The following is a 55,748-nucleotide window of genomic DNA, read 5'->3' on the forward strand; positions in this document are numbered from 1 at the left end:
GTTCGGTGGTGTCGGGCTGGTGCCGGTGAGGTTGGTGGGTTGGGTGGTGCCGGTGGGGGGAATTGCTGTGTGAACGCACGAGAGGGCCGAGGGTGCATGTCCCTCGGCCCTCTCGGCCCCCGGCTCCGGCTCCGGCTCCGGCTCCGGCTCCGGCTCCGGTCCCGGTCCCGGCCCCGGCCCCGGCCCCGGCCATGCCTGGCTCCTGGTCCAGGGTCCCGGCTCGTGGCTTGTGGTTCGGCTGGTGAGTTCTGGTGATCGCTGGTGGTGGGTTCGGTTCTGGTGGTGGGCTACTTCAGGCCGTACGCCCGTTCGACGGTCTGGGTGGTCGAGCCGCCCGCCCCGTCCGTCGCCGTGACGCGCAACGACACGTACCCGCCGGTCTGCGCCAGCGGCGGATGGGAAAGCTCGACCCGGTAGCGATCCTTGCCGTGCTTCGTGACGCGGCCGGCCGGCTGCCAGGCGGCGCCGTCGTTCACCGAGTACTCCACCGTGATCCGGCGCACGTCGGGTGCCCGGGACGCCGCTGAGTGCGCCCCGGCGCGCAGCTCGAAGGCGAACGGCTTTCCGGCCGCCGCCCGGTTCAGCAGGTCGAGCGGCAGGTCATAGGTGATCTGGCTGGCCGGTTGGAACGCGCAGGACGTCCCGAACGAGCAGGTGTACCCGCGCGGTGTCCCCGACGGCCCCGACGGGGAGGCGAACGACGTGCTCGTGGTCACCTTGGCGGACAGGGTGCGGCCGGTGGTGTCCACGGTCTCCAGCCGGTACGCCCCCTTCCCCTCCGGCACCGTGAACGAGCGTGGCCGCCGTCCCTGCACGGCCGCCTCCTGGTCCCCGACGAACAGCCGGGGCGCGGACGTCATCGGGCTGAGGTTGCTGTAGTGGCGAGGGTCGGAGTCGCGCCACTGGTCACCCGGCACGAACCGCTCCCCGTCCCGGCACAACGCGCACGGCAGCGTCACCGGGTACCCCGACGGCACGTCGGCGGCCCCTGGCACGAGCGGCGCCTTGAACCACTGCTCGGTGACCCGGCGGTCGTCGCGCCGGGTGAAGCGGTCGTCGGAGCGCAGCACCAGTCCGGCGTTCGTGATCGTGCGGGACCAGATGACGTCGTCCGAGACGGGGCCGAAGTACTCGGTGCGGGCCGCCGGCATGCGCATCGAGTTGCCGTACGTCAGGCGTCCCGGCTCCTCGCCGGTGGTCGACTCGCCGTACTCCCAGCCGCTGGTGTCCGGTTTGTCGGCGTGGTAGGCGGCGTCGACGCGTACGAGGTCCTTCAGGTCCACCTTCACGGGACGGGCGGGGATCCGGCCGCGTGAGTCGAGGCGCAGGTGGTAGACGATGTCCGGCCCCGTGTAGGGCTCCAGCCGCAGCGACTGCGGCCCCCGGGAGAGAGCCGATCGCATCGCCCGTCCTTCGGCGGCGGTGAGCCCCAGGCGCTGGAACGCCGGGGCGCCGCCTCCGGGCACGCGGGCCTGGCCGCCGTCCACGTCGAGGTAGGCGAGGATGCCGGCCGCCCCGCGCCGGGCCGCGTTCAGGGCCGTCTGGTCCATGTTGCCGGCCGCGGTCACGTACGGCCGGTCGGAGCCCTCGACCGGGATCCCGGCCAGCACGACCTTGCCCGTGACGTCCACGCCGTCGAAGTCCTCGGCCCGTCCCTGGCCCACGGACACGATGGGGTAGGTCGTGGCGGCGGGGAGGTCGCGCATGGCGTCCATGTTGTACGCCGGACGCAACGTGAGATTCCCCGCCCTGACGGACGACAGGGTCGGGGGTTCCAGGTTCCACTGGGTGGACAGCCGCACCTTGCCCGTCTTCACGGAGGCCACCGGGGTGACGTACAGGTCATGACCGCCGCCCACCGTGCCCCCGTAGATCGAGACGGGGAACGTGCGGTCGGTGAACGTGCGCACGTAGTAGGCGTAGCCGTTGCCGTCGGCGGGTTTCGTCAGGTCAGGACGGATGCGGGTGGTGGTGCGGGCGTCGAGGACGACCGTCCGGTCGCCGTCGAGGCTGACGTTCGCGATGACCCAACTGCTGCGGTTGGCCAGGCCGCCCTCCGGCAGGACGCCGATCACCTCGTAGTCGCCGGCCGGGAGGTAGAACTCGCCGTCGCCCGAGTAGTCGGTGCGCAGGTAGTAGTACCCGTACGGGTTGAACGGGTCCTCCGGGCTGTTGCCGCGCCTGGCCGGGATCGCGTACACGAGGGGTTCGGCCTGGTAGCCGGGGACGAACTCCTTGGTCCCGTACGAGTTGACCAGCGACACCCCGAGCCGGTGCGTGGCCGGGCCGGTGTAGTAGCTGAACGGCGTCACCACACGTGTCTCACCGGCGGCGGCCGTCACCCAGCCGCCGTACGCGCCCGTCGCGCCCCGTTTCGGGGTCACGGTCAGGTCCACGGTGGCGGTGCCGCCGGCGGGGACGGTGACGCTCTTCGTCCCGAGCGCGACCGCGTCGGAGGGGGCGGGCTGCCCGCTCCAGCCGCGCGTGCGCAGGGTGAGGTCCAGGGTGACCGGCTCGGCGCCGGTGTTGCGGTAGGTGACCTGGCGCGTCGCCGGCTTGCCTCCGGGCAGGTGGAAGTCCACGGCCGAGGTGGCGAAGACGGTCTGGGTGACCGCGCGGGCCACGTCCACCCGGCCGCTGCCCTGCTCGAACCAGTTGGGGCCCTCGACGGTCTCGGCCGTCGAGGTGAGCGCGTCGCGCAGTTCGGCCGCCTGCCAGCCAGGATGTTGCTGGGCGAGGATCGCGGCGGCCCCGGCCACGTGCGGCGTCGCCATGGAGGTGCCGCTGAGCGTCGTGTGCCGGTCGTCGCCGGGGACGCCCGGCAGCGACGAGCCGGACGAGCGGGCGGCGACGATGTCGATGCCGGGGGCGACGATGTTCGGCTTGACGGCGGCGTCGTCGAGGCGGGGGCCCCTGCTGGAGAAGTCGGCCAGCGTGGTGCCCGTCGTCTTGTCCACCGCGCCCACGGCCAGGGCCTCGTCGGCCGCCGCCGGGACGCTCACGGTGAGCGGCTCGTACTCGTTGCCGGCCGCCGTCACGAACAACGTCCCGTGCTTCTTCGTCAGCTCGTTCAGCGCCTGGCTCATCGGGTCGGTGCCGTTGCCGCAGCAGCTTCCGAGGCTCATGTTCACCACGTCGGCGCCCTGCTCGGCGGCCCATTCCATGCCCGCGATGGCCCACGACCACTCGCCGTTGCCGCTGTCGTTGAGCACCTTGCCGACCAGCAGGGACGCGGCCGGGGCGACACCCTTGTACTTCTCTCCCGCGCCGGCGATCGTCGAGGCGACGTGTGTGCCGTGCCCCTTCCTGTCGGCGATGCCGGCGGCGTTGGTGAAGTTCTCGGTGGCGAGGATGCGGCCGGCGAAGTCGGGGTGGTCGACGTCGATGCCGGTGTCCAGCACGGCGACCTTGACGCCCTTGCCGTCGAAGCCCTTCTCCCAGCCGGTCGGCGCGCCGATGAGCGGCACGCTCTGGTCGAGGGACGCGCGTGTCGTACGGTCCAGCCAGATCTTCCCGACGCCGGTGGCCGAGCGCCCGCTCGCGGCCCGGTCGGTGCGCAGCCCCGCCCAGAACGCCTCCGCCTGCCCGGCGGGCACGCTCATCGCGGCGCCGTTGACACTGCCGAGGACCCGGACGCCTTCGGTGGCGGGCAGGGCGCCGGCCGCCTTGGCGAGGGTGGCGGGCCCGCCCGTGTAGGTGACCAGGAGGGGGATCGCGTCGGTGCGCCGGTCGCGGGCGAGCGTCTCGACGTCGAACAGTTCCTCGTCGAGCGTTCCGGCGGCGACCAGGGCGGCGGCGTCGGAGGGCAGGACGAGGTAGCCGCCGTCCTTGCTGGGCAGCGTGGCGAACGTGACCTGGGCCCCGTCGGGCCTGGGGGCCTGCTTGACGGCGATGGAGGGGACGCCGTCCGCGGCCGGGGGCGCGTACTCGACGACGTCGCCCGTGATGAGGGTGAGGGTGAGCGGGGTGGTGGCCTGCTGGGTCGCAGCCGGGTCGGTGACGGCCGCCTGGGTGGGCGGCGGGCCGGCGACGACGCCGGCGAGCACGAGGACGAAGCCGGATAAGGCCGCGGCCAGTCGCGAGGGTGAGGGGGACAAGCGTTGCCCTTTCGGTCAGGTTGGGACGCTCGTTCGGGAGCGCTCCCAAAGATTCCGACTGGGCTTATATCCATAAGTTGATCAACCTAATCGCCGGCCTGGCCGGGCCGGCCCCGCACGCTCCCGCCACGGGCGCTCATGGTGCGCGGCCCGTGACAGGCGGTGGACCGGCGGGTCTCAGCGGAACGTGACGGCCGCGGAAGTCCCTGACGCGCGCGAGCCGGAGCCCGCGTCGGCGGTGGAACGTCCCCACAGGAGCGCCACCACGGCCACGGCCGCGAGCAGCAGCACGAGCCCACCGGCCACGATCGCCCACCACCACCCCGACCGTGACGGCTTGGCCTCGTAGAGCGGCACGTCGGGCAGCATGTCCGGCGTGTACGGCAGCCGCCGCGTGGAGGGCGGCTGCTGTGCCGAGGGCGGCTGCTGTGTGGAGGGCGGCTGCGGCGGCCCCTGAGCGGCGGACCCGGGACGGGGGACACGGAGTCGGATCGTCTGGTTGGGATCGGGGTCCTGGGGGCCGGGCTGCTTTCGCGTCATGATCCCCTCGCACACGCTGCGGAGTGTCGGGTACATCAACATTGTCACACTTGGCCCGGCTGTCCCGTCCCGTTGCCATGACTGCTGTACTCGTGACGGGCGGGAGCGGGCGGCTCGGGCGCGCCCTGCTGGAAAGACTGGCCGAGGCGGGCCACGACGTGCGGGCGACCAGCCGTACGGCGCGGCCCGCCGACGGCGGCGTGCGCTGGACGGTCGCGGACCTGACCAGCGGCGACGGCGTGGCGGCGGCCGTGTCCGGCGTGGACGTGATCGTGCACCTGGCCTCGGCCCCCTACCGGGGCCGCTACACGCTCCGGGTGGAACTCGACGGCACCGCCGCGCTGCTCGCCGCCGCACGGGAGGCCGGGGTGCGGCATCTGGTCTACCTCTCGATCGTGGGCGCGGACCAGGTGCCGTGGGGATATTTCCGGACGAAGGTCCGAGCCGAGCGCCTCATCCAGGACGGCGGGGTGCCGTGGACGATCGTCCGGGCCACGCAGTTCCACGAGTTCGTGGACCAGGCGTTGCGGGCGATGGCCAAGCTCGGCCTCATGGTCGTCGATCCCGGCATCCCGGCGCAGCCGGTGGACGTACGGGACCTGGCCGGCCACCTGGTGTCGCTGGCCGGGCGGGAACCGGCCGGGAAGATCGAGGAGTACGGCGGGCCCGAGACGCTGACGATGGAGGAGGCCGCGCGGAACTGGCTGCGGGCGCGCCGGTCGCGCAGGCCGGTGGTCCGCGTGCGGATCCCCGGCGCGCTGGGCCGCGCCTTCCGGGCCGGCCGGCTCACCACCACGGCCCGGCCGGCGGGCCGGATCACGTGGACGGAGTACCTGGGCCGGCCGTGAGCCGAGCACCCGCGAGCGGCCTGTTCGCGAACGGCCGCGCGCGGGCTCAGCCCTGGCCCTGGCCGAACGGGGGCTGCTGCGGCGTCTGCCAACCGGGCTGCTGCTGATACGGCGGCTGTTGCGGCGCGTGCTGCGGCCCCTGCTGCCACTCGGGCTGCCCCTGCTGCTGCCACTGTCCCTGCTGCTGGTGATGCTGCGGCTGGTGCTGCTGCCAGGCGGGCTGGCCGGTCTGGGCAGCCGCCTGGGACGGGTTCCGGCGCGCGACCACCGCCCAGATCAGCAGCGCCGTACCGGTCACCTGGAGGAACAGGGAGGCCAGGTTGAGCACCAGCAGGAGCGTCTGGTAGCCGTCGATTCCCATCGACGAGATGAGCGAGGGGACCATGAAGATGAACGCGCCGTTGACCACCGCTCCCACCAGCAGCACGATGCAGCCCACCATGCCTGCCACGGCCGCGCGGCCGTGCTCGCCCCTGCGCATCGCCATCAGCGCGACGCCGCCCAGGAGCACGATGAGCATCACGATCACATTGAGGATGTTGATGATGTGGGATATCGAGGACATCAGCAGCCACTCCAGAAGTCGGACGACAATGCGACGACGCTACGCGGGCAGGCGGAGTTCTTCCACCGCACGGGTGATCGAGTCGAGGTCGTGGCCGCCCTCGTAGCGCACGCCGTTCAGGAACAGGGTCGGGGTGCCGCGTACGCCGCCGTCGCGGCCGGACGCCTCGTCCACGCCGATCCTGGCGACGTGACGGGCGACGTCGGACCAGGGCTCGACGCCCAGCTCGGTCGCGTAGTGCTCCAGGTCGGCGTCGGTGAGGTAGCGCTGGTTGTCGTAGAGGATGTCGTGCATCTCCCAGAAGCGCCCCTGGTCGGCCGCGGCCTCGGCGACGATCGCGGACGGGGCGGCGCGCGGGTGCAGGGTGCGCAGCGGGAAGTGCCGGAACACCAGCCGGACGTCCGGGTTCTTCCTGAGGACCTCCTCCAGGATCGGCTGGAGGCGTCCGCAGTACGGGCACTCGAAATCGCCGTACTCGACGATGGTGATCTTCGCCTTGGCCGGGCCGCGCACGTGGTCGCCGGGGCCGACCGGGACGGCCAGCGTGGTGGGCAGGTCTTCGGCGGGTTCGGCCTCGGGCGGGGCGCACACTCCGCCGCGGTCCCACGCCAGGCGGAAGATCAGCCACCCCAGCGCGGCGGACAGCAGCGAGCCCGCCAGGATGCCGATCTTGGCCTGGTCGTGCAGGGCGGGGTCCTCGAAGGCCAGCTCGACGATGAACAGCGCCACCGTGAACCCGATGCCCGACACGGCGGCCCCGCCCAGCAACTGGCCCCACACCAGATTCCCCGGCAGCACGCCCCAGCCGAAGCGCAGCGGCAGCCAGGTGCCCAGCGAGATCCCGACGAACTTGCCCAGCAGCAACCCCGCCGCCACGCCGATGGCGATCGGCGAGGTGGCGGCGGCCCGCAGGGTCTCGCCGTCGAGCCGGACACCGGCGTTGGCCAGCGCGAAGACGGGCACGATCACATAGCTGCTCCACGGGTGCAGCCGTAGCTGCAGCCGCTCGTTCACCGACACGGCCCGCTGGACGCGCAGCGCGGCGGCCCGGGCGGCCCGCGCGGTGGGCTCGACGGTGAACTCCTGCACGGCCTCCCCGGCGAGCAGCAGCTTGTGGTCGGTGGGCGCGTATACGAAGACGAGGATCCCCAGCGCGATGCCGACCAGCGTCGGGTGGATGCCGCTCTCCAGTGTGGCCACCCACAGCGCGAACCCCAGCACGATGTACGCCGGCGCCCGCCAGATCTTCAGCCACCGCAGCGTCATGATGGCCGCCAGCAGCAGCGCGGCCGTGATCAGGGCGACGACCGACAGCTCGGCGGTGTAGAAGATCGCAATGATGATGATCGCGAGCACGTCGTCGACGATGGCCAGCGTCAGCAGGAACGCGCGCAGCGGGTCGGGGCAGCGTGCCCCGGCCACGGCGAGCAGGCCGAGCACGAACGCGGTGTCGGTGGCGATCGGCACGCCCCACCCGCCCGCGCCCGGCCCGCCCCAGTTGAGCAGGAGGTAGAGGCCGGCCGGCACGAGCATCCCGCCGAGGGCCGCCACGGCCGGGACGGCGATCAGCCGCCGGTCCCTGAGCTGCCCGAGGCGCACCTCGTAGGAGACCTCCAGGCCGATGAGGAAGAAGAAGACGGTCATCAGCCCGTCGTTGACCCAGTGGCGCAGGTCGAGGGTGAACTGGGCGTCGCCGAAGGAGATGCCCGTCGTGGTGTGCCAGAACGCCTCGTAGGTGTCGCCCCACGGCGAGTTCGCCCACAGCAGGGCGAGCACGGTGGCGGCCAGCAGCACAGTGGTGCTGCCCGCCTCGGTCCGTAGGAACGCGCGCAACATGGTAGATCTCCCCCCGGAGATCTGATCCTACGGTTACTGGAAGAACAGGTAGAACGCCGCGTCCCTGGCGAGCAGGAAGCCGACGATCGCCAGCCCCCAGCTCATCATCGACGACGAGTGCCTGGTCAGCCACACCCGCAGCCGCTCCAGCCAGGCTTCCAGCCGTCCGCCGGTCACCGCGCGCAGCCCGGCGAGCGCCAGTGTCGGCACGATCATGACGATCACGTACGCGGCCAGCAGCGGCGCCCACTGGGCCACCGTCAGCTCCGCGGTCGTCATGATGCCGATCGCGGCCAGGTACGGCACCATCGTGGCCACCTCCAGCACCCCGGCGGTCAGCCCCACCAGCACCATCGTGCGCGCCCCGCCCACCCGGGGCTCGAAGGTGCGCTCGGGCAGCCCCCGCTTGGCCCGCCACTTCGGGTCGAACCGCCAGCTCAGCGCGAACAGTCCCACGCCGAGGACGAGTTGCGCCGCGTAGGCGAGCCGGCTGTCGAGCACGTCGCCGAAGGCGTCCATCGCCGTGGACAGCCCGAGCATGAGCGCCACGCCCACCAGGAAGTAGAAGACGGTCACGGTGGCGAGGTAGATCAGCAACCGGGAGCCCCGCGACCGGTCCAGACTGAGCATCAGGTAGACCGGGATTCCGAGGGTGCCGAAGCTCGTGCTGTCGAGCACCGCCAGTCCCGCGAGGGTGAGCAGCAGCGCGATGGTCATATGGACATCATCCTGAATGGCGGCCGGTGGCCGCCTCCCCCGCCGGGTCGAACCCGGTGTACATCCTTCTGCTCATTCACGTGTGTCGAGTGTCCAGTCGGCCCAGTCGGCGAGGGCCTGGTAGAGGCGGTGCCCGGCCTCGGCGGCGACGCGCAGCGACCGGGTCTGGGGGCTGTCGCCGAAGTCGCCGCGGTCTTTTGCGGCCGCGTACTGGCGGTACCACTCGGCCTCGCGGGCGAAGTGCGCCCGCTCCCGCTCCAGGTGGGCGCGTAGCTCGTCGGGTTCCATCAGCCAGAAGAACGCCGAGCGCAGCACCGACTGGATGCGCAGCGTGTGATCGACCTCCCCCGACGTGAGCCAGCCGCGCACCGCCGCGAGCCCTTCGTCGGTGATCCGGTACGCCTTGCGCCGCCGCGGCCCCTCGCTGTCGATCTCGATGAGCCCTTCGGCGGCCAGCCGGTTGAGCTCGGCGTAGATCTTGGGCTGCTGGGCGGGCCACACCGCGCCGAGGACCGCCTCGAAGCGTCTCGCGAGGTCGTAGCCGCTGGCCGGGCCCTCCGCGAGCAGACCGAGCAGGCCGTAGCGCAGCGACATTCACTCTCTCCTCACGTTCCTTGCCATCTTGACAGCTCCTCGGGATCGCGTGCACGCTTCACATGTACCTTGGTACATGTCCCTAGGTAAGTATGAGGAGGGCTTTCATGTCCGAACGCGAGGGCGTCCTGGTCACCGGGGCGTCGGGCGGCATCGGCCGGGCCGTGGTCAAGACGCTGGCGGAGCGCGGCTACACGGTGTTCGCCGGGGTGCGCGGCGAGGCGCCGGAATTGGCCGGGCTGCCGAACGTACACATGGTGACGCTGGACGTGACCGACCCGGACAGCGTCGAGGCGGCCGCGAAACAGGTCGGGCGGGACGTGGCCCGCCGCGGGCTGCGCGCGGTGATCAACAATGCGGGCGTGATCGTGCAGGGGCCGCTCGAACTGGTGCCGCCGGCGGAACTGCGCCGCCAGTTCGAGGTCAACGCGTACGGGCCGGTGTTCGTCACCCAGGCGTTCCTGCCGCTGCTGCGGGCGGGCAAGGGCCGCCTGATCAACATCAGCGCCCCGACGGCCCGGCAGCCGATGCCGTTCCTGGCCCCGCTGTCCGGCAGCAAGGCGGCCCTGGCCTCGATGTCCATGGCGCTGCGCCTGGAACTGGCCGCGTGGGGCATCCCCGTGGTGCTCGTCGAGCCGGGCGCCACCGCGACCGAGATCTTCGACAAGGCCGGCGCGGCGGCCGAGGCGTCGCTCGCGCTGGCCGAGCCGCGCAGGGCCGCGCTCTACACCCGCCACCTGGCCGTCGTCGGCGAGGCCATGGCCAAGCAGCGCCTCGGCCCCGTCGAGCCCGTGACGCGTGTGGTCACCGCCGCGCTGGAGGCCCGCAGGCCCAAGCGCCTGTACGCGGTCGGCGACGCCCGCGTGATCGGCCTGCTCACCCGTCTGCCCGCGGGGCTGCGGGAGCGGCTCGTCGCCGGCACCCTCGGCCTGGCGGGCATCCAGGCCGGCTGACGCCCCACAGGGGGCCGGGCGGCCCGGCCCCCGCGGAGGTCCTACAGGTGACGCAGGTAGGCCAGGGACGGCGCGAAGAAGTACTCGCCGCCCATCATGGTGACCGTCCGGTCCACCTGGGCCTGCGGCTCCGACGGCTCCGGCCGGCCCCAGACCTCGGGGAAGGCGACCCGAACCGCCCGCCTGCCCTGCCCGATGACCGGATCGTGACCGGTCCCCCCGGCCTCGAAGTCCGGCGCGTTCGCCCAGCTCCGCTGCGTGAACTCGAACTGGCGCACCAGGCTGGCGTTGAACGCCATGAACAGCAGCCCGACCCCCGCGCTCGGCCGGTGCTCCGGCGGGGAGTCGTCCCACGGGTCGTCGGCGCGCTCGCCGTAGGTCTGGCCGCGCCTGGCCATGAGCACGTCACGCCCGAACGAGCGCGGGTTGGTCTTGCGCACGTGACCGGAGAACGGGCACCTGGAGCCGTCGTCGCCGTCGAAGGTGAAGTCGTTGGCGACCGGGCCGCCGCCCGGCTTGGGCTTGAGTGTGAGGGGTGTGCCGTCCCGGAAGCGGCCGACGAGCAGGGCGCCCGCCCGCTCGCGGTCCGTCCCCTGGAGGGCCAGGCGGTCGGCCAGGTCCCGTTCGATCTCCTTGAACGCCCGCACGTTCTGCTCCAGCTTCCTGAAGACCAGGTAGCTGCCGAAGTGGCGGACGGGGTCCGGCGCGAACGGGTCCGGCACCAGGACGTTCGCCAGCGGGAAAGCCGGGTCCCAGTGCTGCTTCGGCTCCTTGTCCACCTCGTCCTTCAGGAACAGCGGCTGGCTGCGGCCGTCCACGTAGCCGAAGTGCTCGATGCCGTCCCCGGCCGGGTTGCGCATGCCCTGGCCGCGTTCCTCGCCGAGCAGCCGGGCGCTGTCCGGCAGTTCGGCGAGGATCTCGGCGCGCAGCCGCTCCACCGGCTCCGCCCCGGCGTCGCCGATCAGGATGACGGCGTGGATCTCCCGCTGGTAGAGGCGCTCCCACTCCGCCGCCGGCGGGTCGTTCACGAGGCTGGTCCGCCGCTTCATGCCGTCGCGGAAGACCGGGTCGCCGAACCTGCGCACGTCCTCGACCGAGTGGCCGAGGTCGCGGTAGCCGGCCTTGCTGATGCCGATGCCGACGTACGGGGTGCCGCGCCGGCGGCCGGCGGCGAACTCCCGTATCTCCCGCAGGTGCTCGCGGGCCGACTTCATCTTCGTGGTGGCGATCGAACGCAGGAAGGCCCTGCCCTCGGTCACGTCGTTGAACCGGACGAACAGCACGGACAGGTGCTCACGTACGTGAGCCCGCAGGATGTTCGGCTGGAGTTCGTCGAGCATCGCCTTGGTGTCCGCGTCGAGCGTGGCCGAGTCCCAGGCCAGGGGTTGTGCGTTGTTCAGGTCGACAGGCATCGCCGTGTCCCTTCCCCGTTTCCCGATGGACATCGGGCCCCCTGGCGCGTCACGGGAGGAGATCCCCGTCTTGCTACGCGCCCCACAGATTAGGACTCGCGAGAAAACCGGAAAGTTTCCACAAAAGGGACACGGTGCATTTCCTGTTCACCGCGAGGTGAGCGAGGTCCGTGCCGCGCCGCCGTTCTCGCAGCGGACGATCTCGGCCTCGTCGTCGCGGGCGGTGGCCACGATGACCGGCACGTCGGAGACGCCCCGCACCATGCGCAGCGCCTGCGATCCGTCCAGGTCGGGCAGGCCGAGGTCGAGGATGACGGCGTCGGGTGGGGACTGCGAGATCTCCCTGAGCGCGTCCAGGGCGCAACCGGCGCTGCGGACGGCGTGCTCGCGCCGGCGCAACTCGTGGATGATCGCCGATCGGACGAATTCGTCGTCTTCGACTACGAGAACCGTCGCCATGCCGACCAACCGTACTGGGGGCGTACATAATGCGTCTCATGCGTCGAGCGCTGAGATATGCCGCGATCTGGTGCGGCGCCACCGCCGTCGCGGTGTCGGTCTCGTGGTTCGGGGTGCGTGGCGTGCTGCGCGACGAGTTCGTGGACGACGTGGCCGTCGAGCCGTTCCTCGCGCAGACGGTCGCGGCGCGGAACAGCACGGACCACCCCGTGCCGGAGCCCTCCGCGCGGGACCGGACCCCCGCCGCCACCCCGGCGCCGCGCCGCACCCAGGACGCCCCGAGCCCGTCGCTCAAGGTGGTGAAGGTCAGGGGCGGCGAGGTGGCGTTCACGCTCGGCTCCGACGGCTGCCGCCTGGTCTCGGCCACCCCGGTCGGGGGTTACACCGCCAAGGTCGCCCGCGCCGACGGCTGGATCCGGGTGGACCTGGTCAGGGGGGAGCACGGCACGGGGGTGTTCTGCATCGGTCACGAGCGGCGTACCGACACCTGGGAGTACTGATGAGGAGCCGACGCTGGAGCCGGTCGGGCGACACCCGCGACACTCTGCTGCGCGCGGCCCGTGACGTCTTCCTGGCCAAGGGGTACGCCGACGCCACGGTCGCCGACATCGTGGCGGCGTCCGGCATCAGCGTCGGCAGCCTGTACCACCACTTCGGCGGCAAGCCGGGCCTGTTCCTGGCGCTGTGGGAGCAGTTCACCCGCGGCCAGGAGGAACGCACCGCACGGGCGGCGAAGGCGGCGGGGGACAGCGCGGAACGGTTCCTGGCCGGCGCGCGGGCCTACCTGGAGGGCTCGTGGGAGCAGCGCGAGGTGGCCAGGCTGTTCCTGGAGAACGACGGCCCGGCCGAGTTCGGCACGCTGCGCAGGCAGCGCGGCTGGAACTGGATCGGCGGCAACCGGCGGCTGCTCGGCCTGGACGGCTCACGGGAGAGCCAGGTGCTGGTGGTGCTGCTGACCACCATGATGGGCGAGGCCGGGCGCGAGGTGGCAGCGTGCGAGTCCGGCCTCGACGCCGCGGTGACCATCGACGAGGTCATCCGCCTGGTGAGGCGGTTGCTGCCTACATCCTCCGGCGTAGCGGAGCCGACTCCCTAGAGGGGATCCGGCCGCCTTCGCGGGGTGGCAACGTGGAGGCATGGACGTACTCCGGAGGTCGCTGGGCTGGCTCGCGCTGCTCTACGCGCTGGTCTTCGCCACGTTCGCGCTGCTGCACACCGGAGTCGCGCTGGGGCCGGTGCGGGAGCCCGTGATCGTCCCGGCCTCGATCGCCGAGACGTTGTGCTGCGCGGCCCTGCTCTGCGGCGCCTTCGGCGCGCTGTCGGGCCGGGCGTGGGCCTGGGACGGGCTCGTCTACAGCCACGCGGCGGCACTCGGCGGCGTGCTGCTGGGGATCATGGCGCTGGCCCTGGGCCCGGACGCGGGCAGCGCGCTGCTCACCTGGTATCACAGCCTGATGGCGATCGCGCTCGCCGCCGGGCTGAGCGGCGCCTTCTACGTCTCCAGGGTGCGCAGGTAGCCGGCGGCCTCGGGCAGCCGCTCCTCGCTGAACACCCGGACGCCCTCGCGCTCCAGCAGCGCCGTGGTGAGGCCCTGGCCGGGCGTCCGGCGCCCCTGGAAGGTGCCGTCGTAGACGGCCAGCACCCCGCACGAGGGGCTGCCCTCCTTCAGCACCGCCATCCGGACGCCGTGCGCGCGCGCCACGGCCAGCGCCCCGTGCGCGCCCGCCAGGAACTCGGCCGTCACGTCGGACCCGTCGGACGCCAGCACGCGGGCGGCGCCGGACAGGACGGCCGCCCCGCCCGCGCCGCCCTCGATCTCGGCCGCGAGCCTCGGGACCGGCAGCCCGCCCGCCACCTCGGGACAGAACGGCACCAGCCGCCCCTCCGCCCGCCACCCGGCCAGCCAGGCGTCGGAGCTGGTCTTCGCGCCGCCGTCGTAGCGCACCTTGCGGCCCATCAGGCAGGCGCTGACGAGGATCTTCTCCACGTACCCGATCCTATGAGCCCGATCGGCGGCAGCGAGAGCGCGAGCAGCCCGATCACCACCCAGAACGGGAACGTGAACGGCTGCCCCGTACCCGACGCGGTGGACAGTTGCAGCAGCACGGCCGCCACCGCCACCCCGAACGACGAGGAGATCCGCAGTGTGATCGTGCTCAGCGTGGTCGCGGCCGGGATGGCGGCGGGCTCCAGCGTCCGGTACGCCGCCGCCGTCATCGACGTGGCCACCAGCCCGTGGCCGAGCCCGAGCACGAACATCGGCACGATCCCCCCGCCGAGCAGCACGAACGCCATGACCCCGGCCACCGCCAGCAGCACGCCGCCGGCCGCGACGCCGCGCGGGCCCCGGTTGTCGGTGAGCCGGCCCGCCAGCGGCATCGTGATGGCCGCGCCGATCCCCATCGGCGCCAGCAGCAGCCCGGCCTCCAGCACGGTGCCGCCCTGGGCGAGCTGGCTGTAGAGCGGCACCAGGAGGGTGAAGCCGATCATCGCGGCCCCGTAGCACACGAGCGCGGCCACCGCCGCGCTGAACGTGCGGTCACCGAACAGCCGCAGGTCGATCAGCGAGCCGCCGCGCAGCGACCGTACGGCGAACACGGCCACCAGGGCCGCGCCGAGCCACACCGCCGGGTGCAGCACCGAGGCCCCGTTGCCCACCTCGGCCAGCCCGTAGACCAGCGCGGCCAGTCCGGGCGAGAGCAGGGCCAGGCCGAGCACGTCGAGGGGCGGCGCGCCCGCGCGGGGCGCGCGGGGCAGCAGCAGGACCGCGGCCACCAGCGCCACCGCGCAGACCGGGACGTTCACCAGGAACAGCCAGCGCCAGCCGGGGCCCTGCACGATCAGCCCGCCGAGCGGTGGCCCGAGCACGGGCACCAGCATGGCGGGCACCGAGATCAGGCCCATCGCCCGGCCCATCCGCTCCTTGCCCGCCGCCTGGGCCAGCATCATCTGCCCGACCGGCTGGAGCAGGCCCCCGCCCAGGCCCTGCACGACGCGGAAGACGACCAGGCTGCCCAGCGACCAGGCGGCGGCGCAGAGCACGGAGCCTCCGGCGAACAGCACGAGCGAGACGAGCCAGACGTTCCTGACCCCGAACCTGCCCACCGCCCAGCCCGTGACCGGGACCGTCATGGAGAGGGCCAGCAGGTAACCGGTGGCCGCCCACTGGACGGAGGCGAGTGAGGTGCCGAAGTCGCGGGCGAGGGTGCCGAGCGCGACGTTGACGATCGTGGTGTCGAGCATCGTCATGACGACCCCGAGCAGGACGACCAGGCCGGTGGTCCAGAAGGAGTTTCGTACGGCGTATCGCATGTCGTACACCGTAACAGTTTCGTACGGTGTCTAAAATCGGGGGTGTGACATCGATCTGGTCAAGGCCCACCCCGCCCCGCCGCCCGGTGCTGACCCGGGAGGCGATCGTGGCCGCCGCCATCGCCGTGGCCGACGCGGAAGGGCTCGACGCGGTCTCGATCAGGCGGGTGGCCGCGGAACTGGGCGCGCGGGCGATGACGCTGTACTCCTACATCGAGCGCAAGGAGGACCTGCTCGCGCTGATGGCCGACGAGATCGCCGCCGAGGCGGTGGCCGCCGAGCCGCTGCCCGCCGACTGGCGCGAGGCGCTGCTGCTGCTCGCCCGGCGCGAGCGCGAGCTGGTGCGGCGCCACCCCTGGCGGGTCGACCTGGTCGGCCAGCGGGTGGCCGTGGGGCCCAACGCGCTGCGGCACGTGGAGCAGAAGCTGGCCGCCTTCGACGGCCTCGGCGTCGATCGGCTGACGGCCTGGCGGTTCCTGGCCGTCTTCAACGACTACATGACCGGGTTCGTGGTCAGGGAGGCCACGGAGCGCCGCGTCCCCAGGGAGCAGGGGATCAACGACGACGAGCGGGCCGCGGCGGCGGAGCCGTACATCAGGGAGCTGATCGAGGGCGGCGAGTACCCCCGGCTGGGGCCGATGATCGAGCAGGGCGTCCAGGGGGCCGACGACAACTTCGAACGCGGGCTGAACTGGGTGCTGGACGGCATGGAGGGGCACCTGCGCTCCGAAGTCGGGGGCGACACACCCGGGCGGTAGCCTTACCCCCGATGAACGCCACCGTCTCGACGATCGTGATCTCCGGCTCCCTGCTGCTGATGCTGATGAGCCTGATCGTCGCGATCCGCGACCGGCCGATGGGCATGGTGCTGCTGGTCGGGTTCGCCCTGCTCGAAGTGGCCCTGCTGGTGCAGGCGGGGTTCGTGATCGCGGGGGTGGCCGGCGGCGGGGGGCCCGAGGACAAGGTCACGCTGTTCGGCTATGTCGGGGGCGAGGTGCTGATCCCGGCGGCGGGGGTGTTCCTGGCGCTGGCCGAGCGGAGCCGGTGGGGTCCGGCGATCCTGGCCGTGGCCGGGTTCGCGATCGCGGTCATGACGGGCCGGCTGCTGCAGATCTGGCAGGGCGTGGCGTGACGACCGCCATCGGCGCCGGGCCGGGGCGCGCGCTGATCGCGGTCTACGGGCTGTTCTCGCTGGCGGCGGGGGCGCGGGCGGGTGTGCAGATCGCCACCAGGTTCGGCGAGGCGCCGCTGGCGTACGCGCTGTCGGCGTTCGCGGCGGCGGTCTACATCCTGCTCACGGTCGCGCTGTGGCGCGGGGCGCGCCGCCTCGCGCTGGTCGCGCTCGGCATCGAGCTGGCCGGTGTGCTGGTCATCGGCACGCTCAGCCTGCTCGACGCGGCGGCCTTCCCCGACGCGACCGTGTGGTCGGCGTACGGCAGGGGGTACCTGTTCATCCCCCTCGTGCTGCCCCTGGTCGGCCTGTTCTGGCTGCGCCGCAGGCGTTGAGGCCCGGGAGCCGCTGCCGCGCTCCCGCTCGAAGATCGTGGTGAACCCGCTCAAGAAGTTCTGCGTTGTCCAGGAATAAACGCACATTTCGGTCCTGTTAAGGTGGTGATTCATCCCATGATTAGATGAGCGGAGGAAGATCCCCCAACATGAGCGTGCTCGCCCAAGAGACCCGAGGCAGAACCACCCCGCTGGCCTGGCTCCTCGTGCTGGGAATCGTCCTTGCCGCACTCAACCTGCGTACCGGTGTCACCAGCGTCGGCACCCTGCTCGACCAGCTCTCCGCCGGCCTCGGCATGTCGAGCGTCGGCACCGGGCTGCTGACCACGCTGCCCGTGCTGGCCTTCGCCAGCGTCGGCGCGGTCACCCCATCGCTGGCCAGGCGCCTCGGCGAGCACCGGCTGCTGCTGCTCGCCCTCGTCACGCTGGGCGCCGGGCTGCTGATCAGGTCGCTGGCCGGCTCGGCCACGGTGTTCCTGCTGAGCAGCGCGGTCGCGCTGTCCGGCGGCGCCGTCGGCAACGTGCTCATCCCGACGCTGATCAAGCGGCACTTCCCGGCCCGTACCGGGATCATGACCACCGTCTACACCACGGCCCTGGCCGCGGGCACCATGCTCGCCGCCGCCGCGACCGTGCCGATCGAGCGCGCGTCGGGCGACTGGCACATCGCGCTCGGCGTGTGGGCGGCCCTGGCCGCCGTGGCCGCCATTCCGTGGCTTGCGCTGTTGCGCAGTGAGCCGGAGCGGGACACGGGCAGCCGGGACGCGAGCATCCGCGGCCTGCTCAAGAGCCGGCTCGCCTGGATGATCGCGATCTACTTCGGCACCCAGTCGATGATCGCCTACATCATGTTCGGCTGGCTGGCCACCATCCTCACCGACAGCGGCTACAGCACCTCCCAGGCGGGGCTGATGCTCGGCGTGTTCACGGCGCTGAACATCCCCGTCTCGGTCGCCGTGCCCATGATCGCCTCCCGCTTCCGCGACCAGCGCCCGGTCGTGGTCGGCCTGGTCGCCTTCTACGTGGTCGGCTTCCTCGGGCTGTGGTTCGCGCCGGGGTCCACGGCGATGGTGTGGGTCGTGTTCGTCGCGGTGGGCATGGGGTCGTTCCCGCTGGCGCTGATGATGCTGGCGCTGCGCACCCGCACACCGGAGAGCACCGCCGCCTTGTCGGCCTTCGGGCAGAGCGCCGGGTACCTCATCTCGGGCGCGGGGCCGCTGCTGGTGGGCGTGCTGCGCGAGACGACCGGCGGGTGGGCGGTGCCGTACACGATGATCTTCGTGGTGCTCGCCGCCCAGCTCCTCACCGGCCTGTACGCCGGCCGCAACCGCTTCCTGGAGGACGAGAGAATGGCCGGGTGAGTTCCACTCTCGTCACCTTTCCCCGCGGCCTGACCAGTGGCCGCGCCACGATCGTCGAGACCGTGCCGGTGGGGGCCCGGCACGGCCTCGTCGTCTCCGAGACCCCGTTCCATCCCCTCGACCACACCTGGCCCGACCAGCCCGCCGACCGCGGCACGATCGGCGGCCTGCCCGTCGTCGAGTGCCTGACCGGAGCCCGGCAGGACACCGGCGCGATCCTGCTCGGCGACGACATCCCGGCCCGTCGCGGAGCCGAGGACTGGCAGTGGCTGGTCGTGCACGTGACCGAGACGCCGCTGCCCGTGGGCGCCGAGGTCGACCTCGAGGTGGACCCGGCCTACCGCGCGGCCCTCTCGGCCGGCCACACCGCCTGCCACCTGGCCGCGCTCGCGCTCAACGCCGCGCTGGCCGGCCGGTGGCGCAAGGAGGCGAGGGCCGACTCGCTCGGCAACCCCGACTTCGACCAGGCGGCGATCACCTCCTCGCGGATCGGCCCGTACACCAGCCTCGACGTCTACCGCCTGGGCAAGTCGCTGCGCAGGAAGGGCTTCTCCGCCGACGACCTGGACCCCGGCGAGATCGCCCGCGAGGTGAACGAGCGGCTGGCGGCGTGGGTGGCCGCCGATGCCCCGGTCCGGGTGGAGGTGCCCGGCCCCGGGCTGACGGCCCGCCGCACCTGGCACTGCGCGCTCCCCGAGGGCGAGGCGTCCATCCCGTGCGGCGGCACCCATGTGACCGGCACGGCGGAGCTGGCGGGCGTCGAGGTCGCGCTCACGCTCGAGGACGCGACGCTGACCATGCACACCGGCCGCCCCGCCTGAGCTCAGGAGAGCTGGAGGTGGGCGATCTTGTCCGGGTTCGCCACCAGGTAGACGGTCTCGATCCGCCCCGCCCCGACCACCAGCGAGATGACGGTGACCACCTGCCCGTCCGCCGAGACCACGACGGCCGGCGCGTTGTTGAGCACGGCCAGGTCCATCGACAGGCCGGGCAGGCCCGAGTCGCCGGTCGCCCGGCCGATCGAGGCCAGGAACTTCGCGATGTTCTCCGGAGTGCTGATCGACAGCAGGTAGCGGCTGACGTTCCCGGCCCCGGTGACGGCCCGCAGCGCCGCCCTGGCCTTGCCGCCGCCGTCGCTGATCATCGTCACCCGGTCGGAGAACAGCTCGATCAGCGCGTCGAGGTCGCCCGCCGTGCAGGCGTCCATGAACCGTTCGGTGATCCGCCGCCGCTCGTCGCGGTCCACGTCGAAGCGCGGGCGCTTGTCGCGCACGTGCTCCCTGGCCCGCCGCGCCAACTGCCTGGTGGCCGGCTCGGCCCGTCCGATGATCTCCGCGATCTCGGCGAACGGCAGGTCGAACGCCTCCCGCAGCACGAACACCGCCCGTTCGAGCGGTGACAGCGTCTCCAGCACCACCAGCAGCGCCATCTCCACGGAGTCGGCCAGCTCGGCGTGCTCGGCCACGTCGGGCATGGTGCCGATCGGCTCCGGCAGCCACGGCCCCACGTACGACTCCCGCCGCGACTTCGCCCACCGCAGCCGGTCGATGGCCAGCCGCGAGGTCACCCTGATCAGGTACGCCCTGGGATCCTGCACGGCCGCCTCGTCCACCCCGGACCAGCGCAGCCACGCCTCCTGAACGACGTCCTCGGCGTCGGCGACGCTCCCCAGGATCCGGTAGGCGACCGCCGTCAGCACGCTTCGGTGGTCCTCGAATGTCGGCATGAAACCTAAGACGTATCACGGAGCCCCCGGTGTGACACGAGGGGTTCGGAACTCCGTTACACTTGTTGATCGCAAGGGGCTATGGCGCAGTTGGTAGCGCGCCTCCATGGCATGGAGGAGGTCTGGGGTTCGAATCCCCATAGCTCCACCCCTTTTCTTCACGGCGGCTCGTCGTACAACGCGAGTTCCGCCTCGTCGGGTGCCTCGAAGAGTGGCGCCCACTTCTCCAGCAGGTCCCGGGTGACCGGTACCGTGCCCCACGCGTCGCGGCGGTCCAGGCGGCGGCACAGCTCCTCCAGCGGGGCGTCGAGGTGGTGCAGCTCCACCGCCGCTCCCATGGCGCGGGCGGCCAGCCGCAGTTCGTCCCGCTCCGCGCGGGCCCAGAAGCCGTACTCCAGCACGACCGTCTGGCCCAGCCGCAGCAGTTCCCGCGCGTGCCGCCAGAGTTGCCGCTCCAGGCGGTCGCGGGCCTGTTCGTCGTACGGGTCGAGGCCGAGGTGTGCCAGCCACTCGTCGGGGCACAGCCGCAGGGCGGGGCGCTCGGCGGCCAGGCGCCGCGCCAGGGTGGTCTTGCCGGAACCCGGCAGACCGCAGAGCAGGATGAGACGTCCTAGAGTCATGACAATGACGATCATCGCGTATGAGACCTCGTTCGACGAGGCCGAGATCTTCGACCTCTACGACTCCGTCGGCTGGAACGTGTGGACGCGCGACGTCGCCAAGGTGTGCCGTGGGCTGGCCAACTCGCATGCCGTCCTCACGGCGAGGGACGACGGCGGGCGGCTGATCGGCCTGGCGCGCACGGTGTCCGACGACGAGTTGGTCTGTTACGTGCAGGAACTGCTGGTCGACAAGGAGTTTCACGGGCAGGGCATCGGGCGGCGGCTGCTGGAGCGGCTCAAGGAGCGGTACGCGCACTGCCGGTACTTCGTCCTGACGACCGACCACGAGTCCACCCCCGAGGGGATCGCCAACCACGCCTTCTACCGGCGGCTCGGGCTGATCGAGCACCACGAGCAGGGGTTGTCGGCCTTCGCCCTGCCGGTGCGCAACCCCTGAGCGTCAGGGGATCAGCAGGCGGCCGAGGGTCTCGGGGAGCTCGTCGCGGTTCTGCGGCGTCACGGTGATCAGTTCGGCCTCGACCTGCGTCCGCAGCGAGGCGTGCGCCCGCTGGTGAACGGTCGCCACCACCGCCGCCCCCGACTCGAAGAGCGCCAGGCAGCGTGGCAGGAACGCCGGTGAGAGCAGCTCCATCGGGCCGATCTCGTCGATGAGCGCCACCGAGCCGCGTGCGGTCAGCGCCCGTCGCAGGGCCGGGAGCGCGACGCGCTCGAACGCGGGCACGTCCACGCCGTACCTTCCGACGTGCGGTTTCGAGGTCAGCGACAGGTGGGCCAGCACGGCTCGGTGGCCGTCGAAGTCCTCCACGGTGAAGCCCGTCCGCCGCCCGCGCTCGCGCAGTTCGTCGCTCAGGAAGCCGGCGATCGGCACGCCCGCCGCCTGCAGCAGCCCGGCGAGGCGGCGGACGACGGTGGTCTTGCCCGTACGGGGCGGGGCGGTGAGCAGGATGCGCGGCCTGGACACGGCACCAGGATGACAGACGGCCCACCCGCCACGAGCACCGAGCCCCCGCGCGGCGGTCGGCTGGATGGAAAGTGCTCAGCGGATGAGCGGTTTCAGGGGGAGAATGGGCGGTATGCGAGCCGATCGACTGGTGGCCGCGCTGCTGCTCATGCAGGCACGCGGCCAGGTGACCGCCGCCGAGCTGGCGGAGCAGTTGGAGGTGTCCGTCGCCACCGCGCGCCGTGACCTCGAAGCGCTGTCCACCGCCGGCATCCCCGTCTACCCCCAGCCGGGACGGGGCGGCGGGTGGTCGCTGCTGGGCGGCGCGCGTACCGACCTGACCGGACTCACCGCGCACGAGGCGCAGGCGCTGTTCCTGCTCGCCGGGCCGGCCGCGCCGGAGGCGCCCGAGCTCAGGTCCGCGCTGCGCAAACTGCTGCGGGCCTTGCCCCAGACGTTCAGGGACGAGGCCGAGGCCGCCGCCGGCGCGGTCGTGGTCGATCCCGCCCGCTGGGGCGAGCCCGGCAGGCGGCGGCCCGAGCTGGTCGGCGTCCTGCAGCACGCCACCGTACGGCGGCGGCGCGTCCGGCTCGAGTACGAGGGCCGCCGCGACCGGGGACGCACCGAACGGCTGGTCGAGCCCTGGGGACTGGTGGACAAGGACGACGTCTGGTACCTCCTGGCGGGCACCGAGCGCGGGCAGCGCACGTTCCGGGTGGACCGGATCGTCGCGGCCGAGGTGACCGAGCAGGGCTTCGAGCGGCCGGACGACTTCGAGCTGCCGAGGGCCTGGGAGGGGGTCGTCGAGGAGATGGAGCGGCGGCGCTCGACGGTGTCCGCGACCGTGCTCGTCCCCGCCCGGCTCCTGCCCATCCTGCGCGATCACTTCGGGCGGCACTGCGAGACCCTGGGGGAGACCGAGGACGGGCGGATCAGGGTGCGGGTGGCCGCGCCGATGGCGCTGACGATCGCCGAGCAGCTCGCCGGGTGGGGGGCGCGGGTGGAGGTCGAGGAGCCCGGCGAGGTCAGGGCCGAACTGGCCAGGATCGGCGCCGAACTCGTCGAACGCTACACCTGACGAGCCCGCCGCCCCCGGCGGGCGGTTGGCCATGTCGTTTCAGCGGTCCGGGAGCGAGGCCGACAGGGCCGCGTGTTCCCAGCGGATCTGCTCCCACGCCTGCTCCACGTGCCGCCGCTCGGTCGCCGTCGCCCCGATGGCCATGCGCAGCACCACCCGGCCGGCGATCCTCGTGTGCGTCAGGTACATCGACCCGCTCGCGTTGAGCAGTTCCATCAGCCGCAGCGTGGCCCCGTCCGACTCGGCCGGGTCCAGGCCCGGCCACACCGGGCGGAAGCACACCAGCCCGAACGGATGCGGCTCGTGCACCTCGAACCCGGCGTCCGCGCCGATCCACTCGGCCAGTTCCCGCGCCAGCCCGACGCCCTTGCGGATGTGCGCGCGCAGCCCCTCGGCGCCGTACCAGCGGATCACCGACCACAGCTTCAGCGCCCTGAACCGGCGGCCCAGCGGCACCTGCCAGTCCCGGTAGTCGACGACGGAGCCGCCCGTGGTGGCGGTGTTCCTGAGGTACTCGGGCAGGATCGACAGCGCCTCCAGCAGCGGGGCCCGGTCGGCGGTCCAGAGCACGCCGCAGTCGAAGTTGGTCAGCAGCCACTTGTGCGGGTTCGTCGCGTACGAGTCCGCGTACTCGGCCACCCCGTCGTTCAGCCACCGGAACTCCGGGCAGACCGCCGCGACCCCGGCGTAGGCGGCGTCCACGTGCAGCCAGACCCCGTGCTCCCGGCACACCTCCCCGATGGCGGGCACCGGATCGACGGCGGTGGTGGAGGTGGTGCCGACGGTGGCGCACACCATCGCGGGGACGGCCCCCGCCGCGACGTCCTCGGCCAGCAGCGCGCGCAGATGGGCGGGGTCCATGGCCAGCGTGCGCGGATCGACGTCCACCGCCCGCAGGCCCGCCGCGCCCAGCCCCGCGATCCTGGCCGCCTTCTCCAGCGACGAGTGCGTCTGGGACGTCACGTACACCGTGTAGCGCCGGTCGATCCCCTCGGCCGCGACCCGGCCGCCGCTCGCCCGGTGCAGCGCCGCGAGCAGCGCGACCAGGCAGGCACTGGACGCCGAGTCCTGGATGACGCCGCCGCCCGCCGCGTCGGTACGGAACCGCTCCGGCAGCCCGAGCAGCTCGGCGAGCCAGTCGACGACCACGGTCTCCAGCTCCGTGCACGCGGGGCTGGTGACCCACAGCATGCCCTGCACGCCCAGCCCGCTGGAGAGCAGGTCGCCCAGGATGGCCGGGCCGCTGGTGTTGGAGGGGAAGTAGGCGAAGAAACCCGGGTGCTGCCAGTGGGTGATGCCGGGGAGCAGGATCCGGTCCAGGTCCGACAGCACGCTCTCGAACGGCTCGCCGTGCTCGGGCGGCCCCGTGGGCAGGGCGCGGCGGATCTCACCCGGCTTGACCTGCGACAACACGGGATTGGACGCGATGCCGGCGAGGTAGTCCGCGATCCAGTCGATGACCTGCTTGCCGTGGTGGCGGAACTCCTCAGGCGTCATATGAGGGCTCATCCGCCCACTCTGTCCGCAGAAGGGGGCAAACGAAAGAGGCTGACGGAAGTGGACGGGCCGGAGGCTTTCGCCCCCGGCCCGTTCTATCTCAAGCGGTCTCGCGACCGCCGAGGGTCAGTGGTGGTGGCGGTAGCGCCGGCCACCGAAAGTCTTGCCGAGATGGAAGCCGCCGGGCAGGTGCACCGACACGTGACGGCGGCCGTCGGGAGTGGTCGAGACGTACAGGCGGCGATTGCCGAAGCTGTGGCCGACGCCGTGCCGCGACAGGTTGATCCGGAACGGCCCCACTTTGATCGACTTGTTGTAGTGCCAGCCCATGGCTCTCCTCCGCCGTCGTCCGCTCGTCAGGTAGAACGGGCGGGGCCGCCGCAGGGTTCCCGGCTCGGGGTTTCCCATGGGGAGGGGCCTTTCCCCCGGGCGGGCCGGCGGGCATACGGTGGGTGGGCCGGCCGAACAGGAAGGACCGAGCCACATGATCGTGATCGCTCACCTGAGCGACATCCACATCGGCGCCACCCCCGAGAGCGTCCCCCGAGCCGCGGCCGTCATGCGCTACCTGGACGCGATCCCCGGCGACCTCGACGCGGTGCTCGTCACCGGCGACATCGCCGACCACGGGCTGGCCGAGGAGTACGAGACGGCGGCCAAGCTGCTCAGCTCCCGCCACCCCGTCCTGGCCGGGCCGGGCAACCACGACGTCAGGAGGGAGTTCCGGCGGGTGCTGCTGGGCGAGCAGCCCTCCGACGGCCCGGTGAACCAGGTCCTGCGCACCGAGCGGGCCGTCTACGCGATGTGCGACTCCGCCATCCCGGGCCGCGACGAGGGCCACCTCGACGACGAGACGCTCGACTGGCTGGAGGGCGTGCTCGACGGCACCGACCTGCCGGTGTTCGTGGCCTTCCACCACCCGCCGGTGACGCTGCACTCCCCGCCGTGCGACGGCATCAGGCTGCACGAGACCGGCCGGCTGGCGGAACTGCTCGCGGGCCGCGACGGCGTGCCCGCCGTGCTGACCGGCCACGCCCACACCGCCGCCGCCACCACGTTCGCCGGACGTCCGCTGCTGGTGGGCGGGGGCGTCGTGTCGACGGTGACGCTCCCGTGGGAGGGCGGCACCAGCTTCGAGACGTGTCTCGACTACGACCTGCCGCCGCTGATCGCCTTCCACGTGCTCGACGACGACGGCCGGCTGACCACCCACTACCGGGCCGTCCCCTGAGACGGGGGGCGGGCCCGCGCGGGGCCCGCCCCTGCCGCTCAGCGTTCGGTGAGCTCGATGAACGTCACCGAGTACGCCGGGAAGTCGTAGGCGAAGGACGAGGAGAAGCCGTCCGACCGCCATCGCTCGGGCGCGACCCGTCCGGGGTCGGCGATCGAGTTCGTGTCGGACGGCGCGCCGGTCAGCGAGGTCACCGTGGCCGTGGGCCGCAGCCGCGCCGGGCCGAGGTCCACGGCGGCACGCACGGCCGTGTCCTGCGCGTTGACGACCTTGAGCGTCACCGACTTCCCGGTCCTGGAGACCACCTGGTAGAGCGGTTCGACCCGCGAGCTGTCCACGAAGTCGTCGATCTGCCGGCCGTCCAACCAGGTCGTGATCCGGCGTCCGCTGACCCGCACCTTCAGGTGGTAGTCGCGGCCGGTCTCGACGGTGGTGGCGGAGGTGGCGAGCGACGACTTGCCGCCGTTGACCGCCTTCTCCACGGCGGACTGGGTGTTGTTCCAGCCGCCGACGTTCCACCAGTAGAAGTCGCCGGTGCCGCGCACGCCGAACATCAGCAGGAAGCCCTCGGCGCCGGCGGTCTTGCGCGCGGTGGCCTCCACCGTGTAGTTCGACCAGCCGGCCGAGCCGGTCGTGGACCTGGCGTCCTCGACCTGCGCCGTCTGCGCGTACCCGCCGTCCTGTGCGGTCCAGGTGCCCGTGCCGGGCGTCCACCCGGCGGCGCCGGCCGAGAAGTCGTCCGACAGCAGTACGGTGCCGTCGGCCGCGGTGACCTTGACGTCGTCGTAGCGGACCGCGGTGTTCCACGCGCCGAGGCCGATCGCGCCCGCGATGTCCGCGACGGGCCTGACCTCGCCCTCGAACGAGCTGGGCAGCACCCGCTCGCCCCTGTTGGCGGAGAACAGGCGCTGGACGTGGTAGCTCGGCGATCCGTACGCCTGGTCGTTGTCGAACCAGATCAGGTCCGGCGTCCAGTCCACGTAGTCCACGTTGGCCAGCAGCGGCGCGTACGAGGCCAGTTGCACCACGTCGGAGTTGCGCTCCAGGCCGGTCATGTACGACGCCTCGGCCAGCGCGTTGCGGAACGTGTTGCCCCGGGAGGCGTACTCGCCCACGAACACCTTCGGCCCCGCGCGGTCGTAGGAGTCGTAGCGGTGGTTGTTGGCCAGGAACCAGGCGGTGTTGTTGTAGTAGTGCTCGTCCACCAGGTCGGCCCGCTGGTCGCGGGCGAACTGCCACATCCGGTCGAACCAGGGGCCCTGCGACGCCTGCCCGGAGTTGCTGATGATCTTGATGTCGGGGTGCTTCGCCCTGATCGCGTCGGCGAACTTCGGGTAGTTCGTGAAGAACTCCTCGTAGATCTCCTCGTTCCCGAGCCCGATGTACTCCAGCCCGAACGGCTTGGGGTGCCCCAGTTCGGCCCGCTTCCTGCCCCAGGTGGAGGTGACGGGGCCGTTGGCGAACTCGATGAGGTCCAGCGTGTCCCGCACCCAGCGGGCCAGTTCGGTCTCGTCGGTCAGCGGCCGGTTCTCGCCGCAGCCGTTCACGCCCACCGACAGCACGGGCAGCGCCTTGGCCCCGATGTCCTCGGCGAACTGGAAGTACTCGTAGTAGCCGAGGCCGTAGCTCTGGTTGTAGCCCCAGAAGTTGAAGTTCGTCGGCCGCTCCTCGACCGGGCCGATCGTCTCCTTCCACTGGTAGATGCGCCGCCGGTCCTGCTTGTCCGAGTACGGGGCGTAGGTGCCGACGTTCGTCACGCAGCCGCCGGGGAAGCGCAGGAAGCTCGGCTCCAGGTCGGCGATCATCGTGGCCAGGTCGGTCCGCAGGCCGTGCCCCTTGAACGTGTCGCGGGGGAACAGCGAGACCATGTCCAGGTCGGTCCGTCCGGCGGGCGCCTGGACGACGAGCCGGGCCGCGTCGGTGGTGGCCGAGGCGGTGAACGACGCCGTGTACCTGGCCCAGCCGCCGGCCCTGACCCGCACGCTCGCCCGGCCGAGCACCGCTGTGCTGTCCTCGGGGCCGTCCTCGGCGGTGACCGTCAGCGGGCCGGCCTGCGGGCGTCTGGCCCACACCGAGAAGTCGTAGCGCCGGCCCTTGACGAGCGGCAGGCCGCGGTTGAACCCGGCGTTGCGCACCCCGGCCGTGCCCGCGCCCGTCACGTCGAGGCGCAGGTAGTTGCGGTTGGCGGCGTTCAGCGGATCCTCGCCCGTGACGACGGGCGTGACGGCGGCCCCGCGCTCGGCGGTGCTCCACGCCGTCAGCCCCGTGTACGAGGGCTCGTCGGTGGCGTTGAACTCGAACGAGCGGTTGCGCACCAGTTCGGCGTAGAGCCCGCCGTCGGCGGCGTGGTTGATGTCCTCGTAGAAGACGCCGTACAGGTCGGGGCTGACCTTCGTGCCCGTGGCCCGGGTGTCGGCGCGCAGGTCGCCGGAGGTGTACCCCTCGACGCGGAAGCCGGTGGCGTCCGTTCCCATGACGAGCCTGCCGCCGGCGACCGACAGACCCCGGCCGCCCGAGGTCACCGTGACCTTGCCGCCGCCGGCGTCCCTGAGCTGGAAGAGCGAGGCGTTCGTGGTCAGCCGCACGGTGGCGGCGGCCTCCAGGTATCTCCCGGTGCCGGTGTCCTTGAGCCGGACCCCGTCGCCGGTGGGCTCGGCGGTGAGGACCAGCCCCGTCATGGGCGGGCGCGCCGAGGCCCGGATCGCTCCCGAGCGGTCGGCCGACAGGTACGGCAGCGCCGCCGCGCGCAGCGTGAACGGCCCCTGCGGCAGCACCGGCGCGCCCTCGGCCGCCTTGATCGCGATGTAGTCGAAGTCGGCCCGCACCGAGGCGCCGTTCTGCGCCGACAGCCCGAACAGCCCGACCTGCCCGATGGTGAGTCCGGCGGTGAGCGTGGCCGCCTGCGCCCAGTCGGAGCCGTCCCAGTAGGAGGAGGTGAACCGGTCGCCGGTCCTGGACAGCCGGAGGATCTCGGCGGTGGAGCCGGGCCTGGCCGCGAAGGCCGAGGTGAAGGCCGCGCCGACCTCGGTGGCCGTCTCGATCACCGGTCCGCCGGCGAAGCCGACGTGGGCCAGCCCCGCGCGTACGTAGTTGTCCCAGTCCTGCCAGGCCAGCAGGCCCGCGCTCTGGTAGTCCAGGGCGACCGGGGCGCTGAGCTTGGTGACCACCTCGAAGTCGCCGTCCGGGACGTCCACGAGGAAGAGGTTCCTGGCGTCGTTGGTGGCCTGGTGGGTGTCGCCGGTCAGGGTGTCGAGGTGCAGCGTGCCGTCCGACAGGCTCCAGCGGGAGTCGTCCGGTGACAGCACGGTCCAGTCCGGGCCGAGCGTGGTGCCGTCGAACTGGTCCACGACGGCCCCTTCGGGGATGGGGTCCGCCGCCGCGATGGCCGGTGGCGCGGTCAGCAGACCGGCCACGAGCAGGGCGGACAGGGCGATTCGCGACATGAGTGGGGGGCTCCTCAGATGTTGTTAGCGTTAACAATCAAGTGAGCGTTAACAACGGCGAACGGCGACAACGTAAGGAGCGCCGCGGGCGGCCGTCAAGACCCACCCGCGTAACCCGACCGTAATCCGGCGAGCCCTTGACGGGGCCGCTTGTTAGCGTTCACAGTCGGGCCAAGCCAGGAAAGGAGCACGGCTGTGGGATCCAGCCTGGGGCGCCGCCTACCGGTCATGGCCGATGTCGCCAAGGAGGCGGGCGTGTCGCATCAGACGGTCTCCCGAGTGCTCAACGATCATCCGAACGTGCGCAGCGAAACCCGTACGCGGGTGCTCGAGGCGATCGACAAGCTCGGCTACCGCCGCAACCTCGTCGCCCGCGCCCTGGTCACCAAACACTCCAGAACGCTCGGAGTGGTCAGCTTCGACACCACCCTGTACGGCCCGGCCAGCACCGTCTACGGCATCGAGCAGGCGGCCAGGGCGGCCGGCTACTTCGTCAGCATCGTCAGCCTCAAGTCGATCGACCGGGCCGGCGTGCGTGATGCCCTCGACTACCTGGCCGACCAGGGCGTGGACGGCATCGTGGTGGTCGCGCCGCAGCGCTCGGCCGCCCAGGCGCTGGCCGACCTGCCGCTCGGCGTGCCCACGGTCGCGGTCGAGGGCGGGCAGGCGGGGGAGGTGTCCGTGGTCTGCGTCGACCAGGTCGCGGGCGGCCGGCTGGCCACCGAGCACCTGCTGTCGCTGGGCCACGAGACGGTCTGGCACGTCAGCGGGCCCTCCGACTGGCTGGAGGCCGAAGGGCGCGTGGCCGGCTGGCGGGCCGCGCTGGAGCAGGCGGGCCGCGAGGCCCCGCGACCGCTCGCCGGGGACTGGAGCCCGCGCTCGGGATACGAGGCGGGCCGCAGCCTGGCGAGCATGAGGAACGTGACCGCGGTCTTCGTCGCCAACGACCAGATGGCGCTCGGCGTGCTGCGGGCGTTCACCGAGCAGGGGGTGAGAGTGCCCGAGCGGGTGAGCGTGGTCGGTTTCGACGACATCCCCGAGTCGGAGTTCTTCTCGCCGCCGCTCACGACCATCAGGCAGGACTTCGACGCGGTGGGCAGACACAGCATCGAGGTGCTCGTACGGCAGCTCGAAGGCGGCCCGCAGGAGCGGGAGCGGCTCGTGGTGCCGCCCGCGCTCGTCGCCAGGGCCAGCACGGCCCGGGTCTAGGGCCGTACCGGACGACAGGACGCGCTGGCGCCCGACCTGGGGTGTTAGCGTTCACATGAGAAGGGAACCCCCCACGTGTTAAAGAGGATCTCGGTGCTTGTGCTCGCCGGGCTCACCGCGATGTCGGTGGCGGCGTGCGGCAGTGGTGGCAGCGGCGGCAGCGGTGGATCGGGCGGCGGCGGTGGCGGCGGCGATGCGATCACCATGGGCTTCTCCCAGGTCGGCGCGGAGAGCGGCTGGCGGACCGCGAACACCAAGTCCGTGCAGGACTCGGCGAAGAGCGCGGGCGTCACGCTCAAGTTCTCCGACGCCCAGCAGAAGCAGGAGAACCAGATCAAGGCCATCCGCTCCTACATCCAGCAGAAGGTGGACGTCATCGCCTTCTCGCCGGTGGTGGAGTCGGGATGGGACACGGTGCTGAAGGAGGCCCAGAACGCGAAGATCCCGGTCATCCTGACCGACCGCGCGGTCGACTCCAAGGACACCTCCCTCTACAAGACCTTCCTCGGCTCGGACTTCATCGAGGAGGGCAAGAAGGCCGGTCAGTGGCTGGTGGAGGAGTACAAGGACGCCAAGGACCCGGTGAACATCGTCGAGTTGCAGGGCACGACCGGCTCGGCCCCGGCCAACGACCGCAAGGCGGGCTTCGGCGAGGTCATCGCGGCCGACCCCAAGTTCAAGATCATCGCCACCCAGACCGGCGACTTCACCCGGGCCAAGGGCAAGGAGGTCATGGAGGCGTTCCTGAAGGCGAACCCGGACATCGACGTCCTGTACGCGCACAACGACGACATGGGCCTGGGCGCGATCGAGGCCATCGAGGGCGCCGGCAAGGTGCCCGGCCAGGACATCAAGATCATCACCGTGGACGCGGTCAAGGACGGCATGCAGGCCCTGTCCGACGGGAAGATCAACTTCATCGTCGAGTGCTCCCCGCTGCTCGGCCCGCAGCTCATGGACCTGGCCAAGCAGGTCGTCAAGGGCGAGCAGGTGCCCCCCCGCGTGGTGACCGAGGAGACCACGTTCACCCAGGAGCAGGCCAAGCAGGTCCTGTCCACCCGCCAGTACTGAGCCGCCGCCGGAACGGGCGTGGGGACGAGCGGCCCGGGAGCGACCCGGGCCGCCGTCGTGGCAGGGCCACGACAGAAGGGAGGGCGAATGCCCGTGGTTCCCGAGCCGGTCCTGACGATGAGCGGGATCGGCAAACAGTTCCCGGGGGTGGCCGCCCTGGACGGGGTGGACCTGCGGCTGCTGCCCGGTGAGGTGCACGCCCTCATGGGGGAGAACGGCGCCGGCAAGTCCACCCTCATCAAGGTGCTCACCGGCGTGCACCCCGCCGACGCGGGCACCGTCGAGCTGGGCGGGGCGGCGGTGGCGTTCGCCAGCCCCCTGGAGGCGCAGCGGGCCGGGATCAGCACCGTCTACCAGGAGGTCAACCTCTGCGCGAACCTGTCGGTGGCCGAGAACATCCTGCTCGGCCGCGAGCCGCGCCGGATGGGCCGCATCGACTGGAAGCGCATGCGGGCCAGGGCCGGCGAGCTGCTGGCACGGCTGGAGCTGAGCCTGGAGGTGGCGGCGCCGCTGTCGTCGTACTCGCTGGCCGTGCAGCAGATGGTGGCGATCGCGCGGGCCGTCGACATCGACGCGCGGGTGCTGATCCTCGACGAGCCGACGTCCAGCCTGGACGCCGACGAGGTCGCGCAGTTGTTCAGGGTGATGCGCCGGCTGAAGGACGAGGGCATCGCGATCCTGTTCGTCTCCCACTTCCTCGACCAGATCTACGAGATCTCCGACCGGATGACGATCCTGCGCAACGGCCGGCTGGTCGGTGAGTACCTGACGAGGGAGCTGCCGCAGGTCGAGCTGGTCGCCAAGATGATCGGCCAGGAGCTGGCCGTGCTGGAACGGCTGCACGGCGAGGCCAAGGTGTTCGACCGCCCGCTGGTCGAGGCGCGCGGGCTGGGCCGGGTCGGGGCGATCGAGCCGTTCAGCCTGACCGTCCACGAGGGCGAGGTCGTGGGGCTGGCGGGGCTGCTCGGCTCCGGACGTACGGAGATCGCCCGGCTGCTGTTCGGCGCCGACCACGCGAGCACGGGCGAGATCGCGGTCGGCGGGACGCCGCAGTCGTTACGCACGCCGCGCGCGGCCATGGCGCAGAAGATCGCGTTCTGCTCGGAGAACCGCAAGGCCGACGGGCTCATCCCCGACCTCACCGTGCGCGAGAACATCATCCTGGCCCTGCAGGCCACCAGGGGCTGGACCAGGCCGGTGCCCCGCGACCAGCAGGACGAGCTGGTCGACCGGTACGTCAAGGCGCTGAAGATCAGCCCGCCCAACCCCGAGCACCTGGTGCGCAACCTCAGCGGCGGCAACCAGCAGAAGGTGGTGCTGGCCAGGTGGCTGATCCTGGAGCCCCGGCTGCTCATCCTCGACGAGCCCACCCGGGGCATCGACGTGGGGGCCAAGGCGGAGATCCAGCGCCTGGTGGCCGAGCTGTCGGACGGCGGGATGGCGGTGTTGTTCATCTCCGCCGAACTGGAGGAGGTGCTGCGGCTCAGCCACAAGGTGCAGGTGCTGCGGGACCGGCGGCTGGTGGCCGAACTGCCGAACGACGCGGGGCTGACCAGCGACGTCCTGATGGAGACGATCGCGAGCGGAGGGCGGGCCTCATGAGACGCCTGGTCTGGCCGGCCGTGGTGCTGGTCCTGTTGCTGGCGCTGAACCTGTTCTTCACGCCGAGCTTCTTCTCGATCGAGGTCAAGGACGGCCACCTGTACGGCAGCCTGATCGACATCCTGCGCTTCGGGGCCCCGCTGATCCTGGTCTCGCTGGGCATGACGCTGGTCATCGCGACCGGCGGCATCGACCTGTCGGTCGGCTCGGTGGTGGCGATCTCGGGGGCGTTGGCCTGCCTGCAGATCAGCCAGGACGCGAGCGTGTTCACCGCCGTGACGCTCGCGCTGGGGTTGTGCCTGGTGCTGGGGGCCTGGAACGGGTTCCTGGTCGCCGGCATCGGGATCCAGCCGATCATCGCCACGCTCATCCTCATGGTGGCCGGGCGCGGCCTGGCCCAGCTCATCACCGACGGGCAGATCATCACCGTCAACAGCCCGGCGTACAAGGTGATCGGCGGCGGTTACTGGCTGACGGTGCCGTTCGGCATCCTGATCGTGCTCGGGGTGCTGGCGATCACCGCGTTCCTGACCCGGCGGCTGGCGCTGGGCCTGCTGATCGAATCGGTCGGGAGCAACGCCGAGGCCAGCAGGCTCGCGGGGATCAGGGCGCGCGGGATCATCATCATGGTGTACGCCTTCGCCGCCCTGTGCGCGGGCGTGGCCGGGCTGATGATCAGCTCCAACGTCTCCAGCGCCGACGGCAACAACGCGGGCCTGTGGATCGAGCTGGACGCGATCCTGGCCGTGGTGATCGGGGGCACGTCGCTGGCGGGCGGCCGGTTCTCGCTCGGCGGCACCGTGCTGGGCGCGCTGATCATCCAGACGCTGACCACGACGATCTACTCGATCGGCGTGCCGCCGGAGACGACGCTGCTGTTCAAGGCGCTGGTGGTGACGGCGGTCTGCCTCGTCCAGTCGCCGTCCTTCCGCGCGAAGGTCCTGCGCGGGCGGGGGCGTACGGCGCCGCCCGGCCCGGCCGCCGAGAAGAAGGTGCGGGTGAGCCTGTGACCACGCTGACGGCCGGGCGGGTCGGCCTGCCCGCCAAATACCTGCCGGTCCTGGTGACCGGGTGCCTGCTCGCGGCCATGTTCGTGGCCGGCGGGATCCGCTACGAGGGGTTCGCCAGCGGCCAGGTGATCCTCAACGTCTTCATCGACAACGCCTTCCTGCTGGTGGTGGCGGTCGGGATGACGTTCGTGATCCTCACCGGGGGCATCGACCTGTCGGTGGGGTCGGTGGTGGCGCTGTCCACGATGATCTCGGCCAGCCTCATGGCCGGGCCGGGGTGGCCGCCGTACCTGGTGGTGCCGCTGGTGCTGGTCATCGGGTCGGGGCTGGGGCTGGTGATGGGGTACATCGTGCACGCCTTCGACATCCAGCCGTTCATCGTGACGCTGGCGGGCATGTTCCTGGCGCGGGGGCTGTGCTACACGATCGGCACCGACTCGATCCCGATCGAGGACCCGGCGTTCACGGCGTTCGCGCAGAGCAGGATCGACCTGTTCGCGGACATGTGGATCTCACCGAGCGTGATCGTCGCGCTGGTGGTCGTGGGGGTGGCGGCGTACGTGCTGCATTACACCCGCTTCGGCCGCGCGGTTTACGCGACGGGCGGCAGCGAGCAGTCGGCGTTGCTCATGGGATTGCCCGTGGGGCGGACGAAGATCACCGTTTACACGGTCAGCGGATTCTGCTCGGCACTCGGTGGTGTGCTGCTGTCGTTCTACATGCTCTCCGGTTACGGCCTGCACGCGGTGGGCATGGAGTTGGACGCGATCGCCGCGGTGGTCATCGGCGGGACGTTGCTGACCGGGGGCAGCGGCTTCCTGCTGGGGACGGTGCTCGGGGTGCTCGTGCTCGGGCTGATTCAGACGATCATCAGTTTCGAAGGGACCCTCTCCTCTTGGTGGACCAAGATCTTCATCGGAATGTTGCTCTTCGTCTTCATCCTGCTGCAACGGCTGTTCTCGGCGCGGTCACGCCGCTGACCTGCGTGGAAGTTACCTGAAAGTTTCCGTCAGGTTATGTTCGAGCGTTGACATACGCTTTGTTAGCGATAACAATCAGCGAAAACGAGTGCGAACTTTGTTCTGGTTCGTCACGTTCTGTGACTGAACCCCGCGCTATCACCGGCAGCCGCCGCGTCCTGCGTCTGCCGCGACCCCCATGGAAAGGGATGCTCATGAGGTTGGGACGAATCGGGGGCGTGGTGTCCGCCATCGCGCTCGCCGCGACCATGACGGCCTGTGGCTCGAGCACGAAGACCGTCGACTCCGAGGCCTCCGCCTCGGCCGCCGCCGGCAACGCGGGCGCCCTGATCGGCGTCACCATGCCCACCAAGTCCTCCGAGCGCTGGATCCACGACGGCGACAACGTCAAGCAGCAGCTCGAGAAGCTCGGCTACCAGGTTGACCTCCAGTACGCCGAGAACGACATCCCGACGCAGGCCAACCAGATCGAGAACCAGATCACCAAGGGCGCCAAGCTCCTGGTCATCGCCTCGATCGACGGAACCGCGATCACCTCGCAGCTCCAGCAGGCCGCCGACGCGAAGATCCCGGTCATCGCCTACGACCGGCTCATCCGCAACAGCCCGAACGTCGACTACTACGCCACCTTCGACAACTTCAAGGTCGGCGTGCAGCAGGCCAGCTCGCTGCTGAAGGGCCTCGGGGTCGAGGACGGCGAGAAGGGCCCGTTCAACGTCGAGCTGTTCGGCGGCTCCCCCGACGACAACAACGCCACGTTCTTCTGGAACGGCGCCATGTCGGTGCTCAAGCCGAAGATCGACGACGGCACCCTGGTGATCAAGAGCGGCCAGACCGACTTCAAGCAGGCCGCCATCCTGCGGTGGGACCCCGCCACGGCGCAGAAGCGCATGGAGGACATCATCACCAAGTCCTACACCGGCTCCACCAAGGTCGACGGCGTGCTGTCGCCGTACGACGGCCTGTCCATCGGCATCCTGTCGGCGCTGAAGAGCTCCGGCTACGGCAAGCCGTACCCGATCGTCACCGGTCAGGACGCCGAGCTCCAGTCGGTCAAGTCGATCATCGCCGACGAGCAGTACTCCACCATCTTCAAGGACACCCGCAAGCTCGCCGAGCAGACCGTGAAGATGGCCGACGCCGTGCTCAAGGGCGGGCAGCCCGAGGTCAACAACACCGAGGACTACGACAACGGCAACAAGGTCGTGCCCTCGTACCTGCTCGACCCGGTGATCGTCGACAAGTCCAACTACAAGGAGATCATCGTCGGCGGCAACTACTACACCGAGGACCAGCTCAAGTAGGGGAGCGGCCCCGGGGACACGCTCCCCGGGGCCTTTCCTGAGCGAGGGGAACATGACCGAGCACATCTTGCGGATGAGCGGGATCACCAAGACGTTCCCGGGCGTCAAGGCGCTGCAGGACGTCAACCTTTCGGTGCGGCGGGGCGAGATCCACGCCATCTGCGGCGAGAACGGCGCCGGCAAGTCGACGCTGATGAAGGTGCTGTCCGGGGTCTACCCGCACGGCGACTACGAGGGCGAGATCTTCTTCGAGGGCGAGCGCTGCGAGTTCGGCGGCATCCGCGACAGCGAGCACGCCGGCATCGTGATCATCCACCAGGAGCTGGCCCTCAGCCCCCAGCTCTCGATCGCGGAGAACATCTTCCTCGGCAACGAGCGCGCCAAGCGCGGCTTCATCGACTGGAACCGCACCAACTACGAGGCCGCCGAGCTGATGAAGCGCGTCGGCCTGCGCGAGAACCCGACGACGCCCATCTCCGACATCGGCGTGGGCAAGCAGCAGCTCGTCGAGATCGCCAAGGCCCTGTCGAAGGAGGTGCGGCTGCTCATCCTCGACGAGCCGACCGCCGCGCTCAACGACGACGACTCCGCCCACCTGCTCGACCTGCTGCGCGGACTGCGCGACGAGGGCATCACCTGCGTGATCATCTCGCACAAGCTCAACGAGGTGACCGCGATCGCCGACGCCGTCACGATCATCCGCGACGGCCGCACGATCGAGACCCTGGACATGGCCGCCGACGCCGTCACGGAGGACCGCATCATCTCCGGCATGGTCGGCCGCGCCCTCGACAACCGCTTCCCGCCGCACGAGCCCACGATCGGCGAGGAGGCGCTGCGGGTCGAGGACTGGACCGTCTACAGCCCCAGCCAGCCGGACCGCAAGGTCGTGGACTCCGCCGCGCTCACGCTGCGCCGCGGGGAGATCGTCGGGCTCGCCGGGCTGATGGGCGCCGGGCGTACCGAGCTGGCGATGAGCCTGTTCGGACGCACGTACGGCGTGCGCATCTCCGGCAAGGTGTTCAAGGACGGCAAGCCGGTCGAGATCCGCAACGTGCAGGACGCGATCAACCACGGCCTCGCCTACGCCTCCGAGGACCGCAAGCGGTACGGGCTCAACCTCATCGAGGACATCAAGCGCAACATCAGCGCGGCCGGGCTCAGGGGCCTGGCCAGGCGCGGCTGGGTGAACGAGAACGAGGAGTACCGGATCGCCGAGGAGTTCCACCGGAGCATGAACATCAAGGCGCCGAGCGTCAACAGCGTCGTGGGCCAGCTCAGCGGCGGCAACCAGCAGAAGGTCGTGCTGTCCAAGTGGATCATGACCGAGCCGGACGTGCTCATCCTCGACGAGCCCACCCGCGGCATCGACGTCGGCGCCAAGTACGAGATCTACACGATCATCAATCAGCTCGCCGACCAGGGCAAGGCGGTGCTGGTGATCTCCAGTGAGTTGCCTGAGCTGCTCGGCCTGTGCGACCGCATCTACACACTCTCCGAAGGTCGCATCACCGGCGAGGTTCCGCGCCAGGAGGCCACCCAGGAAAGCCTCATGCACCTCATGACCAAGGGACAGGAGTAGCTCTGATGAGCAGCATCACGCCCGCCGACGTGCAGGTCGGCGCCACGGGCGACGGGGGAGCGCCACGGCGGCCAGGCCGGGTGTCGCTCGGCGGAATCTCGCTCAACCTGCGCTCCAGCGGCATCTACATCGCGTTCGCGGCGATCGTCGTGCTGTTCTCGGTCCTGACCGACGGCGCGCTGCTCACGCCGCAGAACATCTCGAACATCATCGTCCAGAACTCCTACGTGCTGATCCTCGCGATCGGCATGATCCTGATCATCATCGCCGGGCACATCGACCTGTCGGTCGGCTCGGTGGTGGCGGTCACGGGAGCGCTGGCCGCGGTGCTCATGGTCAACATGGGCTGGCCGTGGCCGCTGGCCCTGCTGGCCACGCTGGCGGCCGGCGCCCTCATCGGGGCCTGGCAGGGGTACTGGATCGCCTACTTCGGCATCCCGGCCTTCATCGTGACGCTGGCCGGCATGCTGCTGTTCCGGGCGCTGACGCTGACCGTCCTGGGCAACCAGGGCATCGGGCCGTTCCCCGACCAGGTCCGTACGCTGGCCAACGGCTTCACCGACGGCTACCTCGGCAACGTCGGACTCGGCCTGCTCGGCGGCGCCGACCTGTTCAGCCTGCTGATCGGCGTCGTCGCGATCGCCGGCATGTTCACCGCCCTGTGGCGGACCAGGAACGCCCGCAAGGGCTACGGCCAGTCGGTCGAGCCGATGGCGCTGTTCGTGCTGAAGGCGGCGGCCGGCGCCGCGCTGATCCTCTTCCTGGTCGTGCAGCTCGCCCGGTTCAAGAACCTGCCGTGGGTGCTGGTGCTGCTGGCGGTCCTCGTGCTGGCGTACTCGCTGATGGCCAACCGCACGGTCTTCGGCCGGCAGATCTACGCCATCGGCGGCAACCTCCAGGCGGCCGTCATGTCCGGCGTGAAGGTCAAGTCGGTGGTCTTCTGGATCTTCGTGAACATGGGCGTGCTGGCGGCCGTCGCCGGCATCATCTTCGCCGGGCGGCTCAACCAGGCGGGCCCGACCGCCGGCAACAGCTTCGAGCTCGACGCCATCGCGGCGGCGTTCATCGGCGGCGCGGCGGTGCAGGGCGGCGTCGGCAAGGTCGTGGGCGCCATCACCGGGGGCCTGATCATGGCGGTCATCAACAACGGCATGTCCCTGATCGGCTCGCCCAGCGAGCGGGTCATGCTGGTCAAGGGAATCGTGCTGCTGGCGGCCGTCGCGTTCGACGTGTGGACCAAGCGCAGGGCGGGCGCCGCCCGGTAAGTAGGATCCTCAGGGCCCAGTGAAAGGAGAGACCGTTGACGACCCCCAAGCGCCGCCTGCCGGTCATGGCCGACGTCGCCAAGGAGGCGGGCGTGTCGCACCAGACGGTCTCCCGCGTGCTGAACGACCACCCCAACGTCCGGGCCGACACCCGCGCCCGGGTGGAGGCGGCGATCACCCGGCTGGGCTACCGGCGCAACCTCGTGGCCCGCGCCCTGGTCACCAAGCGATCGAGGACGCTCGGCGTGGTGAGCTTCGACACCACGCTGTACGGCCCCGCCAGCACCATCTACGGCATCGAGCAGGCGGCCAGGACCGCGGGCTACTTCGTCAGCATCGTGAGCCTGAAGACGATCGACGCCGACAACGTGCGTGCCGCCATCGACTACCTGGCCGAGCAGGGCGTGGACGGCGTCGTGGTGGTCGCCCCGCAGCGCTCGGCCGCGATGGCGCTGGAGAACCTGCCCGCCGGGCTGCCCGCGGTGGCGGTGGAGGGCACGCACCGGGCCGACGTGTCGATCGTGTGCATCGACCAGATGGAGGGTGCCAAGCTGGCCACCCGGCACCTGCTCGACCAGGGGCACGAGACGGTCTGGCACGTCAGCGGCCCGCACGACTGGATGGAGACCGAGGGGCGGCTGGAAGGCTGGCGCGCCGCGCTGGAGGAGGCGGGCCGGCCGGTGCCCGAGCCGCTGGCGGGCGACTGGAGCCCGCGCGCCGGCTACGAGGCGGGCAAGAGCCTGGCCGCGATGGACGGCGTCACGGCCGTGTTCGCGGCCAACGACCAGATGGCGCTCGGCGTGCTGCGGGCCCTGTCGGAGAAGGGGGTGCGGGTGCCGCAGCAGATCAGCGTGGTCGGCTTCGACGACATCCCCGAGTCGGAGTTCTTCTCGCCGCCGCTCACCACGGTCAGGCAGGACTTCGACGTGGTGGGCCGGCACTGCATCGAGGTGCTGCTGCGGCAGATCGACCTGCAGCTCAACGGCGGCGCCAGCGCCTACGAGCGGCTGGTCGTGCGGCCCAGCTTCGTCGTCAGGTCGAGCACGGCCCGGGTCCGGTAGATGTGATGATGGGCATGCCCCGAAAACCCTGGAGTTCAATGTGAGCGCTAACAAATACGTGGTCGGAGTGGACTTCGGCACGCTGTCAGGGCGTGCCGTCGTCGTACGGGTGAGTGACGGCGCCGAACTCGGCAGCGCCGTCCACGAGTACGCGCACCGCGTGATCGAGCACACCCTGCCCGGCACTGACGTGCGCCTCGGCCCCGACTGGGCGCTGCAGTCGCCGCAGGACTGGATCGACGTGATGCGGATCGCCGTCCCGGCGGCGATCGCCGCCGCGGGCGTGCCGGCCGGGGAGGTCGTCGGCATCGGCACCGACTTCACCGCCTGCACCGTCCTGCCCACCACGGCCGACGGCACGCCGCTGTGCTTCGAGACTCCCGAGCAGCCGCACGCCTGGCCCAAGCTGTGGAAGCACCACGCCGCCCAGCCGCACGCCGACCGGATCAACGAGCTGGCCGCGCGCAGGGGCGAGAGCTGGCTGCCGCGCTACGGCGGCAAGATCTCCTCGGAGTGGGAGTTCGCCAAGGGGCTGCAACTCCTCGAGGAGGCCCCCGAGGTCTACGCCAGGGCCGAGCGCTGGATCGAGGCCGCCGACTGGATCATCTGGCAGCTCACCGGCGTCGAGAGCCGCAACATCTGCACCGTCGGCTACAAGGGCGTCTTCCAGGACGGCAGCTACCCGTCGGAGGAGTACCTCGCCGAGCTGAACCCCGGCTTCGCCGGATTCGTCGGCAAGCTCGCCACCGGCGAGGTCGGCGACAAGACGGGCGACGTCACGCTGGCCCCGCTGGGCGGCCTGGCCGGGCGGCTGACCGCGCGGGCGGCGGAGTGGACCGGCCTGCCCGAGGGGGCCGCCGTGGCCGTCGGCAACGTGGACGCGCACGTCACGGCCGCCGCCGCGGACGCCGTCCGTCCCGGCCAGATGGTGGCCATCATGGGCACCTCCACCTGCCACATCATGCCGAGCGACCGGCTCGCCGAGGTGCCGGGCATGTGCGGCGTCGTCAGCGACGGCATCGTGCCGGGCCTGTGGGGCTACGAGGCCGGCCAGTCGGCGGTGGGCGACATCTTCGCCTGGTTCGTGGACAACTTCGGCGCCGACGGCCACGAGCGCCTGACCGAGGCGGCCGAGAAGCAGGCCGTGGGCCAGCACGGCCTGGTCGCGCTCGACTGGTTCGGTGGCAACCGCTCGGTGCTCGTGGACCACAACCTGTCCGGCGTGATCGTCGGCCAGACCCTGGCCACCAGGCCCGAGGACGTCTACCGCGCGCTCATCGAGTCGACCGCGTTCGGGGCCCGCATGATCGTCGAGACGTTCGAGAAGTCGGGCGTGCCGGTCGAGGAGTTCATCGTCGCAGGCGGCCTGCTGAAGAACCGCTTCCTCATGCAGGTCTACTCCGATGTGCTGCGCCGCCCGCTGTCGGTCATCGGCTCCGACCAGGGCCCCGCGCTCGGCTCGGCCGTCCACGCGGCGGTCGCCGTCGGCGAGTACGCCTCCATCGAGCAGGCCGCCGCCGCCATGGGCAAGCGCACCGAGCGGGCGTACGTGCCGGACGCGGCCCGCGCCGACGCCTACGACCGGCTCTACGCCGAGTACCGCAGGCTCCACGACTTCTTCGGAGACGGGCAGATGTTGCACGCGCTGCGCGCGATCAGGAACGAGGCACAGGCTTGATGGACATGCGGAAGATCGTCGCCGACCTGCACGCGGAGCTGGTCCGCTACGACCTGGTGGTCTGGACGGCCGGGAACGTCTCCGGCCGGGTCCCGGGCGAGGACCTGTTCGTGATCAAGCCGTCGGGGGTCTCCTACGACGAGCTGACGCCAGAGAACATGGTCGTGTGCGACCTCGACGGCAACCTGCTGGAAGGCGCGCACTCGCCGTCCAGCGACACCGCCGCGCACGCCTACGTCTACCGCAACATGCCCGAGGTGGGCGGCGTCGTGCACACCCACTCGACGTACGCCTCCGCCTGGGCCGCCCGCGGCGAGGCCATCCCGTGCGTGCTGACCGCGATGGCCGACGAGTTCGGCGGCGAGATCCCGATCGGCCCGTTCGCGCTGATCGGCGACGACTCGATCGGCCAGGGCATCGTCGAGACGCTCAAGGGCCACCGCTCCAAGGCCGTGCTGATGCGGAACCACGGGGTGTTCAGCATCGGCAAGGACGCCAGGTCCGCGGTGAAGGCCGCCGTGATGTGCGAGGACGTGGCCCGTACGGTGCACGTGGCCCGCCAGCTCGGCGACCCCCTGCCCATTCCGCAGGACGACATCGACCGCCTGTACGACCGCTATCAGAACGTCTACGGACAGAGGAGCCCGCGTTGAACATCTGGTTTCTGACCGGCAGTCAGGGACTTTACGGCGAGGACACGCTGCGTCAGGTGGCCGAGCAGTCCCAGCGGATCGCCGAGCAACTCCCCATGCCGGTGGAGTGGAAGCCCGTCCTGACCGACGCGGCCGCCATCCGGCGGATCATGCTGGAGGCCAACGCCGACGACACGTGCGCCGGCGTGATCGCGTGGATGCACACGTTCTCCCCGGCCAAGATGTGGATCGCCGGGCTCGACGCGCTGCGCAAGCCGCTGCTGCACCTGCACACGCAGGCCGATGTCGAGTTGCCGTGGGCCACCATCGACATGGACTTCATGAACCTCAACCAGGCCGCGCACGGCGACCGCGAGTTCGGGCACATCCAGACCCGGCTCGGCGTGCCGCGCAAGACCGTGGCCGGGCACGTCAGCGACCCGGCCGTGGGCGAGCGGGTGCTGGCCTGGGTGCGGGCCGCCCAGGGACTGGCCGAGGTGCGCACGCTCAAGCTGGCCCGCTTCGGCGACAACATGCGCGACGTGGCGGTCACCGAGGGCGACAAGGTCGAGGCGCAGCTCCGCTTCGGCGTCTCGGTCAACACCTACGGCGTCAACGACCTGGTCGAGGTCGTGGACGCGGCCTCCGACGCCGACGTGACGGCCCTGGTCAAGGTGTACGCCGAGCAGTACGCCGTGGCCCCCGAACTGCTCGGCGAGCGCAACGAGTCGCTGCGCTACGCGGCCCGGATCGAGCTGGGCCTGCGCGGCTTCCTGGAGGCCGGCGGCTTCAAGGCGTTCACCACGAACTTCGAGGACCTCGGCGGCCTGCGCCAGCTCCCCGGCCTGGCCGTGCAGCGGCTCATGGCCGACGGGTACGGCTTCGGCGGCGAGGGCGACTGGAAGACCTCGGTGCTGCTGCGCACCCTGAAGGCGATGGCCCCCGGCGGCACGTCCTTCATGGAGGACTACACCTACAACCTGACGCCGGGCCACGAGCTCATCCTCGGCGCCCACATGCTGGAGGTGTGCCCGTCGATCGCGGCCGGCACGCCGTCGTGCGAGATCCACCCGCTGGGCATCGGCGGCAGGGAGGACCCGGTCCGGCTCGTGTTCGACGCCGAGCCCGGCCCCGGCGTCGTGGTCGGCCTGGCCGACATGGGTGACCGGTTCCGCCTGGTGGCCAACGAGATCGACGTCGTGACCCCGCCGCAGCCGCTGCCGAAGCTGCCGGTGGCCCGCGCCGTGTGGCGTCCGCGTCCGAACCTGCGCACGTCCACCGAGTCGTGGCTGACCGCCGGCGCGCCGCACCACACGGTGCTGTCGAAGGCCGTGGGCCGCGAGGAGCTGACCGACCTGGCCGAGATGCTGGGCGTGGAGCTGGTGATCATCGACGCCGACACCACGACCGAGCGGTTCGCCAAGGAGCTGCGCTGGAACCAGGCGTACTACCGCCTGGCCCAGGGGTTCTGATCCCGGGCCCGTCAGAGGGGCGGGCGTTCGTCGTCTGACGGCTTCCTGGGGGCGTTCCTGCGCTGTTCCTCGGCGCGTTCGCGGCAGCGGCGCAGGAACTCCTCGTCGTCGTCCGGATCGGCGGCGGCGAAGCGGCCCGGACGGTCGTACTCGGGGTAGGCGTTCGGCCGGGCCTGGGCCGGGAACCGGGCGCCGGCCCGCTCCGGCCGGCCCGCCACCAGCCACACGACAGACCCGATGAGCGGGAACAGCAGCACGATCAGCACCCAGGCGATCTTCGGCAGGTTGCGGCAGAGCGCCTCGGGTGTGGTGATCACATCGAAGAGGCAGTAGAGCCAGAGCACGAGCGTGATCAGGCCCACAGCCTCGGACAGGACAAGCACGGCACACCTCCGGTCGGCGGCACCAGAAACTAGCGGCACCCGGACCGGCTGACAAGATGGTGCTGTGGGAAGGTAAGGCCGTGACGCTGACCAATTGGGCTGGAAACACGACATTCCATGCCAAAGAAGTCCATCATCCGTCCTCGATCGACGAGCTGCAGCGGCTCGTCGCGGCCAGCGCCCACGTCCGAGCCCTGGGGAGTGGCCACTCCTTCAACCACGTCGCCGACACCACCGGCGACCTCGTGGCCCTCGACCGGATGCCGGAACTGGTGGAGATCGACAGCGCCGCCGCCCAGGTGCGGGTGAGCGCGCGCACCACGTACGCCAAGCTCGCGCCCCTGCTGCACCGGGCCGGCTTCGCGCTGGCGAACCTGGCCTCGCTGCCGCACATCTCCGTCGCGGGCTCGGTCGCCACCGGCACCCACGGCTCAGGCGACGCCGTGCCTGGCCTGGCCGCCGCCGTGTCGGGGATCGAGCTGGTCACCGCCGACGGCTCGCCGCTGTCGCTCGCGCGCGGCGAGGCCGACTTCCCCGGGGCCGTGGTGTCGGTCGGCGCGCTCGGCGTCGTCACCGCGCTCACGCTCGACCTCGTGCCCGCCTTCGAGCTGCGCCAGTACGTCCGCGAGGGCCTGCGCCCCGACGCGCTCGGGCACTTCGACGAGATCATGTCGAGCGGCTACAGCGTCAGCCTCTTCACCGACTACCGCGACACCCGCGTCTGGCTCAAGCGCGCGGACGAGCTGACCGACCCCGACTGGTACGGCACCACCCCCGCCGACGGCCCCCGCCACCCGCTGCCCGCCATGCCGGCCGACAGTTGCACGGAGCAACTGGGCGTCCCCGGCGCCTGGTACGAGCGGCTGCCGCACTTCCGCGCCGACTTCCCGCCCAGCGGCGCCGGCGACGAGCTGCAGACCGAACTGCTGCTGCCCAGGGAGCACGCGGTCGCGGCGCTGCGCGCGCTGTTCGCCGTCGGCGACCGCATCCGGCCGGTGCTGCAGATCTCCGAGGTGCGCTCGATCGCCGCCGACGACCTGTGGCTGAGCCCCTTCGAGGGCCGCGACAGCATCGGTGTGCACTTCACCTGGATCAAGGACGTCGCCGCCGTGCTGCCGGTCGTGGAGCTGGTGGAGCGGACGCTGGCGCCGTTCGGGCCGATCCCGCACTGGGGCAAGCTGTTCACCCGCTGGCCCGAGTGCCCGGACCGGTTCCGTGAGCTGGTGCGCCGGCTCGACCCGGACGGCAAGTTCGGCAACGACTTCACCCGGGTACTGCTGGGGGAGTAGCGCTCCTCCGGAGGCGTGCGCCCCCGGACGTAGCGCCGCACCGGTCCGGCGGACGATGTGTGGCGCCCCTCCGTCCGCGATCGTTGGGTGCATGACCGATCACCCGTTCAGATTCGGCACGGTCGCCGGGCAGGCCCCCGACGCCGGCGCGTGGACCGGCCTGGCCCGGCGGGCCGAGGGCCTGGGCTACTCGACCCTGCTCGTGCCCGACACGCTGGGCACGTTCTCGCCGTTCACGGCCGCCGGCGTGGCGGCCGCGGCGACGACGACCCTGCGCGTCGGCACGTACGTGCTGAGCGCGCCCAACCGCACGCCGAGGGCCGTCGCGTGGGAGGCCGCCACCCTGCACCGGCTCACCGGCGGCCGGTTCGAGCTGGGCCTCGGGGCCGGGCGGCCGGACGCCGAGGGCGACGCCGCCGCGCTCGGCGTGCGCTTCGGCACGCCGGGGGAGCGCATCGAGCGGCTCTCCCAGACCATCGAGGCCGTCGAGGACGTCAGGATCCTCGTGGCCGCCTCGGGCACCAGGCTGCTGCGGCTGGCCGCGCACCGGGCCGACACGGTCGCCCTCGGCGTGCCGCCGCACTACACCGACGAGCAACTGGCGGCCAAGATCGACGAGCTGTACGAACTGGCCGGCGACCGCTTCCACCGCCTGGAGCTGGCCATGAACCTGGCCTGCGCCGGGGCCGAGCCGCCGGAGTGGGCGCTGACCCGCTTCGGCCGCAGCGGCACCGGCATCCTCACCGGCACGGTGACGGAGATGGCCGACACGCTGCGACGTCGCCGCGACCGGCTCGGCATCTCGTACGTGTCGGTGAACGCCCAGTTCGTCGACGCCTTCGCGCCCGTCGTGGAGCGGCTGGCCGGTACCTGACGGAGGCTGGCAGGTATGTCCGGCACGATGAGGGCCATGACCGCACGAGGCAGTTTCGAGACCGCGAACTGGACCCCGAGTCCGCCCTACGACGACCGTGACGGCGTCACGCTCACGACCGTGACCCTCACCAAGACCTTCTCCGGCGACCTGACGGGCACCAGCCTCGTCACGATGCTGATGGCCACCACCCCGGTGGAGGCGTGCCGCTCGTACGTCGCGCTGGAACGCGTCGAAGGGACCCTGGACGGGCGCGCGGGCAGCTTCGTCGTCCAGCACGACGCCGCCAGTGACGAGGCAGCCGGTGACGAGGCCGGGCAGAGCCTGCGCGTGCGGGTCGTCGCCGGCTCGGGCACCGGCGGGCTGCGCGGCATCAGGGGTGAGATGACCATCGCGGCCGGCCCCGGCGGGCATTCCTACGCCTTCGACTACACGCTCTGAGCGGCGTGGGCGGCCATCGCCGCCTGGAGGACGGCCAGGTCCCCGAGGGTCACCTCGTGGCGGTCGCGGCCCGTGTGCAGGCTCCAGTGCGTGTCGGCCACGATCTCGGGGGAGGCGGGGGAATCGGGCGTGACCGCGGCGGCGATGGGCACGTGCCCCACGTGCACGCCCCGGTCGCGCAGCGCCTCCGCCAGTGACAGCGCGTAGTTGCGCAGCCCCGCCGCCGCGATGCCGATGTTGCCCAGGAACGGCAGGGGGTGCACGGCGGAGATGCCCGAGGTGAACAGCAGCGTGCCCGAGCCGCGCTCCAGCATGCCCGGCAGCACGGCGCGGACCGCCGTGACGGCTCCCAGCACCGCGCCGTCGATGGCGTCCTGGGCGCTGCGCCGGGTGACGTCGAGGACGGGGGTGCGGGCCTCGCCGGTGCCGACGCCGTTGTGCACGAGGACGTCCACCGGGCCGATGCGGTCGAGCGCGGCGCCGAGGGCGGCCTCGTCCGCGAGGTCGGCGGGGTGGGCGGCGGCCCGGACGCCCTCGGCCGCGAGCGTCCGGGTCAGCTCCGCCAGGCGGTCGTGGTTCCTGGCCACCATGGCGACCTCGAAGCCCTCCTTGCCGAAGCGGCGGGCCACGGCCAGGCCGATGCCGGGACCGGCGCCGAGGATGGCGATCTTCATGTCGTGCGCTCCTTAAGTCGAGGGATGGCCTCAGGTTAGCACTAACCTGAGGGTATGCCTCACCTTCACTAGAATGGCGGGTATGGACCGCCCCCTGCGCCGCGACGCCCAGCGCAACCGCGACGCCCTCGTGGCCGCGGCCAGGCAGGTGCTGGCCGAACGAGGGCTGCGGGCCCCGCTGGAGGCCGTGGCCAAACGGGCCGGCGTCGCCATCGGCACGCTCTACCGGCACTTCCCCGAGCGCGCCGACCTGATCGACGCGATCCTCGCCGAGAAGGTCGCCTTCTGGGCCGAGCTGGCCCGGCAGTCGCTGGAGGCCGACGACGCCTGGGACGGCCTGGTGCGCTTCCTGGAGCGCACCTGCGAAATGCAGGCCCACGACCGCGCCTTCACCGAGCTGACCTGCCTCGCCCACCTCGACGGCCGGGCCGAGGTCAACCGGCTCGTCGCCGGCCTCGTGGAGCGGGCGCACCACGAGGGCGTGCTGCGCGCCGACGTCGGGCCGACCGATCTGGCGTTCTTCGTGATGGCCAACGCGCGGGTCGCCGAGGCCGACCCCGGGCAGTGGCGGCGGCACTTCCACCTCATGCTCGACGCCCTGCGCGCCGGGCGTCCGCAGGGGGAGTGAGCGCGCCCCCCTCGCGTCCGGGCGCCGGAAAAGCGGTGGCAGGGCGGGCGGTGTTCGTGACACCGTCTGGTGGCGATGATCCAGTGGACCGAGGCGGGGCAGGAGCGTTCGGCGCTCTGGCGCACGGCGCTCGGCGCGCCGCCCCCCGCGCGGGTGATCGTGGCCGACGACCGGCTGCCCGCCGCCGTCGCCTACCGCCTGGCCTGCGAGGGCACCGCGCTGCTGTGGCGCGGCGACTTCCACAACGCCCGCCTGCTGCTGGCCGCCATGGGCCGCCGCTGCAAGCCGGCCGCGCCCGGCAGCGGCTTCCACCGCCACCGCCAGGCCCGGTCGCAGCGCGCCCGCACGCTCGGCATGCTGCTCGTCCCGTACGCCGACGATCACGTGGTGCCGCTGCGCAGGGCGCCCGACGTGCGCGAGGCGTGCGCCGCGGTGTACGGCCCGCACGCGCCGCCCGCGGTCGGCGGGCTTCGGGAACTGCTCGGCCTGATCGGCGCGCACGAGTGGCGCAGCAAGGGCGTGCCGGTTGCGGCGCTCGGCGCCCGCGTCCATCCGCACCACGGCGTGTTCTCCCCGATCAGGGGCGAGTACGTCGATCTGGTCGCCGAGGCGCCGCTGCCCGGCGACCGGCTGGCCTTCGACGTCGGCACCGGCACCGGCGTGCTGGCGGCGGTGCTGGCCCGGCGCGGCGTGCGGCACGTCGTGGCCACCGACCTCGACCGGCGGGCCGTCGAGTGCGCCGGCGACAACCTCGCCCGGCTGGGGCTGTCCGGCCGGGTGGAGGTGGTGCGGGCCGACCTGTTCCCACCGGGGCGCGCGCCGCTGGTCGTGTGCAATCCGCCGTGGCTGCCGGCCAAGCCGCTCTCGCCGCTCGATCACGCCGTCTACGACCAGGAGGGGCGGATGTTGCGCGGGTTCCTGGAGGGGCTGGACGAGCATCTGGAGCCCGGCGGCGAGGGCTGGCTGATCCTGTCCGACCTGGCCGAGCACCTGGGGTTGCGGAGCCGGGGCGAGCTGCTGGCGCAGTTCGCGGCGGCGGGGCTGCGGGTGGCCGGCCGCCTCGACGTCACGCCGCGGCACGGCCGGGCCGCCGACCGGGACGACCCGCTGCACGCGGCCCGCGCCGCCGAGGTGACCTCCCTCTGGCGGCTCACCCGCTGACGCCCGCGCCGCGGGGCTCACAGGTTAGCCGGGCCCTCTCCGCGGCAGGAGAGATATATGCACATTTCGGGAGTACAGACCGTTTTGCCCGATCACCGCTACGAGCAGGCGGAGATCACCGAGGCGTTCTCCCGGCTGACCGAGTGCGACGAGGACCTGCTGCGGCGCTTCCACGAGGCCACCGGGGTACGGGGCCGCAACCTGGCGCTGCCGCTGGCCGACTACGCCAAGCTCGACTCCTTCGCCCGCGCCAACGACGCCTACGTCGAGCAGGCGCTCGAACTCGGCGAACGGGCGCTGGCGGGCGCCCTGCACAAGGCCGACGTGCGCCCCGAGAAGATCGATCACCTGCTGTTCTGCTCCACCACGGGCCTGGCCACGCCCTCGCTCGACGCCAGGCTGGCCCAGCGCATGGGGCTGCGTCCCGACGTGAAACGGGTGCCGGTGTTCGGCCTGGGCTGCGCGGCGGGCGCGGCCGGGCTCTCCCGGCTGCACGACTACCTGCGCGGCTGGCCCGACCACGTGGCCGTGCTGGTGTGCGTGGAGCTGTGCTCGCTGACCATCCAGCGCGACGACGTCTCGATCGCCAACCTCGTCGCCAGCGGCCTGTTCGGGGACGGGGCGGCGGCCGTCGTCGCGACCGGGCGCGGCCCCGGCCCCGAGGTCGTCGCCACCCGCAGCAGGCTCTACCCGGGCACCGAGCACCTCATGGGCTGGGAGGTCGGCGACCACGGCTTCCGCATCGTGCTCGACGCGGACCTGACCGCGTTCGTGGAAGAAGTGCTGGCCGGCGACATCAGGACGTTCCTGGCCGACTACGGCCTGACCCCCGACCAGGTCGCCACCTGGATCTGCCACCCGGGCGGCCCGAAGGTGATCGAGAAGATCGTGGAGACGCTCGACCTGCCGCCCAAGGCGCTCGACGTGACCTGGAACTCGCTGCGCGAGAACGGGAACCTGTCGTCGGTCTCGGTGCTGCACGTGCTCCAGGAGACCCGCGGGCGGCCCGGCGCCCCCGCCGTGCTCATGGCGCTGGGGCCCGGCTTCTCCGCCGAACTGCTGCTGCTGCACTGGTGATCGCGTACGCGCTGCTCATCGGCCTGGTCGCGGTGGAGCGGCTGGCCGAACTCGTCGTGGCCAGGCGCAACCTCGCCTGGGCCCTGGCCAGGGGCGGCGTCGAGTACGGCGGGCGGCACTATCGCTGGATCGTGCTGGCCCACGTGGCGCTGCTGGTCGCGGCTCCGGCCGAGGTGTGGCTGCTCGGACGCCCGTTCCTGCCGGCGCTCGGCTGGCCCATGCTCGCCGTCGTGCTGCTGGCGCAGGGGCTGCGCTGGTGGTGCGTGGGCACGCTGGGACACAGGTGGAACACGCGGGTCGTGGTGGTGCCGGGGCTGCCGCTGGTGCGCGGCGGGCCGTACCGGTGGCTGCGGCACCCCAACTACGTCGCCGTGGTGGCCGAGGGCATCGCGCTGCCGCTGGTGCACACGGCCTGGCTGACCGCCCTGGCGTTCACGGTCGTGAACGCGGGGTTGCTCGCGGTTCGTGTCCGGGTGGAGGACGCGGCCCTGGCACACTAGAACGCATGAACGAGATACTGCCACTGCTGCAACGTGCCGCCGCCCGCACCGCCGACGTCGTCCACGACATCAAGGACGACCAGCTCGGGCTGCCCACGCCGTGCGCCGAATACGACGTCAGGGCGCTGCTCGACCACCTGGAGTGGGCGATGTCCCTGTTCGAGTCGGTCGCCGCCGGAGGGCCGTTCGTGCCCCCGAAGGCGGAGTACACCGGCGACTTCCCCGAGCGGGCCGAGCGCATGCTGGCCGTCTACGAGCGTCCCGAGGCGTGGGAGGGCGTCAGCGAGGCCATGGGCGGCCTGCCCAGGGCGGTGATCGCCCGCATGGCGCTGACCGACCTCGTGGCGCACGGCTGGGACCTGTCCAGGGCGACCGGCCTCGGCTACGAGGTGGACGACGAGACGACCGCCGAACTCGCGGAGTTCAGCTCCAGGATGGCGCCGATCGGCCGCGAGCGCGGGGCGTTCGGCGCGGAGGTGCCGGTGCCGGCCGGCGCGCCGGCGCTCGACCGGTTCCTCGGGCTCATCGGGCGGGATCCGGCCTGGAGACCGTGATCTCCGCCGGCCCTTCGGGCGCCTTGCCCGGGTAGAGGCCGGTCAGCAGCGTGCTGACCGTGTAGAGGTGCCAGGCCAGGGCCGGTTTCTGCACCACGGGGGCGGCGAACAGGGCGCGGACCTCGTCCGGGTTCACGATCGGGGTGAGGGCGTCGAGGGTGCCGAGCACCTGCTCGCGCAGCACGTCGGTGAGCGCGGGGCCGGGGCTGGTCCGCCAGCTCCAGCCGCCTCCTGTCTTGGTCGTGGGCAGGTGCGGGGGAGGCACGGGCAGCCGGGCCGGCCAGGGGAAGCGGCGACGGGGCCGCTCGTCACCGGTGAAGCGCCACTGCTTGCCCTCGATGGGCACGTCCCGCAGTTTCGGGGCCAGGCGCAGGATCAGGGCGTAGATGACCTCTTCGGACAGCCGCCAGCCCTGGTCCAGGCCCAGCGCCGCCCGCGCCACCCGGTTGTCCAGGAACGGCCGCACCGGGTCGCCGCGCCGCAACGAGCCCGCGCGGGCGCTGGCCTGCCAGCGTCCCACCTTGTACCAGATGTAGATGTGGTCCAGCGCCTCCAGCCGGTTCGGACGGGCCAGCCACGGCGCGGCCAGCTCGCGGGCGTGCTCGTTGGCCTCGGCGGTGAAGAGCTTGGCGTCCTTGCGGAAGGTGTTGTCGATGCGCCGCGTCAGGGCCTTGTCGCCGAGGTCGGTCTGGAGCAGGTTCAGGCTGCCCGCGCGCAGCGTCTCGCCGCTCTGCCCCGACATGGTGGGCTTGCCGGAGTACGGCAGGTAGCTCACGATCGTCTCGTACGCCGAGGTCATGCCCTCGCAGGTGCGCAGCGTCTCCCAGGCCCGGTTCAGCGGATGCTCCACCAGCACCGCGTCCTTGGCGGCGGTCTGCGGCGGGGCGATGACCGTGTGCCCCACGCCGAGCCGCTCCGCGATCATGCGGGCGATGATCACGTCGGGGTGCGTGTCGAGCCCGTTCGTCGTCGCCCGGAACGGCACCCGCGCCGCGTGCAGCAGGGCCGCCAGGATACGGGTGTCCCGGCCGCCGGTCAGCGCCAGGTTCACCGGCTCGCCCAGGTCGCGCAGCGGTGTCACGGTCGCCAGCAGCGCGTCGGCCAGCTCGTCGATGGCCGACCGCTTGGCCCGCTCCGAGGTGGGGGCGGGCGCGGCCTCGGGCAGCGGGGTCTCGGAGACGGTGCGTACGCCGTCCCGCACGACGAGCCGCGAGCTGGGCCGCAGCGCCGACACCCCCTTGTACGGGGTCTCGTCCGACAGGAAGAAGCCCTGCCTGACCATCGTCTGCAGGGCGAGCACGTCGTGCTCGACGCGGTCGCCGGCCTGGGCCATCAGGTGCACGAGCAGCGCGCGGCTGCCGACGATGTGCAGTTCCGGGGTCTCGGCGTAGAAGACGGGGCAGACGCGGTTGATCGCGGTGCTCGCGCCCAGTTCCCCGTCACGGGCGAACCAGGCCGAGAAGCAGCCGCCCACGGAGTCGTCCGGCAGCGCGGTCACGTCGGCGGGGCCGGCCAGGTGGCCGTTGAGCCCGACGACCCGGCCGCCGTGCTCGGAGATCAGCGGCGGCCTGCGGGTGTCGTCGGGCTCGTTGCTCCAGCCGAACAGTGAGACGCCCCGGCCGTGCCACTCCTGACCGCGGATGACGTCCGGCGGCACGGGAAAGGCGGGCTCGATAACCGACCGAGCCTTATTGAGTACATCCGGCGGGATTTCATGCTGTTTTCCGGCAATGCCCAAATACACGCGCACGGCATCATGACTACCTCAATTATCCCATTCATCACAACTGATCACGTGTCGATCGCGGTTTGCGCTCGCTTACGTCACCGGCCCGGCCACCGTGAACTCCATTCCGTCGTACGACTCGGAGGTGGTTCAGATGAAACTTCGCCCCATGGCGGCCGGTGTGGGTCTTGTCGCACTCCTGGGACTGGCGGCCTGCGGCGGTGGCGGCCAGCACGCCACCAGCAGCGACCGGGCCCCCGTCGCGGCCGGGCAGTCGTCCGATGAGGACCAGGGCACGGGCGCGGAGGCGTCCGCGTCGGCCCGCCCGGACAGCGAGAAGGACACGACGACCGCGCAGATCTCCACGTTCGCCCTGGACGTGGACACCGCCTCGTACGGCTACGCGCGCCGGACCCTCCAGGAGGGCCGCTGGCCCGAACCCGGCCAGGTCCGCCCCGAGGAGTGGGTGAACGCCTTCCGCCAGGACTACGCCCAGCCGCCGGACGACGGGTTCGCCGTGCACGTGGACGGCGCGCGGCTGCCCGAGCGGGACGAGGCCGTCCTGCGGGTCGGCCTGCAGACCCGCGCCTCCGAAACCTCCGAGCGGCGCCCCGCCAACCTCACGTTCGTCGTGGACGTGTCCGGCTCGATGGCCGAGGCCGGGCGGCTGGACCTGGTCAAGTCCGCCCTGCTGAAGCTGCTCGACCAGCTCGCCCCCGGCGACCAGGTCTCGATCGTCTCCTTCAGCGACGACGCCGAGGTGCTGGCCTCCATGACCCCGCTGACCGCCAGGGACGAGCTGCGCGCGGCGATCGAGCGGCTCACGGTCTCCGGAGGCACGGACCTGGAGTCCGGGCTCACCACCGGGTACCGGGAGGCGTCCCGGGCGTACCGGCCGGCCGCCACCAACCGCGTCATCGTGCTGTCCGACGGCCTGGCCAACCAGGGCGCCACGCAGTGGCAGGCCATCCTGGGCCAGGTCAAGGAGTACGCGGGCAAGCAGGTCACGCTGCTCACCGTCGGCGTCGGCCGCGACTACGGCGACGAGCTGATGGAGCAGCTCGCCGACAACGGCGACGGCATGGCCGTGTACGTCAGCAGCGAGGAGGAGGCCACGAAGCTGTTCACCACGCAGCTCCCCGGCACCCTCGACCTGCGCGCCCGCGACGCCAAGGCCCAGGTCGTCTTCAACCCGTCGGTGGTGGAGAGTTACCGCCTCATCGGGTACGAGAACCGCGAGCTGAGCGCCGAGGAGTTCCGCGACGACAGCCGCGACGGCGGCGAGATCGGTCCAGGCCACTCCGTCACCGCCCTGTACGCGCTCAAGCTCAAGCCGGGGGCCCACGGCCAGCTCGCCCAGGCCACGGTCCGCTGGCAGGACCCTGACACCCGGGCCGCGTCGGAGGCCGGCGAGTCGCTGCGCTCCGGCGACCTGGCCGCCTCCCTCTGGGACAAGGCGCCGGTCCGGCTGCAGGTGGACGTCGCCGTGGCGGCGTTCGCGCTGTACCTGCGGGATCGGGAGGCGTTCGGCATGGATCTGGCCACGCTGGGTGAGCACGCGACCCGGCTGGCGGCGGCCTCGGAGGATCCGATGGTCTCCGAGCTGGTCACGCTGGTCGAAAAGGCCAGGTCGGTGAGCTGACGGCCGCTGTGCCCGGGCCTGCGGCGGCCCGGGCAACGGTTTTCGCGTGCAGGGGAGGTCCCGGAGTCGGATAGACTTTTACTCGCAACAAGGGGCTATGGCGCAGTTGGTAGCGCGCCTCCATGGCATGGAGGAGGTCTGGGGTTCGAATCCCCATAGCTCCACAGCGAGAAGAAGACCGCTTCCCGAGCTCGGGAAGCGGTCTTCTTCGTTTTCCGGGCCTGGCTATATCGAACTGGAGTTCGTATAATAACGGCATGAGCCCTGTGGAACTGCCTGAGATCTGGAGGCCGCCCATCGTGGCGGCGGTCCCCGACGGCATCGCGCGTTACCTGCTGGCCTGGGGTGACGACGCGCAGGGAGCGCGGTGGGGATACCTGCTGTGGCCCCCGCGCACACTGACGGCACGCGGGGGCGTACACCACGAGGCGAGCGCCCGCTGGGTGCACTGGGAGGAGATCGCTCCCGTGGCCGGGGAGGACTACAGCACGGTCCCGATCGCCGACCCGCTCCTGCTGCTCCCCTGATCGCGTACGGGCGGGTTGAAGCGGTGGTAGCCGGGCGCGGTCCACCCGGCGGGCAGGGTCCCCGCGAGGTGGGTGTAGGCGTCCACCTCGAACCGCACCACCGGCCGGTCGCCGCCCCAGTCCGCCCGCGCCCGCCCGGTCAGGTGCAGCGTCCGGCCGCGTTCCCAGTCGGGGAACAGCAGCCCGGCCGCCGGGTCCAGTTCCAGGTTGCCGAGCGTCATGTACATGCCGTTGCCCGGGTAGTCGGGGAACTCCAGCGAGCGCGGCCCGGTGACCCGGACGAAGCCGGGGTTGCCGCCCCGGTGCGACACGTCCGCCCCGAAGCCGGCGGCCCGCGTGGCGATGAAGAACGTGTCGGCCGCCTCGATCCAGTCGCGGTGCCGCCCGGTCGGGGCGGACCCGCTCCCGATCCTGGCCGGCGTGCCGGGGGGCGTGGTGGGCTCGCGGGTCTGGATGTACTTGGGGCAGTTGGCGTAGACCTGCTCGGTCCCGACCACGAGCGACTCTCCCGTCTGCACGGCGGTGCCGTTGACGCGCATCCTGCGCCGCGTGCGCGGCTCGATGGCCAGCAGCCCGACGTCCCGCTCGGCCGCGAACAGCCCGTGCAGCGGATCGTCCGGCGCGGGCGCGGCGCGCAGCACGATCGTGCGGTCGTCGGCCGCGTCGGC

Annotated in this window: 55 protein-coding genes and 2 tRNA genes (1 of these 57 running past the window's edge); 37 read left to right on the forward strand and 20 right to left on the reverse strand. The window is 71.6% G+C overall.

Annotated features, from left to right (window positions below; all coding sequences use genetic code 11):
• Positions 1–287: 287 nt before the first annotated feature.
• Both FAF44_RS14025 and FAF44_RS14030 read right to left on the reverse strand, forming a co-directional pair.
• A complete protein-coding gene (locus FAF44_RS14025) occupies positions 288–4,097 on the reverse strand; it encodes a S8 family serine peptidase (RefSeq protein ID WP_237103566.1) in 3,810 nt (1,269 codons plus the stop codon).
• Positions 4,098–4,274: 177 nt separating this feature from the next.
• Entirely contained in the window at positions 4,275–4,637 is a 363-nt protein-coding gene (locus FAF44_RS14030) for a hypothetical protein (RefSeq protein ID WP_237103567.1), read from the reverse strand.
• Positions 4,638–4,714: 77 nt separating this feature from the next.
• Here FAF44_RS14030 and FAF44_RS14035 point away from each other — a divergent pair, with 77 nt between their 5' ends.
• Positions 4,715–5,485 (forward strand): SDR family oxidoreductase, encoded by a 771-nt coding sequence (locus FAF44_RS14035; RefSeq protein ID WP_237103568.1) that lies wholly within the window; start codon positions 4,715–4,717, stop codon positions 5,483–5,485.
• Positions 5,486–5,531: 46 nt separating this feature from the next.
• Here FAF44_RS14035 and FAF44_RS14040 read toward each other — a convergent pair whose 3' ends face one another.
• The 4 genes from FAF44_RS14040 to FAF44_RS14055 form a co-directional block, all read right to left on the reverse strand.
• Positions 5,532–6,050, reverse strand: coding sequence for a hypothetical protein (locus FAF44_RS14040; RefSeq protein ID WP_237103569.1), 519 nt, complete (start codon positions 6,048–6,050; stop codon positions 5,532–5,534).
• Positions 6,051–6,089: 39 nt separating this feature from the next.
• Positions 6,090–7,886 (reverse strand): Na+/H+ antiporter NhaA, encoded by a 1,797-nt coding sequence (nhaA, locus tag FAF44_RS14045; RefSeq protein WP_237103570.1) that lies wholly within the window; start codon positions 7,884–7,886, stop codon positions 6,090–6,092.
• 33 nt (positions 7,887–7,919) lie between these two features.
• The gene (locus FAF44_RS14050; protein ID WP_237103571.1) at positions 7,920–8,603 is read right to left on the reverse strand and encodes a GAP family protein; all 684 of its coding nucleotides are present in this window, start codon (positions 8,601–8,603) and stop codon (positions 7,920–7,922) included.
• Between the two features lie 72 nt (positions 8,604–8,675).
• Positions 8,676–9,197: a helix-turn-helix transcriptional regulator gene (locus FAF44_RS14055; RefSeq protein WP_237103572.1), complete on the reverse strand. Its 522-nt coding sequence runs from the start codon at positions 9,195–9,197 to the stop codon at positions 8,676–8,678.
• A gap of 107 nt (positions 9,198–9,304) precedes the next feature.
• On the opposite strand from FAF44_RS14055, the gene FAF44_RS14060 reads away from it, so the two are divergent.
• A complete protein-coding gene (locus FAF44_RS14060; protein WP_237103573.1) occupies positions 9,305–10,150 on the forward strand; it encodes an SDR family NAD(P)-dependent oxidoreductase in 846 nt (281 codons plus the stop codon).
• Positions 10,151–10,191: 41 nt separating this feature from the next.
• Here the strand turns inward: FAF44_RS14060 and FAF44_RS14065 are convergent, their stop codons facing one another.
• On the reverse strand, positions 10,192–11,562 hold the full coding sequence (locus FAF44_RS14065) for a hypothetical protein (protein WP_237103574.1): 1,371 nt from the start codon (positions 11,560–11,562) through the stop codon (positions 10,192–10,194).
• 147 nt (positions 11,563–11,709) lie between these two features.
• A complete protein-coding gene (locus FAF44_RS14070) occupies positions 11,710–12,021 on the reverse strand; it encodes a response regulator (protein WP_308193323.1) in 312 nt (103 codons plus the stop codon).
• Between the two features lie 38 nt (positions 12,022–12,059).
• Between FAF44_RS14070 and FAF44_RS14075 the strand changes: the two genes are divergently transcribed.
• Genes FAF44_RS14075 through FAF44_RS14085 form a run of 3 tightly spaced genes read left to right on the forward strand, consistent with a single transcriptional unit; the run spans position 12,060 to position 13,538 of the window.
• Positions 12,060–12,521 (forward strand): hypothetical protein, encoded by a 462-nt coding sequence (locus tag FAF44_RS14075; protein ID WP_237103575.1) that lies wholly within the window; start codon positions 12,060–12,062, stop codon positions 12,519–12,521.
• Complete coding sequence (locus FAF44_RS14080) at positions 12,521–13,117, forward strand: TetR/AcrR family transcriptional regulator (protein WP_237103576.1); 597 nt, start codon at positions 12,521–12,523, stop codon at positions 13,115–13,117. The genes FAF44_RS14075 and FAF44_RS14080 overlap by 1 nt, the downstream gene beginning before the upstream one ends.
• 40 nt (positions 13,118–13,157) lie before the next feature.
• Complete coding sequence (locus FAF44_RS14085; RefSeq protein ID WP_237103577.1) at positions 13,158–13,538, forward strand: hypothetical protein; 381 nt, start codon at positions 13,158–13,160, stop codon at positions 13,536–13,538.
• Here the strand turns inward: FAF44_RS14085 and FAF44_RS14090 are convergent.
• Positions 13,514–14,008, reverse strand: coding sequence for a DUF523 domain-containing protein (locus tag FAF44_RS14090; protein ID WP_237103578.1), 495 nt, complete (start codon positions 14,006–14,008; stop codon positions 13,514–13,516). The two genes, FAF44_RS14085 and FAF44_RS14090, sit on opposite strands and share 25 nt — an antisense overlap.
• Positions 13,978–15,333 carry a DHA2 family efflux MFS transporter permease subunit gene (locus FAF44_RS14095; protein ID WP_237103619.1) on the reverse strand — a complete coding sequence of 452 codons (1,356 nt, stop codon included), beginning with the start codon at positions 15,331–15,333 and terminating at the stop codon, positions 13,978–13,980. The genes FAF44_RS14090 and FAF44_RS14095 overlap by 31 nt, the downstream gene beginning before the upstream one ends.
• 44 nt (positions 15,334–15,377) lie before the next feature.
• On the opposite strand from FAF44_RS14095, the gene FAF44_RS14100 reads away from it, so the two are divergent.
• The 5 genes from FAF44_RS14100 to FAF44_RS14120 all read left to right on the forward strand — a co-directional run bounded on the left by FAF44_RS14100 (position 15,378) and on the right by FAF44_RS14120 (position 19,021).
• Complete coding sequence (locus FAF44_RS14100; protein WP_237103579.1) at positions 15,378–16,091, forward strand: TetR/AcrR family transcriptional regulator; 714 nt, start codon at positions 15,378–15,380, stop codon at positions 16,089–16,091.
• 11 nt (positions 16,092–16,102) lie between these two features.
• Positions 16,103–16,465: a hypothetical protein gene (locus FAF44_RS14105; protein ID WP_237103580.1), complete on the forward strand. Its 363-nt coding sequence runs from the start codon at positions 16,103–16,105 to the stop codon at positions 16,463–16,465.
• Positions 16,462–16,839, forward strand: a complete 378-nt coding sequence (locus FAF44_RS14110) for a hypothetical protein (RefSeq protein ID WP_237103581.1) — start codon at positions 16,462–16,464, stop codon at positions 16,837–16,839. The genes FAF44_RS14105 and FAF44_RS14110 overlap by 4 nt, the downstream gene beginning before the upstream one ends.
• Positions 16,840–16,964: 125 nt before the next feature.
• Entirely contained in the window at positions 16,965–18,200 is a 1,236-nt protein-coding gene (locus FAF44_RS14115; protein ID WP_308193324.1) for an MFS transporter, read from the forward strand.
• A complete protein-coding gene (locus FAF44_RS14120; RefSeq protein ID WP_237103582.1) occupies positions 18,197–19,021 on the forward strand; it encodes a metal-dependent hydrolase in 825 nt (274 codons plus the stop codon). The genes FAF44_RS14115 and FAF44_RS14120 overlap by 4 nt, the downstream gene beginning before the upstream one ends.
• Before the next feature lie 2 nt (positions 19,022–19,023).
• On the opposite strand, the gene FAF44_RS14125 is transcribed toward FAF44_RS14120, so the two are convergent.
• Positions 19,024–19,926: an RNA polymerase sigma-70 factor gene (locus FAF44_RS14125; protein ID WP_237103583.1), complete on the reverse strand. Its 903-nt coding sequence runs from the start codon at positions 19,924–19,926 to the stop codon at positions 19,024–19,026.
• A 75-nt stretch (positions 19,927–20,001) separates the two neighbouring features.
• On the opposite strand from FAF44_RS14125, the gene FAF44_RS14130 reads away from it, so the two are divergent.
• A tRNA-Ala gene (locus FAF44_RS14130) sits at positions 20,002–20,074 on the forward strand.
• Positions 20,075–20,084: 10 nt separating this feature from the next.
• Here FAF44_RS14130 and FAF44_RS14135 read toward each other — a convergent pair.
• Entirely contained in the window at positions 20,085–20,546 is a 462-nt protein-coding gene (locus FAF44_RS14135; RefSeq protein WP_237103584.1) for an AAA family ATPase, read from the reverse strand.
• 4 nt (positions 20,547–20,550) lie between these two features.
• Between FAF44_RS14135 and FAF44_RS14140 the strand changes: the two genes are divergently transcribed.
• Positions 20,551–20,985 (forward strand): GNAT family N-acetyltransferase, encoded by a 435-nt coding sequence (locus FAF44_RS14140; protein ID WP_237103585.1) that lies wholly within the window; start codon positions 20,551–20,553, stop codon positions 20,983–20,985.
• Between the two features lie 3 nt (positions 20,986–20,988).
• Here FAF44_RS14140 and FAF44_RS14145 read toward each other — a convergent pair whose 3' ends face one another.
• Positions 20,989–21,510, reverse strand: coding sequence for a nucleoside-triphosphatase (locus FAF44_RS14145; RefSeq protein WP_237103586.1), 522 nt, complete (start codon positions 21,508–21,510; stop codon positions 20,989–20,991).
• A 112-nt stretch (positions 21,511–21,622) separates the two neighbouring features.
• Here FAF44_RS14145 and FAF44_RS14150 point away from each other — a divergent pair, with 112 nt between their 5' ends.
• Positions 21,623–22,567 (forward strand): YafY family protein, encoded by a 945-nt coding sequence (locus FAF44_RS14150; RefSeq protein ID WP_237103587.1) that lies wholly within the window; start codon positions 21,623–21,625, stop codon positions 22,565–22,567.
• A gap of 39 nt (positions 22,568–22,606) precedes the next feature.
• Here FAF44_RS14150 and FAF44_RS14155 read toward each other — a convergent pair whose 3' ends face one another.
• Positions 22,607–24,064 (reverse strand): pyridoxal-dependent decarboxylase, encoded by a 1,458-nt coding sequence (locus tag FAF44_RS14155; RefSeq protein ID WP_237103588.1) that lies wholly within the window; start codon positions 24,062–24,064, stop codon positions 22,607–22,609.
• A gap of 126 nt (positions 24,065–24,190) precedes the next feature.
• The gene (locus FAF44_RS14160) at positions 24,191–24,394 is read right to left on the reverse strand and encodes a DUF4236 domain-containing protein (protein WP_237103589.1); all 204 of its coding nucleotides are present in this window, start codon (positions 24,392–24,394) and stop codon (positions 24,191–24,193) included.
• A gap of 154 nt (positions 24,395–24,548) precedes the next feature.
• On the opposite strand from FAF44_RS14160, the gene FAF44_RS14165 reads away from it, so the two are divergent.
• A complete protein-coding gene (locus tag FAF44_RS14165) occupies positions 24,549–25,295 on the forward strand; it encodes a metallophosphoesterase (protein ID WP_237103590.1) in 747 nt (248 codons plus the stop codon).
• 38 nt (positions 25,296–25,333) lie between these two features.
• On the opposite strand, the gene FAF44_RS14170 is transcribed toward FAF44_RS14165, so the two are convergent.
• Complete coding sequence (locus FAF44_RS14170) at positions 25,334–28,738, reverse strand: alpha-L-arabinofuranosidase C-terminal domain-containing protein (RefSeq protein WP_237103591.1); 3,405 nt, start codon at positions 28,736–28,738, stop codon at positions 25,334–25,336.
• A 228-nt stretch (positions 28,739–28,966) separates the two neighbouring features.
• Between FAF44_RS14170 and FAF44_RS14175 the strand changes: the two genes are divergently transcribed.
• From FAF44_RS14175 to araA, 12 genes are all read left to right on the forward strand, one after another.
• Positions 28,967–29,947: a LacI family DNA-binding transcriptional regulator gene (locus tag FAF44_RS14175; protein WP_237103621.1), complete on the forward strand. Its 981-nt coding sequence runs from the start codon at positions 28,967–28,969 to the stop codon at positions 29,945–29,947.
• A 93-nt stretch (positions 29,948–30,040) separates the two neighbouring features.
• A complete protein-coding gene (locus FAF44_RS14180) occupies positions 30,041–31,018 on the forward strand; it encodes an ABC transporter substrate-binding protein (RefSeq protein WP_237103592.1) in 978 nt (325 codons plus the stop codon).
• An 87-nt stretch (positions 31,019–31,105) separates the two neighbouring features.
• On the forward strand, positions 31,106–32,620 hold the full coding sequence (locus tag FAF44_RS14185) for a sugar ABC transporter ATP-binding protein (protein ID WP_237103593.1): 1,515 nt from the start codon (positions 31,106–31,108) through the stop codon (positions 32,618–32,620).
• On the forward strand, positions 32,617–33,630 hold the full coding sequence (locus FAF44_RS14190; protein ID WP_237103594.1) for an ABC transporter permease: 1,014 nt from the start codon (positions 32,617–32,619) through the stop codon (positions 33,628–33,630). Before FAF44_RS14185 ends, FAF44_RS14190 begins: the two co-directional genes overlap by 4 nt.
• Positions 33,627–34,610, forward strand: a complete 984-nt coding sequence (yjfF, locus tag FAF44_RS14195; RefSeq protein WP_237103595.1) for a galactofuranose ABC transporter, permease protein YjfF — start codon at positions 33,627–33,629, stop codon at positions 34,608–34,610. Before FAF44_RS14190 ends, yjfF begins: the two co-directional genes overlap by 4 nt.
• Before the next feature lie 194 nt (positions 34,611–34,804).
• The gene (gene chvE, locus FAF44_RS14200) at positions 34,805–35,914 is read left to right on the forward strand and encodes a multiple monosaccharide ABC transporter substrate-binding protein (protein ID WP_272894485.1); all 1,110 of its coding nucleotides are present in this window, start codon (positions 34,805–34,807) and stop codon (positions 35,912–35,914) included.
• Positions 35,915–35,966: 52 nt separating this feature from the next.
• Positions 35,967–37,496, forward strand: a complete 1,530-nt coding sequence (gene mmsA / locus FAF44_RS14205; RefSeq protein ID WP_237103596.1) for a multiple monosaccharide ABC transporter ATP-binding protein — start codon at positions 35,967–35,969, stop codon at positions 37,494–37,496.
• A 5-nt stretch (positions 37,497–37,501) separates the two neighbouring features.
• Positions 37,502–38,761, forward strand: coding sequence for a multiple monosaccharide ABC transporter permease (mmsB, locus tag FAF44_RS14210; protein ID WP_237103597.1), 1,260 nt, complete (start codon positions 37,502–37,504; stop codon positions 38,759–38,761).
• Between the two features lie 35 nt (positions 38,762–38,796).
• On the forward strand, positions 38,797–39,822 hold the full coding sequence (locus tag FAF44_RS14215; RefSeq protein WP_237103598.1) for a LacI family DNA-binding transcriptional regulator: 1,026 nt from the start codon (positions 38,797–38,799) through the stop codon (positions 39,820–39,822).
• A 58-nt stretch (positions 39,823–39,880) separates the two neighbouring features.
• Positions 39,881–41,500 carry a ribulokinase gene (gene araB / locus FAF44_RS14220; RefSeq protein WP_237103623.1) on the forward strand — a complete coding sequence of 540 codons (1,620 nt, stop codon included), beginning with the start codon at positions 39,881–39,883 and terminating at the stop codon, positions 41,498–41,500.
• 5 nt (positions 41,501–41,505) lie between these two features.
• A complete protein-coding gene (locus tag FAF44_RS14225; RefSeq protein WP_237103599.1) occupies positions 41,506–42,153 on the forward strand; it encodes an L-ribulose-5-phosphate 4-epimerase in 648 nt (215 codons plus the stop codon).
• Positions 42,150–43,604 carry an L-arabinose isomerase gene (gene araA, locus FAF44_RS14230; RefSeq protein ID WP_237103600.1) on the forward strand — a complete coding sequence of 485 codons (1,455 nt, stop codon included), beginning with the start codon at positions 42,150–42,152 and terminating at the stop codon, positions 43,602–43,604. Before FAF44_RS14225 ends, araA begins: the two co-directional genes overlap by 4 nt.
• An 11-nt stretch (positions 43,605–43,615) precedes the next feature.
• On the opposite strand, the gene FAF44_RS14235 is transcribed toward araA, so the two are convergent.
• Complete coding sequence (locus FAF44_RS14235) at positions 43,616–43,987, reverse strand: PLD nuclease N-terminal domain-containing protein (protein WP_237103601.1); 372 nt, start codon at positions 43,985–43,987, stop codon at positions 43,616–43,618.
• An 80-nt stretch (positions 43,988–44,067) separates the two neighbouring features.
• Here FAF44_RS14235 and FAF44_RS14240 point away from each other — a divergent pair, with 80 nt between their 5' ends.
• The 3 genes from FAF44_RS14240 to FAF44_RS14250 all read left to right on the forward strand — a co-directional run bounded on the left by FAF44_RS14240 (position 44,068) and on the right by FAF44_RS14250 (position 46,591).
• Positions 44,068–45,276: an FAD-binding protein gene (locus FAF44_RS14240; RefSeq protein ID WP_308193325.1), complete on the forward strand. Its 1,209-nt coding sequence runs from the start codon at positions 44,068–44,070 to the stop codon at positions 45,274–45,276.
• Between the two features lie 91 nt (positions 45,277–45,367).
• A complete protein-coding gene (locus FAF44_RS14245; protein ID WP_237103603.1) occupies positions 45,368–46,150 on the forward strand; it encodes an LLM class flavin-dependent oxidoreductase in 783 nt (260 codons plus the stop codon).
• Positions 46,151–46,186: 36 nt separating this feature from the next.
• Complete coding sequence (locus FAF44_RS14250) at positions 46,187–46,591, forward strand: DUF3224 domain-containing protein (RefSeq protein ID WP_237103604.1); 405 nt, start codon at positions 46,187–46,189, stop codon at positions 46,589–46,591.
• On the opposite strand, the gene FAF44_RS14255 is transcribed toward FAF44_RS14250, so the two are convergent.
• On the reverse strand, positions 46,579–47,265 hold the full coding sequence (locus tag FAF44_RS14255; protein ID WP_237103605.1) for an SDR family oxidoreductase: 687 nt from the start codon (positions 47,263–47,265) through the stop codon (positions 46,579–46,581). The genes FAF44_RS14250 and FAF44_RS14255 overlap by 13 nt on opposite strands.
• 82 nt (positions 47,266–47,347) lie before the next feature.
• On the opposite strand from FAF44_RS14255, the gene FAF44_RS14260 reads away from it, so the two are divergent.
• The 5 genes from FAF44_RS14260 to FAF44_RS14280 all read left to right on the forward strand — a co-directional run bounded on the left by FAF44_RS14260 (position 47,348) and on the right by FAF44_RS14280 (position 51,185).
• Positions 47,348–47,893, forward strand: a complete 546-nt coding sequence (locus FAF44_RS14260) for a TetR/AcrR family transcriptional regulator (protein ID WP_237103606.1) — start codon at positions 47,348–47,350, stop codon at positions 47,891–47,893.
• Positions 47,894–47,968: 75 nt separating this feature from the next.
• On the forward strand, positions 47,969–49,054 hold the full coding sequence (locus FAF44_RS14265; RefSeq protein ID WP_237103607.1) for a methyltransferase: 1,086 nt from the start codon (positions 47,969–47,971) through the stop codon (positions 49,052–49,054).
• A gap of 57 nt (positions 49,055–49,111) precedes the next feature.
• Positions 49,112–50,131, forward strand: a complete 1,020-nt coding sequence (locus tag FAF44_RS14270; protein WP_237103608.1) for a type III polyketide synthase — start codon at positions 49,112–49,114, stop codon at positions 50,129–50,131.
• The gene (locus FAF44_RS14275) at positions 50,128–50,631 is read left to right on the forward strand and encodes an isoprenylcysteine carboxyl methyltransferase family protein (protein ID WP_237103609.1); all 504 of its coding nucleotides are present in this window, start codon (positions 50,128–50,130) and stop codon (positions 50,629–50,631) included. The genes FAF44_RS14270 and FAF44_RS14275 overlap by 4 nt, the downstream gene beginning before the upstream one ends.
• Positions 50,632–50,636: 5 nt before the next feature.
• On the forward strand, positions 50,637–51,185 hold the full coding sequence (locus tag FAF44_RS14280; protein ID WP_237103610.1) for a TIGR03086 family metal-binding protein: 549 nt from the start codon (positions 50,637–50,639) through the stop codon (positions 51,183–51,185).
• Here FAF44_RS14280 and FAF44_RS14285 read toward each other — a convergent pair.
• Positions 51,154–52,842 carry an asparagine synthase-related protein gene (locus FAF44_RS14285; RefSeq protein WP_237103611.1) on the reverse strand — a complete coding sequence of 563 codons (1,689 nt, stop codon included), beginning with the start codon at positions 52,840–52,842 and terminating at the stop codon, positions 51,154–51,156. The genes FAF44_RS14280 and FAF44_RS14285 overlap by 32 nt on opposite strands.
• A 223-nt stretch (positions 52,843–53,065) precedes the next feature.
• On the opposite strand from FAF44_RS14285, the gene FAF44_RS14290 reads away from it, so the two are divergent.
• The 3 genes from FAF44_RS14290 to FAF44_RS14300 all read left to right on the forward strand — a co-directional run bounded on the left by FAF44_RS14290 (position 53,066) and on the right by FAF44_RS14300 (position 55,080).
• Positions 53,066–54,553, forward strand: a complete 1,488-nt coding sequence (locus FAF44_RS14290) for a von Willebrand factor type A domain-containing protein (RefSeq protein ID WP_237103612.1) — start codon at positions 53,066–53,068, stop codon at positions 54,551–54,553.
• 91 nt (positions 54,554–54,644) lie between these two features.
• A tRNA-Ala gene (locus FAF44_RS14295) sits at positions 54,645–54,717 on the forward strand.
• A gap of 93 nt (positions 54,718–54,810) precedes the next feature.
• Positions 54,811–55,080: a hypothetical protein gene (locus tag FAF44_RS14300; protein ID WP_237103613.1), complete on the forward strand. Its 270-nt coding sequence runs from the start codon at positions 54,811–54,813 to the stop codon at positions 55,078–55,080.
• Here the strand turns inward: FAF44_RS14300 and FAF44_RS14305 are convergent.
• On the reverse strand, positions 55,035–55,748 hold the 3' portion of the coding sequence (locus FAF44_RS14305; RefSeq protein WP_237103614.1) for a pyridoxamine 5'-phosphate oxidase family protein. It continues 198 nt past the right edge of the window; the window shows 714 of its 912 coding nt (coding positions 199–912); its start codon lies beyond the right edge, outside the window; it ends in the stop codon at positions 55,035–55,037. The genes FAF44_RS14300 and FAF44_RS14305 overlap by 46 nt on opposite strands.

Source organism: Nonomuraea sp. MG754425, assembly GCF_021699195.1.
Classification (GTDB): domain Bacteria; phylum Actinomycetota; class Actinomycetes; order Streptosporangiales; family Streptosporangiaceae; genus Nonomuraea.

Coding starts and splice junctions, on each gene's coding strand:
- FAF44_RS14035 (WP_237103568.1), top strand. CDS start 4,715: ATGACTGCTGTACTCGTGACGGGCGGGAGCGGGCGGCTCGGGCGCGCC.
- FAF44_RS14070 (WP_308193323.1), bottom strand. CDS start 12,021: ATGGCGACGGTTCTCGTAGTCGAAGACGACGAATTCGTCCGATCGGCG.
- FAF44_RS14260 (WP_237103606.1), top strand. CDS start 47,348: ATGGACCGCCCCCTGCGCCGCGACGCCCAGCGCAACCGCGACGCCCTC.
- FAF44_RS14140 (WP_237103585.1), top strand. CDS start 20,551: ATGACGATCATCGCGTATGAGACCTCGTTCGACGAGGCCGAGATCTTC.
- FAF44_RS14250 (WP_237103604.1), top strand. CDS start 46,187: ATGACCGCACGAGGCAGTTTCGAGACCGCGAACTGGACCCCGAGTCCG.
- FAF44_RS14190 (WP_237103594.1), top strand. CDS start 32,617: ATGAGACGCCTGGTCTGGCCGGCCGTGGTGCTGGTCCTGTTGCTGGCG.
- FAF44_RS14150 (WP_237103587.1), top strand. CDS start 21,623: ATGCGAGCCGATCGACTGGTGGCCGCGCTGCTGCTCATGCAGGCACGC.
- FAF44_RS14170 (WP_237103591.1), bottom strand. CDS start 28,738: ATGTCGCGAATCGCCCTGTCCGCCCTGCTCGTGGCCGGTCTGCTGACC.
- FAF44_RS14270 (WP_237103608.1), top strand. CDS start 49,112: ATGCACATTTCGGGAGTACAGACCGTTTTGCCCGATCACCGCTACGAG.
- FAF44_RS14030 (WP_237103567.1), bottom strand. CDS start 4,637: ATGACGCGAAAGCAGCCCGGCCCCCAGGACCCCGATCCCAACCAGACG.
- FAF44_RS14225 (WP_237103599.1), top strand. CDS start 41,506: ATGCGGAAGATCGTCGCCGACCTGCACGCGGAGCTGGTCCGCTACGAC.
- FAF44_RS14105 (WP_237103580.1), top strand. CDS start 16,103: ATGAACGCCACCGTCTCGACGATCGTGATCTCCGGCTCCCTGCTGCTG.
- FAF44_RS14060 (WP_237103573.1), top strand. CDS start 9,305: ATGTCCGAACGCGAGGGCGTCCTGGTCACCGGGGCGTCGGGCGGCATC.
- FAF44_RS14265 (WP_237103607.1), top strand. CDS start 47,969: ATGATCCAGTGGACCGAGGCGGGGCAGGAGCGTTCGGCGCTCTGGCGC.
- FAF44_RS14050 (WP_237103571.1), bottom strand. CDS start 8,603: ATGACCATCGCGCTGCTGCTCACCCTCGCGGGACTGGCGGTGCTCGAC.
- FAF44_RS14115 (WP_308193324.1), top strand. CDS start 16,965: ATGAGCGGAGGAAGATCCCCCAACATGAGCGTGCTCGCCCAAGAGACC.
- FAF44_RS14085 (WP_237103577.1), top strand. CDS start 13,158: ATGGACGTACTCCGGAGGTCGCTGGGCTGGCTCGCGCTGCTCTACGCG.
- FAF44_RS14065 (WP_237103574.1), bottom strand. CDS start 11,562: ATGCCTGTCGACCTGAACAACGCACAACCCCTGGCCTGGGACTCGGCC.
- FAF44_RS14300 (WP_237103613.1), top strand. CDS start 54,811: ATGAGCCCTGTGGAACTGCCTGAGATCTGGAGGCCGCCCATCGTGGCG.
- FAF44_RS14075 (WP_237103575.1), top strand. CDS start 12,060: ATGCGTCGAGCGCTGAGATATGCCGCGATCTGGTGCGGCGCCACCGCC.
- FAF44_RS14175 (WP_237103621.1), top strand. CDS start 28,967: ATGGCCGATGTCGCCAAGGAGGCGGGCGTGTCGCATCAGACGGTCTCC.
- FAF44_RS14160 (WP_237103589.1), bottom strand. CDS start 24,394: ATGGGCTGGCACTACAACAAGTCGATCAAAGTGGGGCCGTTCCGGATC.
- FAF44_RS14255 (WP_237103605.1), bottom strand. CDS start 47,265: ATGAAGATCGCCATCCTCGGCGCCGGTCCCGGCATCGGCCTGGCCGTG.
- FAF44_RS14155 (WP_237103588.1), bottom strand. CDS start 24,064: ATGACGCCTGAGGAGTTCCGCCACCACGGCAAGCAGGTCATCGACTGG.
- FAF44_RS14095 (WP_237103619.1), bottom strand. CDS start 15,333: ATGCGATACGCCGTACGAAACTCCTTCTGGACCACCGGCCTGGTCGTC.
- FAF44_RS14040 (WP_237103569.1), bottom strand. CDS start 6,050: ATGTCCTCGATATCCCACATCATCAACATCCTCAATGTGATCGTGATG.
- mmsB (WP_237103597.1), top strand. CDS start 37,502: ATGAGCAGCATCACGCCCGCCGACGTGCAGGTCGGCGCCACGGGCGAC.
- FAF44_RS14055 (WP_237103572.1), bottom strand. CDS start 9,197: ATGTCGCTGCGCTACGGCCTGCTCGGTCTGCTCGCGGAGGGCCCGGCC.
- FAF44_RS14165 (WP_237103590.1), top strand. CDS start 24,549: ATGATCGTGATCGCTCACCTGAGCGACATCCACATCGGCGCCACCCCC.
- FAF44_RS14135 (WP_237103584.1), bottom strand. CDS start 20,546: ATGACTCTAGGACGTCTCATCCTGCTCTGCGGTCTGCCGGGTTCCGGC.
- FAF44_RS14125 (WP_237103583.1), bottom strand. CDS start 19,926: ATGCCGACATTCGAGGACCACCGAAGCGTGCTGACGGCGGTCGCCTAC.
- FAF44_RS14080 (WP_237103576.1), top strand. CDS start 12,521: ATGAGGAGCCGACGCTGGAGCCGGTCGGGCGACACCCGCGACACTCTG.
- FAF44_RS14290 (WP_237103612.1), top strand. CDS start 53,066: ATGAAACTTCGCCCCATGGCGGCCGGTGTGGGTCTTGTCGCACTCCTG.
- nhaA (WP_237103570.1), bottom strand. CDS start 7,886: ATGTTGCGCGCGTTCCTACGGACCGAGGCGGGCAGCACCACTGTGCTG.
- chvE (WP_272894485.1), top strand. CDS start 34,805: ATGAGGTTGGGACGAATCGGGGGCGTGGTGTCCGCCATCGCGCTCGCC.
- FAF44_RS14245 (WP_237103603.1), top strand. CDS start 45,368: ATGACCGATCACCCGTTCAGATTCGGCACGGTCGCCGGGCAGGCCCCC.
- mmsA (WP_237103596.1), top strand. CDS start 35,967: ATGACCGAGCACATCTTGCGGATGAGCGGGATCACCAAGACGTTCCCG.
- FAF44_RS14280 (WP_237103610.1), top strand. CDS start 50,637: ATGAACGAGATACTGCCACTGCTGCAACGTGCCGCCGCCCGCACCGCC.
- FAF44_RS14185 (WP_237103593.1), top strand. CDS start 31,106: ATGCCCGTGGTTCCCGAGCCGGTCCTGACGATGAGCGGGATCGGCAAA.